This is a genomic window from Paenibacillus baimaensis, from assembly GCF_025567575.1.
This window is the reverse complement of sequence record NZ_JAOQIO010000055.1, coordinates 57,672-115,342: the sequence shown is the minus strand read 5'-3', so window position 1 is coordinate 115,342 and position 57,671 is coordinate 57,672. Positions and strand designations below refer to the sequence as shown.

The 57,671-nt window shown below is 44.9% G+C and carries 53 protein-coding genes and 1 pseudogene (2 of these 54 cut by a window edge); 44 read left to right on the top strand and 10 right to left on the bottom strand.

Features of this window, described 5'->3' with window-relative positions; genetic code table 11:
* From OB236_RS15925 to OB236_RS40110, 11 genes and pseudogenes are all read left to right on the top strand, one after another.
* Positions 1-150: the 3' portion of an ABC transporter permease gene (locus OB236_RS15925; protein WP_262684875.1), read on the top strand. 768 nt of this gene lie to the left of the window's left edge; only the last 150 of its 918 coding nucleotides appear in the window; its start codon lies off the left edge, out of view; its stop codon occupies positions 148-150.
* 77 nt (positions 151-227) lie between these two features.
* Positions 228-1,097, top strand: coding sequence for an ABC transporter permease (locus tag OB236_RS15920; RefSeq protein WP_262684882.1), 870 nt, complete (start codon positions 228-230; stop codon positions 1,095-1,097).
* A gap of 23 nt (positions 1,098-1,120) precedes the next feature.
* Positions 1,121-2,095, top strand: coding sequence for an ABC transporter ATP-binding protein (locus tag OB236_RS15915; RefSeq protein WP_317259353.1), 975 nt, complete (start codon positions 1,121-1,123; stop codon positions 2,093-2,095).
* Positions 2,095-3,075 carry an ABC transporter ATP-binding protein gene (locus OB236_RS15910; protein WP_262684873.1) on the top strand — a complete coding sequence of 327 codons (981 nt, stop codon included), beginning with the start codon at positions 2,095-2,097 and terminating at the stop codon, positions 3,073-3,075. The genes OB236_RS15915 and OB236_RS15910 overlap by 1 nt, the downstream gene beginning before the upstream one ends.
* Positions 3,076-3,110: 35 nt before the next feature.
* Positions 3,111-3,944 carry a carbon-nitrogen hydrolase family protein gene (locus tag OB236_RS15905; protein WP_262684872.1) on the top strand — a complete coding sequence of 278 codons (834 nt, stop codon included), beginning with the start codon at positions 3,111-3,113 and terminating at the stop codon, positions 3,942-3,944.
* On the top strand, positions 3,941-4,291 hold the full coding sequence (locus OB236_RS15900) for a thioredoxin family protein (protein WP_262684871.1): 351 nt from the start codon (positions 3,941-3,943) through the stop codon (positions 4,289-4,291). The genes OB236_RS15905 and OB236_RS15900 overlap by 4 nt, the downstream gene beginning before the upstream one ends.
* On the top strand, positions 4,288-5,037 hold the full coding sequence (locus tag OB236_RS15895) for a creatininase family protein (RefSeq protein ID WP_262684870.1): 750 nt from the start codon (positions 4,288-4,290) through the stop codon (positions 5,035-5,037). Before OB236_RS15900 ends, OB236_RS15895 begins: the two co-directional genes overlap by 4 nt.
* A 45-nt stretch (positions 5,038-5,082) precedes the next feature.
* On the top strand, positions 5,083-6,291 hold the full coding sequence (locus OB236_RS15890) for a trans-sulfuration enzyme family protein (protein ID WP_262684869.1): 1,209 nt from the start codon (positions 5,083-5,085) through the stop codon (positions 6,289-6,291).
* Complete coding sequence (locus OB236_RS15885) at positions 6,291-8,264, top strand: alpha/beta hydrolase family protein (protein WP_262684868.1); 1,974 nt, start codon at positions 6,291-6,293, stop codon at positions 8,262-8,264. The genes OB236_RS15890 and OB236_RS15885 overlap by 1 nt, the downstream gene beginning before the upstream one ends.
* Positions 8,265-8,279: 15 nt before the next feature.
* A complete protein-coding gene (locus OB236_RS15880; RefSeq protein WP_262684867.1) occupies positions 8,280-8,429 on the top strand; it encodes a hypothetical protein in 150 nt (49 codons plus the stop codon).
* 3 nt (positions 8,430-8,432) lie between these two features.
* Positions 8,433-8,543 (top strand): annotated as a pseudogene (locus tag OB236_RS40110) (metal-dependent hydrolase); the annotation flags it as partial.
* Positions 8,544-8,615: 72 nt separating this feature from the next.
* On the opposite strand, the gene OB236_RS15875 reads toward OB236_RS40110, so the two are convergent.
* The gene (locus OB236_RS15875) at positions 8,616-9,707 is read right to left on the bottom strand and encodes a ParM/StbA family protein (protein WP_076233342.1); all 1,092 of its coding nucleotides are present in this window, start codon (positions 9,705-9,707) and stop codon (positions 8,616-8,618) included.
* A 215-nt stretch (positions 9,708-9,922) separates the two neighbouring features.
* On the opposite strand from OB236_RS15875, the gene OB236_RS15870 reads away from it, so the two are divergent.
* From OB236_RS15870 to OB236_RS15845, 6 genes are all read left to right on the top strand, one after another.
* On the top strand, positions 9,923-10,885 hold the full coding sequence (locus OB236_RS15870; RefSeq protein WP_262684866.1) for a M23 family metallopeptidase: 963 nt from the start codon (positions 9,923-9,925) through the stop codon (positions 10,883-10,885).
* A 23-nt stretch (positions 10,886-10,908) separates the two neighbouring features.
* Positions 10,909-11,343: a bactofilin family protein gene (locus OB236_RS15865; protein WP_256711382.1), complete on the top strand. Its 435-nt coding sequence runs from the start codon at positions 10,909-10,911 to the stop codon at positions 11,341-11,343.
* Between the two features lie 166 nt (positions 11,344-11,509).
* On the top strand, positions 11,510-13,900 hold the full coding sequence (locus OB236_RS15860) for a helix-turn-helix domain-containing protein (RefSeq protein WP_262684865.1): 2,391 nt from the start codon (positions 11,510-11,512) through the stop codon (positions 13,898-13,900).
* A gap of 226 nt (positions 13,901-14,126) precedes the next feature.
* The gene (locus tag OB236_RS15855; RefSeq protein WP_262684864.1) at positions 14,127-15,782 is read left to right on the top strand and encodes a type 2 periplasmic-binding domain-containing protein; all 1,656 of its coding nucleotides are present in this window, start codon (positions 14,127-14,129) and stop codon (positions 15,780-15,782) included.
* 145 nt (positions 15,783-15,927) lie between these two features.
* Positions 15,928-16,830: an ABC transporter permease gene (locus tag OB236_RS15850; protein ID WP_076233426.1), complete on the top strand. Its 903-nt coding sequence runs from the start codon at positions 15,928-15,930 to the stop codon at positions 16,828-16,830.
* A 19-nt stretch (positions 16,831-16,849) separates the two neighbouring features.
* Complete coding sequence (locus OB236_RS15845) at positions 16,850-17,731, top strand: carbohydrate ABC transporter permease (RefSeq protein ID WP_262684863.1); 882 nt, start codon at positions 16,850-16,852, stop codon at positions 17,729-17,731.
* Positions 17,732-17,960: 229 nt separating this feature from the next.
* Here OB236_RS15845 and OB236_RS15840 read toward each other — a convergent pair whose 3' ends face one another.
* Positions 17,961-18,716: an SDR family NAD(P)-dependent oxidoreductase gene (locus OB236_RS15840; RefSeq protein ID WP_262684862.1), complete on the bottom strand. Its 756-nt coding sequence runs from the start codon at positions 18,714-18,716 to the stop codon at positions 17,961-17,963.
* A 216-nt stretch (positions 18,717-18,932) separates the two neighbouring features.
* Here OB236_RS15840 and OB236_RS15835 point away from each other — a divergent pair, with 216 nt between their 5' ends.
* From OB236_RS15835 to OB236_RS15745, 19 genes are all read left to right on the top strand, one after another.
* Positions 18,933-19,820 carry an AraC family transcriptional regulator gene (locus tag OB236_RS15835; protein WP_262684861.1) on the top strand — a complete coding sequence of 296 codons (888 nt, stop codon included), beginning with the start codon at positions 18,933-18,935 and terminating at the stop codon, positions 19,818-19,820.
* A 759-nt stretch (positions 19,821-20,579) separates the two neighbouring features.
* Positions 20,580-22,547: an ABC transporter substrate-binding protein gene (locus OB236_RS15830; protein WP_262684860.1), complete on the top strand. Its 1,968-nt coding sequence runs from the start codon at positions 20,580-20,582 to the stop codon at positions 22,545-22,547.
* Positions 22,548-22,639: 92 nt separating this feature from the next.
* On the top strand, positions 22,640-23,638 hold the full coding sequence (locus tag OB236_RS15825; protein ID WP_076233351.1) for an ABC transporter permease: 999 nt from the start codon (positions 22,640-22,642) through the stop codon (positions 23,636-23,638).
* Position 23,639: 1 nt separating this feature from the next.
* A complete protein-coding gene (locus OB236_RS15820) occupies positions 23,640-24,785 on the top strand; it encodes an ABC transporter permease (RefSeq protein WP_262684859.1) in 1,146 nt (381 codons plus the stop codon).
* A gap of 50 nt (positions 24,786-24,835) precedes the next feature.
* Complete coding sequence (locus OB236_RS15815) at positions 24,836-25,897, top strand: ABC transporter ATP-binding protein (protein WP_262684858.1); 1,062 nt, start codon at positions 24,836-24,838, stop codon at positions 25,895-25,897.
* A gap of 2 nt (positions 25,898-25,899) precedes the next feature.
* On the top strand, positions 25,900-26,928 hold the full coding sequence (locus OB236_RS15810; protein ID WP_076233353.1) for an ABC transporter ATP-binding protein: 1,029 nt from the start codon (positions 25,900-25,902) through the stop codon (positions 26,926-26,928).
* Positions 26,909-27,463, top strand: coding sequence for an HAD family hydrolase (locus OB236_RS15805; RefSeq protein ID WP_076233354.1), 555 nt, complete (start codon positions 26,909-26,911; stop codon positions 27,461-27,463). Before OB236_RS15810 ends, OB236_RS15805 begins: the two co-directional genes overlap by 20 nt.
* 29 nt (positions 27,464-27,492) lie before the next feature.
* The gene (locus OB236_RS15800) at positions 27,493-28,518 is read left to right on the top strand and encodes a LacI family DNA-binding transcriptional regulator (protein ID WP_076233355.1); all 1,026 of its coding nucleotides are present in this window, start codon (positions 27,493-27,495) and stop codon (positions 28,516-28,518) included.
* Between the two features lie 47 nt (positions 28,519-28,565).
* Positions 28,566-29,633, top strand: coding sequence for a Gfo/Idh/MocA family protein (locus OB236_RS15795; protein WP_262684857.1), 1,068 nt, complete (start codon positions 28,566-28,568; stop codon positions 29,631-29,633).
* 23 nt (positions 29,634-29,656) lie between these two features.
* Positions 29,657-30,376 (top strand): ThuA domain-containing protein, encoded by a 720-nt coding sequence (locus tag OB236_RS15790; RefSeq protein ID WP_262684856.1) that lies wholly within the window; start codon positions 29,657-29,659, stop codon positions 30,374-30,376.
* Between the two features lie 228 nt (positions 30,377-30,604).
* On the top strand, positions 30,605-31,579 hold the full coding sequence (locus OB236_RS15785) for an S-layer homology domain-containing protein (RefSeq protein WP_262684855.1): 975 nt from the start codon (positions 30,605-30,607) through the stop codon (positions 31,577-31,579).
* Positions 31,580-31,761: 182 nt separating this feature from the next.
* Entirely contained in the window at positions 31,762-33,369 is a 1,608-nt protein-coding gene (locus tag OB236_RS15780; RefSeq protein ID WP_262684854.1) for a response regulator transcription factor, read from the top strand.
* Between the two features lie 19 nt (positions 33,370-33,388).
* A complete protein-coding gene (locus tag OB236_RS15775) occupies positions 33,389-35,158 on the top strand; it encodes a sensor histidine kinase (RefSeq protein WP_262684852.1) in 1,770 nt (589 codons plus the stop codon).
* The gene (locus OB236_RS15770; protein WP_262684850.1) at positions 35,076-36,170 is read left to right on the top strand and encodes a substrate-binding domain-containing protein; all 1,095 of its coding nucleotides are present in this window, start codon (positions 35,076-35,078) and stop codon (positions 36,168-36,170) included. The genes OB236_RS15775 and OB236_RS15770 overlap by 83 nt, the downstream gene beginning before the upstream one ends.
* Before the next feature lie 380 nt (positions 36,171-36,550).
* Positions 36,551-38,065: a sugar ABC transporter ATP-binding protein gene (locus OB236_RS15765; RefSeq protein ID WP_262684849.1), complete on the top strand. Its 1,515-nt coding sequence runs from the start codon at positions 36,551-36,553 to the stop codon at positions 38,063-38,065.
* Positions 38,062-39,051, top strand: coding sequence for an ABC transporter permease (locus OB236_RS15760; protein ID WP_262684848.1), 990 nt, complete (start codon positions 38,062-38,064; stop codon positions 39,049-39,051). The genes OB236_RS15765 and OB236_RS15760 overlap by 4 nt, the downstream gene beginning before the upstream one ends.
* Before the next feature lie 52 nt (positions 39,052-39,103).
* A complete protein-coding gene (locus OB236_RS15755; protein ID WP_262684847.1) occupies positions 39,104-40,153 on the top strand; it encodes an ABC transporter substrate-binding protein in 1,050 nt (349 codons plus the stop codon).
* Positions 40,154-40,353: 200 nt separating this feature from the next.
* Complete coding sequence (locus OB236_RS15750) at positions 40,354-41,151, top strand: alpha/beta fold hydrolase (RefSeq protein ID WP_262684846.1); 798 nt, start codon at positions 40,354-40,356, stop codon at positions 41,149-41,151.
* Between the two features lies 1 nt (position 41,152).
* Positions 41,153-42,001, top strand: coding sequence for a DMT family transporter (locus OB236_RS15745; RefSeq protein WP_262684845.1), 849 nt, complete (start codon positions 41,153-41,155; stop codon positions 41,999-42,001).
* Between the two features lie 96 nt (positions 42,002-42,097).
* Here the strand turns inward: OB236_RS15745 and lplT are convergent, their stop codons facing one another.
* Positions 42,098-43,312 carry a lysophospholipid transporter LplT gene (gene lplT / locus OB236_RS15740; protein ID WP_262684844.1) on the bottom strand — a complete coding sequence of 405 codons (1,215 nt, stop codon included), beginning with the start codon at positions 43,310-43,312 and terminating at the stop codon, positions 42,098-42,100.
* 82 nt (positions 43,313-43,394) lie between these two features.
* Entirely contained in the window at positions 43,395-45,512 is a 2,118-nt protein-coding gene (locus OB236_RS15735) for an AMP-binding protein (protein ID WP_262684843.1), read from the bottom strand.
* Positions 45,513-45,954: 442 nt separating this feature from the next.
* Here OB236_RS15735 and solA point away from each other — a divergent pair, with 442 nt between their 5' ends.
* Positions 45,955-47,079, top strand: coding sequence for an N-methyl-L-tryptophan oxidase (gene solA, locus OB236_RS15730; protein WP_262684842.1), 1,125 nt, complete (start codon positions 45,955-45,957; stop codon positions 47,077-47,079).
* A 232-nt stretch (positions 47,080-47,311) separates the two neighbouring features.
* Here solA and OB236_RS15725 read toward each other — a convergent pair whose 3' ends face one another.
* Positions 47,312-48,160: an AraC family transcriptional regulator gene (locus tag OB236_RS15725; RefSeq protein WP_256711386.1), complete on the bottom strand. Its 849-nt coding sequence runs from the start codon at positions 48,158-48,160 to the stop codon at positions 47,312-47,314.
* Between the two features lie 179 nt (positions 48,161-48,339).
* Here OB236_RS15725 and OB236_RS15720 point away from each other — a divergent pair, with 179 nt between their 5' ends.
* On the top strand, positions 48,340-49,374 hold the full coding sequence (locus tag OB236_RS15720) for a Gfo/Idh/MocA family protein (protein WP_262684841.1): 1,035 nt from the start codon (positions 48,340-48,342) through the stop codon (positions 49,372-49,374).
* 164 nt (positions 49,375-49,538) lie between these two features.
* On the opposite strand, the gene OB236_RS15715 is transcribed toward OB236_RS15720, so the two are convergent.
* From OB236_RS15715 to OB236_RS15700, 4 genes are all read right to left on the bottom strand, one after another.
* A complete protein-coding gene (locus OB236_RS15715; RefSeq protein WP_076233367.1) occupies positions 49,539-50,489 on the bottom strand; it encodes an alpha/beta hydrolase in 951 nt (316 codons plus the stop codon).
* A 25-nt stretch (positions 50,490-50,514) separates the two neighbouring features.
* Positions 50,515-51,699: an ABC transporter permease gene (locus OB236_RS15710; RefSeq protein WP_262684840.1), complete on the bottom strand. Its 1,185-nt coding sequence runs from the start codon at positions 51,697-51,699 to the stop codon at positions 50,515-50,517.
* Positions 51,696-52,442 (bottom strand): ABC transporter ATP-binding protein, encoded by a 747-nt coding sequence (locus OB236_RS15705; RefSeq protein WP_262684839.1) that lies wholly within the window; start codon positions 52,440-52,442, stop codon positions 51,696-51,698. Before OB236_RS15705 ends, OB236_RS15710 begins: the two co-directional genes overlap by 4 nt.
* 120 nt (positions 52,443-52,562) lie before the next feature.
* Entirely contained in the window at positions 52,563-52,973 is a 411-nt protein-coding gene (locus OB236_RS15700; protein WP_262684838.1) for a hypothetical protein, read from the bottom strand.
* Between the two features lie 140 nt (positions 52,974-53,113).
* Here OB236_RS15700 and OB236_RS15695 point away from each other — a divergent pair, with 140 nt between their 5' ends.
* The 5 genes from OB236_RS15695 to OB236_RS15675 all read left to right on the top strand — a co-directional run bounded on the left by OB236_RS15695 (position 53,114) and on the right by OB236_RS15675 (position 56,845).
* The gene (locus tag OB236_RS15695; protein ID WP_262684837.1) at positions 53,114-53,401 is read left to right on the top strand and encodes a hypothetical protein; all 288 of its coding nucleotides are present in this window, start codon (positions 53,114-53,116) and stop codon (positions 53,399-53,401) included.
* A complete protein-coding gene (locus tag OB236_RS15690; protein WP_408638479.1) occupies positions 53,319-54,224 on the top strand; it encodes a YitT family protein in 906 nt (301 codons plus the stop codon). The genes OB236_RS15695 and OB236_RS15690 overlap by 83 nt, the downstream gene beginning before the upstream one ends.
* 24 nt (positions 54,225-54,248) lie before the next feature.
* Positions 54,249-55,055, top strand: a complete 807-nt coding sequence (locus tag OB236_RS15685) for a uroporphyrinogen-III synthase (protein ID WP_262684835.1) — start codon at positions 54,249-54,251, stop codon at positions 55,053-55,055.
* A gap of 88 nt (positions 55,056-55,143) precedes the next feature.
* Positions 55,144-56,079 carry an ABC transporter ATP-binding protein gene (locus OB236_RS15680; RefSeq protein ID WP_262684834.1) on the top strand — a complete coding sequence of 312 codons (936 nt, stop codon included), beginning with the start codon at positions 55,144-55,146 and terminating at the stop codon, positions 56,077-56,079.
* Positions 56,072-56,845, top strand: a complete 774-nt coding sequence (locus OB236_RS15675) for an ABC transporter permease (protein ID WP_076233375.1) — start codon at positions 56,072-56,074, stop codon at positions 56,843-56,845. Before OB236_RS15680 ends, OB236_RS15675 begins: the two co-directional genes overlap by 8 nt.
* Before the next feature lie 129 nt (positions 56,846-56,974).
* On the opposite strand, the gene OB236_RS15670 is transcribed toward OB236_RS15675, so the two are convergent.
* Entirely contained in the window at positions 56,975-57,349 is a 375-nt protein-coding gene (locus tag OB236_RS15670; protein ID WP_262684833.1) for a response regulator, read from the bottom strand.
* A gap of 41 nt (positions 57,350-57,390) precedes the next feature.
* Here OB236_RS15670 and OB236_RS15665 point away from each other — a divergent pair, with 41 nt between their 5' ends.
* Positions 57,391-57,671, top strand: the 5' portion of a protein-coding gene (locus OB236_RS15665; protein ID WP_262684832.1) for an Hpt domain-containing protein. Its footprint extends 79 nt past the window's final position; 281 of the gene's 360 nt are visible here — the first part of the coding sequence; the start codon lies at positions 57,391-57,393; its stop codon lies off the right edge, out of view.

Below are 57,671 nucleotides of genomic sequence, written 5' to 3'. Positions count from 1 at the left end.
TTGGGACAACTGCTGGTAACCGCAGTGAATACTCACGATATGGCTATCGTACAGGCTGCCGTCTTCATTATTGCCATCATTGTTATTATAAGCAATTTGCTGACGGATCTGATCTATCGGATACTTGATCCTCGTATCAAGTACAGCTAGTGAGAGGGGGGAAAGATTTGGCATTGTCAGTTGAAACACATAAAAAGAGCTTAGCCGAAAACTATCATAAAGACAATGTGAAACGAAATCGATTCAACCGCTTATTGAGGCTTTTACTTAAAAGTAAAACGGGAACCGTCGGCGCCATTATTGTACTCGCAGTTTGTATCATTGCCATTTGTGCACCTTTATTTGCTATACATGACCCAGCTAAAATCAATCCTTCGCTAAGATTATTGCCACCAATGTGGTTGGATAAGGGAGCGCCGGGACATTTACTTGGTACAGATAATCTTGGAAGGGATATATGGAGTCGTATCGTGTATGGCTCCCAAGTATCATTGATTGTCGGTATTTGTGCAGTTTTAGTTTCAGGTGCGATTGGTGCGGTATTGGGATTGCTCGCAGGATACTACGGAAAATGGACGAATGCGATTATTATGAGGGTAGCCGATTCGTTTTTAGCGATTCCTACAATTTTATTTATGCTCGTTGTATTAGCGGTATTAGGGCCGGGAATTGGCACACTCATCTTCGTAATAGGTATTACAAATTGGGTTTCTTATGCGCGGGTAGTACGTGGAGAAGTGCTCAGTGTAAAAGAACGCGATTTCGTAAAAGCTGCTAAAGCAGTGGGCGCCAAGGATGTCAGAATTATCTTCACGCATATTCTTCCTAATGTCATATCCTCCTTTATTGTCATATCCACGATGAGTGTTGCCACAACTATAATTATGGAAGCCTCTCTTAGTTTTTTGGGTTTGGGTATAAAACCGCCAGCTGTTTCTTGGGGGGGAATGTTAAGCGATGGAAGGCAGTATTTGGCCACCAGTTGGTGGGTTGCCACTTTTCCTGGAATAGCCATTACGATCACAGTACTGGGTGTTATCTTTTTAGGTGATTGGCTGCGCGATGTGCTGGATCCTCGTATGAAGGCAAGGGAATAACGAAACGAAGCGAGGGATCGATGTTGAAAACGAATTTACTGGAAGTAAAAGAGTTGAAGACCTACTTTAAAACCGAAGAGGGCTTAATTCCATCGGTCAACGGTCTAAGTTTTTCCGTGCTGGCTGGCGAAACATTGGCGATCGTAGGGGAGTCTGGTTCCGGGAAAAGTGTTACCTCGCTCTCGATCATGGGACTTATTGCTCCCCCGGGTAAGGTCGTTGGCGGTGAGGTACGGTTTGAGGGGAGAAATCTTCTTCTGCTATCACGCAAAGAAATGCGCAAGCTTCGTGGAAATGAGATTTCAATGATCTTTCAAGAGCCCATGACGTCATTGAATCCGGTTTTTACAATTGGCAATCAAATTGGTGAAGTTTTTCGGGTGCATCAAGGGTTGGATAAGAAGCATGCGAGGAATAAAAGCATTGAAATGCTGGAGCGTGTCGGCATCCCGAATGCTACCAAAGTGGTGGATAGCTTCCCACACCAATTGTCGGGAGGTATGCGGCAGCGAGTCATGATTGCCATGGCTCTCGCCTGCCGTCCGAAGCTGCTAATTGCGGATGAACCAACAACTGCCTTGGATGTGACCATTCAGGCACAAATATTAGAGCTTATCGCCACCCTAAGCAAAGAGGAGAATACGGGAGTTATTCTCATCACTCATGACTTGGGAGTTGTTGCAGAGATGGCCGATAGAGTAGTCGTTATGTATGCTGGCGAAATTGTTGAAGAAGCTTCGGTCTACGATTTATTTGCACGACCTGGACATCCATATACAATGGGACTTCTCGCTTCGCTACCTAAACTAGATGAACAAAAGGATGAACTTGAATCCATATCCGGCATGGTCCCTAATTTGCTTGATATACCTAGCGGATGCGCTTTTCACCCGCGCTGTCCTCACGCAGATAGTCAATGTGTACAAACAAAACCGCGCCTGGAGTTAAAGAAAGACGGGCACTGGGTCAGGTGTTTGCGCAGTGAGGAGGTGTCATGATGAAGCAAGGTGAAGATAAAGTAACACCGATTCTTGAAGTCAAGGGATTAAAAAAATATTATCCCATTCATCGTGGGCTTTTCTCCAAGAGTAACGAGTATGTACGCGCCGTTGATGGACTCAATTTTCATGTGAACCCGGGAGAAACGCTTGGTATAGTAGGTGAATCAGGCTGTGGGAAATCTACGATGGGGCAAATGATCACACAGCTGCTTGACCCTACTGAAGGTGAAATTTGGTTTGATGGATTAAACTTGACTGAGTTAAGCAAGGAAGAAATCAGACGAACTCGGCGAGATTTGCAGATCGTGTTTCAGGACCCGTTTGCATCTTTGAATCCGAGAATGAGAGTGCTGGATATTGTTGCTGAGCCGCTCATAGTACACGGATTAGCGAAAGGAAAACAGTTGAGAAACACGGTCATTGAATTGTTGGAGACCGTCGGTATGGGAGAGCATCATCTGGATCGTCATCCTCATGAATTCAGTGGGGGGCAGCGTCAACGGATTGGCATTGCAAGGGCACTTGCATTAAAGCCGAGATTGATCGTATGCGACGAACCGGTCTCTGCACTAGATGTTTCTATTCAAGCTCAAATTTTGAACTTGCTCAAAAAACTTCAGGGACAGTTTCAGTTGACTTATATTTTCATAGCCCATGGTTTGCCTTCTGTTAAGCATATAAGTGACCGGATCGCTGTGATGTATTTAGGGAAAATTGTCGAATTGGCTAGCAGGGATGAGTTATTTACGCACCCGAGACACCCTTATACAGAGGCCCTATTGTCAGCAGTCCCGGTGCCTGATCCTACCAAACGAAAAAAACGGATTCTGCTTACAGGCGATTTACCGAATCCTGCTAATGCCCCGAGCGGATGTGCTTTTCATCCACGCTGTCCGTACGCTCAGGATTTATGCCGTGAAAAGGAGCCTGTTCTTGATGGGACGGAGCATTCTGTAGCATGCCATTTCCCACTGTAAAGCGAATAACTGAAAATAAAGGAGGAATGATGGATATGTCTTTTCAACTTGTTATGGCACAACTGACATCGACGGATGACAAACACATTAATTTGAAAAAGGCTGAGGATGCGGTCCAGGAATCGGTATCAGTTCATGGAGCGGAAATCATTGTTTTTCCTGAGGTATTTATGAGTCATTTCCCACTCGGGACGCCCAAAGACGTCTCTTTGAAAGATGCGGAACCGGTGGACGGACCCTTTGTGAACGGTATGGCTGAACTCGCCAAAAGATTCGGAGTATGGCTCATATTTGGAATGCGTGAGGCAGTGGAAGATCCGGAAGAAGAACGTGTATATAATACAACGGTTGTTGTCGATTCTACCGGAAGTATTGTTAGTGTGTATCGTAAAACGCATCTATTTGATGCCTTTGGATATAACGAATCAAGAAATATCAAGCCTGGTGATTCTCTATTCAAGCCAATCGATACTCCATTTGGCAAAATTGGCTTGTTCGTTTGCTATGAGCTGCGCTTTCCGGAGATTGCTCGCTACCAAGCCATACACGGCGCTGATATCATCATTGTGCCGTCAGGATGGGTGCGTGGTCCGATGAAGGAAATGCACTGGACCAATTTGGTGACTACCCGTGCGATCGAGAATACGGTATTTATGGTAGGCTGCGGTAAAGTAAGCGACAACTTTTATATTGGCCAAAGCTTGATTGTAGACCCGATGGGAGTTGTTATGGTCAATGGACCTGAGACGGAAGCACTTATCCCTTGCCGGATTGACCTGAAGCGCGTTGAAGAAGTTCGCGCAAAACTACCTTCCTATGTGCACCGCAGACCTGAACTGTACGATACTGGAAAGGTGGATGCAAATTGAGAAAAATAACAAGTGTATCGGAATATAGAGAAGCTATTAAAAATGAGAAGCCGACGGTGGCTGTTTTTAAAACGGAATGGTGCAAGGATTGTCATTATATGAATCCCTTTATGCCAGAATTGGAAAAGAACTATGGGGAACGGTTGGACTTTATCCAAATTGACCGTGATGAGCTTCCGGAGCTATGCGAAGAGAATAATATACTTGGTATTCCCAGCTTTATTGTGTTTTATCGCAGCAAGGAGCAAGGCCGGTTTGTTAGCAAGCTGCGCAAGACGCGGGAAGAAATTGAATCCTTTTTTGATGAGACGCTTGCTCGCTGCAATCAGGAAGAAAGCAAGTTATGAACAATAACTACTTTCTGAAAGAGATGAGCTGGACAACGTTCGTTGAAAGAAAAAAGCTGACAGATCTGGTCATTATACCAACGGGTGCGTTTGAAGTTTATGGTCCGCATCTGCCACTCGGCTCCGACTCTTTAGTTGCAGTCAAAATTGCCGAGTTGGTAGCAAGGCGCGTAAACGGAATTGTAGGACCCATGCTTGAGGTGGGTGACTCCTCCATGCTTGATGAGTTTCCAGGAACGATAACGATTCGTCCAGAAAGCTTTAAATCCTATCTAAGTGATGTGATGGATAGTTTGGTGAAATGGGGATTTAAGGATTTCCTCTTTATCAATGCCCATGCCGGCAATGTACCGATTATCAATCAGATCTCCTATACGTACCGGGAGCGTAAGGATATTCGCAGGGCACAAATTGATTATTGGAGGTTTATCCAAACCATCGATCAAGGCGTATTGGAATCAGGTGCATTGGCGCATTCTCATGCAGGCGAAGCTGGAACGTCAGTTATGATGCATTTGTATCCGGATCTCGTGGACGTAAGTAAAACGATGAATGTCTCCAGAAAGCGTAAAGATGATTTTCCGGAAATTATGAAATACGGAAAATTGTCAGACAATACCGATTGGGGTACGGTGGGCAACTCGTCACTTGCTACGGCCGATAAGGGAAAAGTATTGGTTGAACGTTCGGTTGAACGAATTATTCATTTTATAGCAGAAAATTGGAAAAATCCAGAGCAGGTATAGCATCACGTACATCGTAAAGTTTGTTAAGGAACTGGAGGAGGAGTCATGAATCAAGGCTGGAGATTTGACACCATTGCAGTCCATGCAGCTCAAAAGCCCGACGAAAAAACAGGAGCCATTTCCCAATCTATTGTTCCTGCTGTTGCCTATGCGTTTCCAGACACTGAAACAGCTGCCGCCGTCGTTTCTGGAAGTAAAGAGGGGACATACTACGGCCGGTACGGGAATCCAACTACACGTACATTGGAACAAAAAATAGCACAGTTGGAATGCGGAGAGGATAGTATCGGACTTAGCAGCGGAATGGCAGCAATTTCATCCGCGCTATTGGCTTTTTTACAGCATGGCGATCATGTTGTGGTAACCAGGGACGTTTACGGCGGAACTTATAATTTTATTACGCTTCTGGCTCCACGCTTTGGTATCACGTATGATTTTGTCGATTGTACGGACGCAGATATCGTGAGAGCAGCTATAAAAGAAAATACGAAAGCTATTTATGTAGAAACGCCATCGAATCCAAAGCTGACCATCTTGGATTTGCCAATGGTTGCATCGGTTGCTAAAGAATGCAATCTGCCGCTTATAGTGGACAATACATTTATGACGCCTTATTTGCAGCAGCCGCTGGAGCTTGGTGCAGATGTGGTTGTGCACAGCGCGACAAAGTACTTAAATGGTCATGGGGATGTACTTGCTGGTTTTGTTGTAGGTAAGAGAGAGGTTATTGATTTTATCCGCAAACGCATTGCAGGGGACTTAGGTCAAAATTTAAATGCTTGGGAGTCATTTTTAATTTTACGCGGGTTAAAAACTTTGGGAATGCGAGTAAGAACCCATTGTGATAACGCAATGAAAGTAGCGGCCTACTTAAACACTCATCCGCAAGTGGCCGCTGTTTATTACCCTGGTCTGGCGACTCACCCTCAACACGAATTGGCAAAAAAACAAATGAGGGGTATGGGAGGTATCGTCTCCTTTGAAATTAAAGGCGGCTTAGAAATGGGCAAAGCTTTTATTAATCGTTTACAGTTGGCAATGATTTCTTTTAGTCTTGGAGATCCGGAGACGTTGGTCCAGCACCCGGCTTCAATGACCCATTTTTCGATCCCCAAGCATGAAAGACAGCTATTCGGGATATCTGATGGTTTAATTCGGCTCTCTGTCGGTCTTGAGGACTCGGCCGATATTATTTCTGATCTTGAGCAGGCATTGCTAATGATAGACACGACCCTATCTGAGAGGGCTCGATAATGGGGAAACGTAAGGTATTAACGGAAGATTTATATGGGTACCAATGGATTAGCGATCCGTCCGTTTGCCCTGTAACCGGATCGATCGCCTATGTTCATACGATGATTGACAAAGAAAAGAACAATTATCGAAAACATATTCACTTCATTACGCTTGATGGAAGTCAAGGTGGGCAATTCACTAATGGAGACAAGGATGAGTTCCCCGCCTGGTCTCCCAATGGCTCGGAATTGGCTTTCCTGCGCACAACTGACAAATCCAGACAGTTATGGATTATACCGGTATATGGTGGGCAAGCAAAGCAGTTGACCTTTGTTGAACATGGTATCGGGTCGTTTAATTGGTCACCTGATGGAAATTTCATTGCTTTCACAACACGGGTGGTAGAGGATCAGGAGCACAAAGCGTTCGTTGGACAAAAAGAAAGGTACCAAACACATGAACAGGCCCAGGTTTTCACCCTTACAAACACAAAGCGAGAGGGAATGGGGTTGTGGGATGGACTACACTCTCACATCTTCATTTTGGATTTGAAGAGTCTTCAAATCAGACAAGTAACAACAGGTGAGTTGGATGCTGTCAAACCTTTTTGGTCACCGGACGGTCGGCAACTCTCTTTTCTTACAGATCCTGATGTAAATACCTTTAATGATATCTTTAGTCTTAACCCTAATGGTGGAAACCTGATTAAATGGACAGATTCTACATTGTCTATCAGTCAAGCAAGGTATTCACCTGATGGAAAAAGGATCATATGTATTGGAAGCGATCGGTTGTACGGAAGTGCTACTCAAAATGATTTGTATTTCGTGTCCGTTGAAGGTGGTACGCTCTCCCGTTTAACTGAGATGCAGGATGTACAACTTGGCAACCTGGCACTTAGCGACATGTTGGCTGCGTCGGCATCGCCATCTCCATTATTCAGTGCAGACGGTTCATTCTTGTATGTACTCGGGTCTTTGCATGGAAATGTACAGGTGTACCGGGTTTCCATGGATGGTACCTATGAGGAGACGACTCGAGGCGACAGGAATGTTTATCAATATGCCATAACTTCGGATGGACGTTATCTTGTTGCAGCCTCCTCAGATCCCTCGAATCCTGGTGATTTGTATCGAATTGATACGCACACCAACGAAGAATTGCGTTTGACAAAAAGCAACGATGAATTACTGCAGCAATTGGATATCAGTTTACCAGAACCATTCTGGTTGGGTACATCCGATGGTTGGAATGTTCAGGGGTGGATCATGAAGCCTATCGGTATGGAGGAAGGTAAGAAGTATCCCATGATCCTGCAAATTCATGGAGGCCCTCATGCGTTATATGCCAACTCTTACAGTCACGAATTCCAAACGTTAACTTCCCAAGGTTGTGTCGTTCTTTATATGAATCCGCGTGGCAGCTTCGGCTACGGTCAAACCTTTGCCAAAGCTTGTCGAGGAGATTTTGGTGGCGGGGATTACCAGGATTTAATGGATGCGGTGGATCACGTGTTAGGCACCTGTGATTTTGTAGATGAAACAAGACTGGGTGTCATGGGCGGTAGTTATGGTGGATTTATGACAAATTGGATTGTTGGCCACACGAATCGGTTTCGAGCTGCGGTTACGGACCGTTCGATATCCAATTGGCTCTCATTTTATGGTACGAGCGATATTGGCATATCCTACACCGAAGGGGAAATCGAAGGCAATCCCTGGGATGATGTTGAGAAACTCTGGAAGCATTCTCCTCTAGCTTATGTTAAGCATATTGAAACCCCGTTGCTTATTCTGCATGGTGAAAACGACCTGCGTTGTCCGATTGAACAAGCAGAACAGTTTTATGTCGCGCTGAAGCGTTTAGACAAGCGTACACAATTGGTCCGATTTCCCAAGGCAAACCATGCGATGCTTAGAAGTGGAGTTCCATCACTTCGACTCGAACGTTTGAATCAAATCAATGGGTGGTTCAATAATATTTTACCCTGAATGTCTAATCATAAAATGAGTTTGTCACCGAAGATTAATAAATTTTCTTCTCAGAGAATCACCTTTGGCACCGTGCCGATCGTCGATGTGACACTATGGGCCATCATGCTGGGCGGTCTGCTGTTCGTGAAGCTTCACAAGCCATTGAAATCTTATCGGGTATAGTAGGAATGGTCACCATTCGTTGTGGTCGTGGATGATGGACAGCGGCTTGGCATTTATGATCCGCGTTTTTACCGTAATGGGCAATCCTTCCTATTCGAATTTATTCATAAATAAATGCAAAACCGACCACCTCCGAAAATGCGGAGCGGTCGGTTTTGTTCATTTATCCGTAACCAGCGTGTATGCTTATGTATACTGATTGTGATTGACTTTATTTTTTGCCAGCTTCAAGTACCCGTTAACGTTCAGCAGCTCACTTTCATCCACGAAGCGCAATTTAATCGGGCCGGCGGCTTCAATAATATAGGAACGAAGTGCTGCCGCTCCTCCCCCGATTACATAAAAGCATTGAATATCAGGATGTTTTTTCCAGCGCTTTTTGATCAGGTCCACGATTTTGTTGGCAGCTCGGCTGAAGTACAGATCGACCACCTGCTTCATGCTGGATTGCCCTTCACCGATGCGTCGAATCGTAAAATCATTTTTTTTGATCCGTTGGACCAGCTTGGCGCGGCTTGGAAACCGATATCCGTATTGATCCTCTACATCGCGAATAATGCTATCCAAATAGGTAGCCATCCCAATCTGCTCTCCTGTGCTGAACTGATTGTCGATGCTCATTTTATTAATGACAGGAAAATCAGTAGTCAAGGCGCCGATCTCGCAAATGCCGATGCAGCCCTGGTGCAGCTCCTCATCCCGAACCTGCAGGTTATCATGTGTGGCCATGTGAAATAACGCCGCTGCACCTTCAATAGAAATGACCGCGCGGCGGATCGATACTTTAACTTTTCGATTTCGCAGGGTAGGTGTGGTCAGGAAGGTGACTTCATGCTCGCCAACAAGCCGATCCTCGAACATTTTATTGTAATAGGAATAGCTGCGTACAGGAAGGCCGGTTCCCAGCGTATATTCGACTTCCTCAATGTTGCCGTAGCCGCTGTTGGTCACGGATTGACTGACAATACCAGCATACGCGAGAGCGGTTAAGGCTACGATCAGAGACTGATCAGAAACTGCTTTATTGTCGGTCTCCTCAAGCTCCATGCTGTCCTCGTTCTCCATAGCAAGTAAGCCAACAAAATAACGCTGGCTGTTCTTGGACAGCCGAGGACTGTGAACCACGACATCAAGCGCCTTTAACGGTGAATCCTCTTCTTGTAAAATGTGTCGTTCATAACCTGGAGCAACAATATTTTGAATTACTAGTGGCTCGCGTACTCCGTCTAATACTACCTTGATACTGTCATTGCCGATATCTATACCAGCCAACTTCATTGATCTGACTCCTCCAATCGTTTCCCAACGAATTACTTTAGTACTAGAATTCGATTTGTTTCCACAAAATCCCTTCGTACTTTAGAACCATTTTCCAGGGAAGGCTGCAAGCATGCAGGGTTATGAAGCGGATTTGACGAATAAGAACGTAGATTTAATCGAAATTTGTTGGTGAATATTACTTGATGAGCGTGAATCTTGCAAAAGGAGCCAATATGAAACTGGGATGGGGAAGTAAAAAGTTTACATTAGTCATAATTCCGGATGCGAACCGTTCCGTTCGCCAGTTTGAGATGCTGAATTCGATACCTTACATTGCTGCGACCGCTGTCTTTGTCCTGATTCTCGTTACTTTAGTACTATTTTTCTTTCAGGGACGAACAGCCGTTATCGCAGACCAATTGAAGGTCAAGATCGATAGTCAGGAACTGGTGTATACCCATACGGTGGAGGATAAGAATGAAACGATTGAGCAGCTTCAGAATGAAGTGATCAAGCTATCCCAGCAAACCTCGGAAATGAAAGCCAGAATCGATGATATTCGCAAAATGGAGGACGAGGTTCGTTCGATTACGGGTTCCACCAAAATAGTAGCAGCGGCTGAAGGCACAAACACCCTTGATAGTGCAATGGGGGGAATCAGTCATCCCGCTACGAATAACGATGTGAACGAGCTGCTCAGTCAAACCAAAACACAATTAAGCGATATGGATCTTGAACTGGCAGCCCTGCAGCAAAGTATTACCGATACGAAGCATAAAGCATTGGCTATTAAGGAGCAGCTTCGCGTGACGCCTAACATATGGCCTGTAGACAGCCATCGAATCACGTCAGGCTTTGGTTTGCGGCAGGACCCCTTTACACGTCGTCCGAGCTTTCACAGCGGCTACGATATTAGCGCACCTGCTAATTCAGAGGTTTCAGTCACAGCAGATGGTATCGTACGTATCACTGGCAGTGATTCAGAGAGAGGCAATCATATTGTGGTTGACCATTCGAATGGCTTGCAAACCATGTACATGCATCTTAATAAAATCCTCGTGCAAAAAAATGATTCGGTTCAAAAAGGACAGCTGATTGGACTTGTCGGATCAACAGGCAGAAGCACAGGCTACCATTTGCATTATGAGGTTTTACAGAATGGTGTCAGTGTCGATCCACTGCCTTATCTCAAATAATCCAGCCTGAAAGGGGAACGATGATGTTTAAAGGTAAGAAGCACGCGCACGGTATACATGCGACAGATACATTAATCGGTGAGGGAACCTTGTTTGAAGGCAGGATCAAGTCAGAGGCAAGCATCCGCATTGAAGGACAGGTAACCGGCGATGTGGATTGCGCAGGCGATGTGACCATTGGCGAGAAGGGCATCGTGAAGTCCAACGTGATTGCACGCAACGTCATTCTGGCTGGCACCGTCAATGGAAACGTCCTATGCAAAGGCAAGCTGACAATCCACGCCACCGGCAAGTTGTATGGGAACACGACAGCCCAATCACTCGTTATAGCGGAAGGCGGTTTGTTCCAGGGAATGAGCAAAATGGATAGTACCGAATCGAACTCTATAGAGATGTCTGCTCCTTCTAAACAGACGGAATCGGTCACAGCAGCACCTACCGTTATCACATGGCAATAGCTGATACAATAAAAGGATAAGCATACAGGGAAAATCCTGAATGCCTGTCTTTTTTTTGTTAAAAGTCGCGTGATGATTGAGTTTGAAGTATAATGTAGGCTAATGGTGAAATCGGATAGAGGCATGCACAAGAGGTATGTTTCAATTGATTACAAGGAGAGATTCGATGCTGGGTAAGTTTCAAATCAATAGGCGCAGTGTGCTCCTAACTTGGCTCCTATCTTATTTGGCAGTTTTATTGCTGCCTGTCTTGATGAGTGTAATCGTATACACGCAGTCAAGTAAGACACTGGAGAATGAAATCAACCAGGCGAATCAATCGCTGCTGAAGCAGGTTCGCGAGGTCATGGATAATCAATTCGAATCGATGGAGCGGTTGAACTTTGAATTAACCTGGAACGTCAGACTTCAACAATTCCTGTTTTCGGGTAAATATCAAATCTACCCCAATGAATTACTGTACGACCTGCATCAAATCACACAGGATTTGTTATTGTACAGAACGTCCTACTCGCTTATCGATCTGTTTTATATTTATATAGCCAATAGCAATCAGGTTCTCATGCCTGATGTTTACAGAGATGCTCCCTTTGCTTACAATTTGATCCATAAAAATGGCGTTTATAACTATGAGCAGTGGTTACAAATTGTTAATCAAAAAGAGTTCAAAGGCTTTATACCGATGTCCCGCATTGATGAGAGCGGCAACCTCCGTAATACAGTTGCCTATATCAGCACATATCGCAAGGAATCGGACAAGCCTGGAGCTACTAATGTAATCATGGTTGACCAGTCGCGTATTCTGCGTGCTATTGAAAACATAGAGCTATTTAACAAGGGACATGTGTTAATCCTCAATGAAGCCAACCAGGTATTGGTAACCAGCTCGAAGGAAAGCGTGAATTTGCTCAAGGATTTTCCTTTTGATAAGGAAATGCCTGAATCGAATATGTTTTTATGGGAAAAGGATGGACTTAATTACGAGGTCACTTATATTAAATCAGATCGTTCCAAGCTCAAATACTTATCGATTATCCCGAGCCAATTGTTTTGGGAAAAAGCCGAGCGGGTTCGGAATCTGACCTACATGAGTATTTTTATTAGTTTGCTTGGAGGAATTTCGTTAACATACGTGTTTCTACGCAAAAATTATAATCCGGTACGACGTCTTGTAACCGCTCTTTCCGGCAAAACCGAGCTGACTGGCGGTCAAGGCTATAATGAGTTTCGATTTATAGAGCAGGCCGTTGACCATACGTTGGTAGAAATGGCCAAAATTATGTCTGAACGTAAAAAACAATACCATATATTACGGTCCAATTTCGTTGGGCGGATGTTAAAAGGAAAGCTTAATGAACAAATTCCTGTTGATGAATCGTTGGCCACCTTTAATATGCAGTTTGCTACGGACGATTTTGCCGTTATTGTGCTTTATGTACAGGAAAGCGGCACTTTCCATGAGCGTATTCAGGAAATAGGCTCGACCGACCCGCAGCAGCTGATGCAATTTATTATTACCAATGTGATGGAGGAACTGGCAGCCCAGAACCATCAAGGCTATGTAACCGAAATGGAAGATTCGCTCGTCTGTCTTATTAATTTCTCTGCCAAGGATCCCGAGGGACGGATGGAAGAGCTGGTTCGCATCTCCAAGGACGCACAAGCATTCATTATGTCCAAGTATCATATTAGTTTGACCCTATCGATAAGTGGTATTCATAGCGGGATTAACGGAATTTCCCAAGCTTATTTGGAAGCGCTCGATGCTATGGAGTACAAGCTGGTTATGGGCAGCAAGGAAATTTTGTCCTATGAGGATATTCATCAGAATGCTGCTATGGAGGAAGCGGATACCGTCTATTATTACCCGCTCCAGGTAGAGCTGCAGCTGATTAATTACGTCAAAATCGGGGATTTCCCGATGGCTCGACAAACACTCGATGAGATCATTGAGCGCAATTTTAAACGATCATTCATGTCTGTGCCGCTTGGCCGATGTCTGATGCTCAATTTGGTCAGTACGATGATCAAAACGATCAGTGAGCTCGGATATATCGAGGACAGCCTGTTAATACGTAACCCAAGACGGATTGAAAAAAGGATCGAGCGGCTGGCGACCTGTGAAACGATTCAGGAAATGCAGGTTCAGATGACGGAGTTTTTGGAAAAGGTTTGTGAATATACGTCCAACAAACGTCAGCAAAATATTCAACAGTCCAAACAGAGGGTTATGGATGAACGAATCCAGCAAATTGTTAATTACATTAATGAGAGCTACACGGACCCGAACCTCAATATCTCGATGATCGGCAGTCACTTTGACATGAAGCCAGCTTACTTGTCCAAGCTGTTCAAGGACCACACCAATGAAGGTCTGTTGGATTCGATAAACAAGACCAGAGTGGCCCGAGCCAAGTCGATTTTAGATGAAGGCAGCCGAAATGTAAGCGATGTAGCAACCTCAGTAGGCTTTAATGATGTGAATGCATTTATCCGGACCTTTAAGAAATATGAAGGCATCACTCCCGGAAAATATAAGGAAATGAAGGAGGAATAGGCCGCTGCTAAGCGGTTTTTTCTTTTTATATTGATTATTTTGTATATCCAATTGTACTTTTTGTTGATTCGAATTCGTGTTTTTGCCGATAAAATTGGCACAATTTACGATTTCATTTTATGTAAGCGCCATCATATAATACGAGTATGGGAAACAGGTTATATACACAATCTCATGTTGAAGTCATTATTCGGTTCAGCCGAAATATTAGGGAGGTCTTCATACTATGAAGAGCAAAAAGAAAATCGTCTCCACTCTAGTAGTTACAGCCATGATGAGCACTGCAGCGATCGCTTGTTCGACACCCGCAGCCACACCTGCACCTGCACCTGCTGACACGAAAGCACCTGCCGCTGGAACACCTGCACCTGCTGCGACCGCAACAACGTATCCGATGAAGACGGACAAAACACTTTCTTATTGGATGGAGATGACGGGTAACCTGGTCGGCGTAAAAGCGACTCACCAGGATGTTCCTTTCTTTGCTGAATGGCAAAAAAGAACCGGTGTTCCATTAAAATTTATTGCACCTCCTGTTAACCAGGCCAAAGAAGCACTTAACGTTATGCTGGCTTCCGGAGATTTGCCGGACATGATTGAGTTCAACTTCTTTAAGGACTTCCCTGGCGGTCCGGAAAAAGCTATCAAAGACGGATACATTTTGAAGCTGAATGATTTGATTGATAAAAATGCGCCTAACCTGAAAAAATATTTGAAAGAGCATCCGGAAATCGACAAAATGGTCAAAACGGATAACGGCAGCTACTATGCATTCCCGTTCATTCGCGGAGATGATTCACTGATGGTGTATCAAGGCCCGATTGTTCGTCAGGATTGGCTGGATGAGCTTGGCCTGCCATTGCCGCAAACCATTGATGAATGGACAGCAATGCTGAAGGCTTTCAAAGAAAAGAAAGGTGCAGCAGCTCCTTTCACAGCAAGCGGCAAGCCTCGCGTATTTAATGAATTCAACAGTGGACATTTCATGGGAGCCTACGGGGTAACACGTGACTTCTATCTGGAAGGCGGACAGATTAAGTTTGGTCCTGCTGAAAAAGGTTATAAAGATTGGTTAGCCTTATTCCGTGGTTGGTATGAGCAAGGACTATTGGATAAGAACATTGCAACTGTTGATGCCAAAGCTTTTGATGCGAATATCGTATCGGGTGCATCCGGTGCCACTGTAGCTAATACGGGTGGCGGTATTGGAAAATGGCAGCCGCTTGTTGAAGCTAATAATCCTAAGGCGAAGCTGGTAGCTGCACCACAACCGGTCTTGAAAAAAGGCGATACACCGAAATTTGGTCAAAGAGATTTGCCGTTCTCCGTAAATGGCGGTATGGTAGCCATTTCAGCAACTTCCAAAAATGCAGAGCTGGCTGTTAAGCTGCTGGATTATGGCTATAGCGAGGCAGGTAATAAATACTTTAACTTTGGTCAAGAAGGCGTAAGCTACAATATGGTGAATGGTGTTCCAACCTATACGGATCTATTAATGAAAAATCCGGATAAACTGGCTCCTGCCCAAGCGATAGCTCTGTATACACGCGCTAACTACAGCGGTCCGTTCGTTCAGGATAAAAATTATATTCAACAATATTTAGCGCTTCCACAGCAAAAAGAAGCTCTTAGCATTTGGGCTAAAACCGATGTGGCTAAATATCAATTGCCGCCAATCACACCGACTCCAGAAGAAAGTACTGAAATGGCGAAGATTATGACCGATGTTAACACATTAGTCGATGAAATGACTTTAAAAATTATTTTGGGTGCCGAGCCTCTTGATGCATATGAAAAATATGTTGAAAAGCTGAAATCCGTTAAGCTGGATCGTGCTATCGAGATTCAAAAAGCTGCTTTGGATCGCTTCAACAAACGTTAATTTGCAAGATGGGAGGGCCTACAAGCCCTCCCACCCATTCAAATTATGAGCTAGAGACAAATAGGTGAGGAAGGAGGGGTATGAGATGGCCAAAACGATGCAGCTTGAAAAGTCACAATCGGTAAGAAAGTCAAATCCTACCTTTATGACTCGGTTTATCCGCGATTTTGTGTTGAACAAATATTTATATCTGATGATGGTTCCCGTCATCGCTTATTATGCCATTTTTCATTACACTCCTATGTATGGAGCTATAATTGCCTTTAAAGACTATACCCCGATGAAAGGTATTGTGGGCAGTCCTTGGGTTGGTTTGGCAAATTTTAATGACTTCTTTGGCAGTTATTACTTTTGGCGTATTTTGAAAAATACCGTTGTGATCAGCCTGTATTCTTTAATATTTGAATTTCCTGCTCCGATTATCCTTGCGGTTTTGATTAATGAGGTCCGCAATCAAATATTTAAACGAGTCGTTCAATCCATTACTTATATGCCTTATTTTATTTCGATGATTGTTATCTGTGGTATGATTAGTGATTTTACGAATTCGGATGGCGTTATTAACACGCTTTTGACGTATTTTGGCTATGATGGAAAAGCCATGCTGCAAAAGCCGGAACTATTTCGAAGTATCTATATTCTTTCTGAAATTTGGCAAAAGATCGGCTGGGAGTCGATTATCTATATTGCAGCGCTGATGGGTATTGATCAGGAGCAATATGAGGCAGCCCGTATGGATGGCGCAAGCCGTTGGAAGCAGATCCTTCATATTACACTGCCTGGTATTATGCCGACGATCGCCATCATGTTCATTCTGCGGATGGGGAACCTCCTCAACGTAGGTTTTGAGAAGATCATCCTGCTCTACAATCCGGTTACTTACGATACCGCTGATGTCATATCCTCCTTCGTGTACCGGAAAGGTTTGTTGGAGTTTGGATGGAGTTACAGCGCCGCGGTGGGCATATTTAATTCGGTGCTCAATCTGATACTGTTAATTACAGCGAATTACATTAGCCGCAAGGTGAACAATAGCAGCCTATGGTAAGGAAAGGAGAGATAGGGTTATGCCAAAGGATCAAGGTTTAATGGATAAATTATTGGATATCGGTATCCATGTTGGACTTGTGCTTTTAATGATATTTGCGCTCTATCCGATGCTGTATGTTGCTTTTGCATCCATCAGTGACGCAGGGCAGCTGATAGCACACAAAGGATTGCTGTTTAAACCGTTGGGATTCAGTGTTGAAGCTTATAAGAACGTTTTTAAGAATCCGGGCATTTTGATCGGATACCGCAACACCTTGTTTATTTTGGTAATGGGTGTCATTCTGAATCTGTTTATGACGGCTATGGGTGCGTATGTGCTCTCCCGTAAAAATGTAATGTGGAACAAGGTATTTATTATCATTATCGTGTTTACCATGTTTTTTAATGGCGGCTTGATTCCTTTGTACCTGACCGTTAAAAATGTTGGATTAATCAATTCACTATGGGCGACGATTATCCCTTTTGCAATCAGCACCTTTAATCTGATCATCATGCGTACGGCCTTTATGTCCGTGCCAGACAGTCTGGAAGAGTCGGCCAAGATTGACGGAGCCAATCACTTTACGATCCTGTTCAAAATCATTATTCCATTGTCCATGCCAGTTATTGCCGTTATGATTCTCTATTATGCGGTTGAGAAGTGGAATGGCTGGTTCTATGCATCTGTATTCCTGAAGGACCGCGAGCTGTTCCCGCTGCAGCTGACGCTGCGTGAAATATTGCTGGCCAATCAGACAGACAGCATGTCGGCAGGAGCGAGTGCCGGGGATCAGTTCCAGATTGGGGAAACGATCAAATATGCGACCATCATGGTAGCTACGATTCCAATTCTGTGCGTATATCCATTCGTACAAAAATATTTTGTTAAAGGTGTTATGGTAGGTGCATTAAAAGGCTAATAGACCATAATGGCCAAGAGCTTACACTGAAAAGTCGTTCTTACTCCTATTCGGAATAGGTGTAGGAACGACTTTTTGTTAATTCCAGTTCGGTAATAGTGAATATGATTGAAATATAATTCTTCTTTCTTCCCGATTTTTAAAAATGTGTGAGAGCTGGTTAGGTGTCTATCAATGTTTAGTATCTGTCGTTTCTTCAAGATTCGACTCTCATGTCGTCCTCACATTCTTAAAGCAAATGTCCGCCAGACACTTCAATGTCCTGGGCTGTAACCCAGCCGAAATCATCGGACAATAAGTTCACAATGACCTTCGCAAGATCTTCAGGTTGGCCGATTCTGCCAAATACAGATTGCTCAGCCAGCGGCTTGATGAATTCAGGATGTTTATCGAATGCTCCATCGCCAAAATTGCTGTGCGTAGGACCGGGAGAAACTGCGTTGACCCGAATTTTGCGAGGTGCAAGTTCTTTGGCGATATAGCGAGTCCAAGTTGAGAATGCTGCTTTTAACGAGCCGTAGGCGGAGTATCCTGGAAATGATTGGTTCTTGGATGAACTTGTGGTATTTACGATCGCTCCAGCATCATTCATGAATTGGACGAGGTGTTGTGTTAAAAAAACCGGTCCTTTAAAGTTCGTATTAAGAATTTTGTCGAAGTACTCTTCGCTCATCTCAGTTAACATCATTGGCCCACCAACACCGCCATTATTAACTAAGTAATCAAAAGTCGTTCTGTTCCAAATTTCTTTGAGGCTCTTTTTCACTTCTAGAACGAAACCTTCGAATGTTGATATTTGAGTTAGATCCAACTTCAGTGCTACAGCCCGAACTCCTTTATTCTTCTCAATTTCCTTAACGACAGCTTCTGCCCGGTCCTTATAGGTATTGTATGTGAGAATGACGCTAATTCCGCGCTTGCCAAACTCAAGAGCCGTCGCTTTTCCAATGCCATTACTTCCACCTGTTACGATTGCAATTTTCATAAGATCCTCCCTTTCTTGTGTTCGATCTGGATTTTATTTTAGTCGTTTCTGCTGAAATAATATAGATTTAATAATGCCTTTTAATTGCCTAAAACCACCATGTATGGTTTCGATAAACCTGGATTATCCCCTTTTTTATTATAAGAAGAGCCTAAAAATGCCGATGCATCTCAGAGTTGTGTTGAGGAGTAAGAAGTCATGTGATAAAATAAACGTATGGATAAAGTTTTAGATGAAATTATTGATCTAATGAAAGGTGCAGGCACTCGACCAATTGAAACCGGAGTACCGGGGCTAAGCATGATTAAGGGAGACATTCCCGCACATCAGCTCGCAGCGCTCTACGAGCCGATGATTGGTTTTACGGTTCAAGGAACAAAGATACTTTCAATCGGGGAGCGTAGCACTACCTTGGAAGGACCCTCGTATTACGTGGTACCGGTCCATGTTCCCGCAACGGCGAGTGTACATCCATACCGTGATGGCCGTCCTTACATGTCCCTTGGTCTAGAGTTGAATCAGAATGTTCTTCAGAGTTTATTAAGAGATCTTCCTGAAAATCTAATACCAACTGCTTCTGAGCATTTCGCAGCTTGTGAAATAGACATCGAATTTATGGAGGCATGGCTGCGCTTATTGCGATTAATGAATACATCAAGAGATATTCCAGCTCTTGCACCAGCTTATGAACGTGAAATCCTTTATCGCGTTCTGATGGGACCACAAGGATGGTATCTGAGGCAACTTGGTCTGCGGGAAAGTAATTTCTCTAAGATTTCTCAAATTGTAAAATGGTTTCGCGAAAATTTTATGGGGCCAATAGACATCGGTGAGATGGCATCAAAATCTGGTATGGCTATAAACACCTTTCACCGTCAGTTTAAACGTGCAACGGGTTTAAGTCCTATTCAATTTCAAAAGCAATTAAGGCTTTTGGAGGCTAGAAACCTCATTGCATTTGAGGGCTATGCAGTAGCCAGTGCCGCATATCAAGTTGGCTATCAGAGCCCCTCACAGTTTAATCGAGAGTACTCCCGCTTCTTTGGTTCATCTCCAGCTCGGGATACTGAGAATCTAAGACGAATCGAAAGCGCGAGGGATTAGATAGCTGGCATCTTTTTGGTACGCTCAAGGTATGTGGAGTGCGTGGTAAGGATATATCGGGAGGACAGAATTTAATAGTTTCTTTATTGAGCTGAGTCTATCGATCAGAATTTAAGGCTGAGAACTTCCTAAAGGAGGTTCTTTTTAGCATTTTTTGACTCGTTCATATACTAATTGGCGAATATTGGTATGATTATAGTAGTAAAACATTAGATTTTTTAAAGATGGGAGCGCATTTTCTTGATTGTTACTTACGATAGGCTTCCAATGCAATATAATGTTATATGGTGGCAAACAGCATCACATCTTAAATAGTCAAGCACTCATTTTGGGGTTGATCCTAAATATTTTCATTTATTTCTCTTGTATATGGATAATAAATCCATTAATATAAACTTGTTTAACTGAATATGAAAAATAAGTTAAAAAATAAAACTATTGCAATATGCCTTATTTCGATGTATTATACAAACATTAATAAAACGCTTTCATTACCAATACAGTTAGATTAAACCGGTTTAATCAAGGTGGTGATAATCACATATGGGTCAACATAAGATAAACTAAAAGGTTCTTAATCAATCTTATTAAACCGGTTTAATCACATACATATAGAGCATACCTGAATCTGTTTGCAATCATAGCCGCTTTTATTAAACCGGTTTAAGTTATCAGGGAGGTGAAGAACAGGAGTTAACCCGTTTCACCGCATTTTCAAAACAAAGGTTGAATTATGAGCTCAATATGGAGGGGATATTTTTGAAAAAAATCGGGTTGCTAATGGTTATGATATTAATGCTTGCGGTTGCTCTGGCTGCATGTGAAAGTGATCCCAATGCCAAGACATCAGTCGTTGTGACACCTGTTACTCCTGATAAAACGACTCCCGTTGTTCCTGCGAAGATAGAGGGTTACAGAGAGGCACCTATGCTCGCCAAGCTTACTGCTGCCTCAACTTTGAAAGCGGTTACTGAACGATTACCGGCCAAGGAAGATATCATGGTAGAAAAGGTTTTGGAGGAAACAGGTAAGTACGGCGGCGATTGGAAGCTGCCTTGGACAGGAGTCAATGATCGCTGGACGGTGGGTCAACCTACAGAGGAAGCGCTTTTCCGCTTTAACAAGGATGGCAGCGCAGTCGAACCTAACATTGCCAAAGGCTACGACGTCAATAAAGATTCAACGGAGTTCACCATTTACTTAAGAAAAGGTATGAAGTGGTCGGACGGGATGCCTTTTACAGCCGATGATGTCCTGTTCTATTGGGAGCATATGCTCACCAAAGAGACCTTCGGTAAAAAAATCTATGATGCTTATTACTCGGTTGATCCTGTGACGGGTGATAAGGCTTTAGCGACAGTGACCAAAATTGATGATTATAGCTTCAAGGTCGTTCATAAATATCCAAGCGTGCAGTTCCTGGAGCGTGTGGCGATTGACAACAAATGGTTTCAGGCTCCCGCACATTTTCAGAAGACTATTTTACCTGAATTCATAGGTCAGGAGAAGGCGCTTGAGATCGCCAAAAAATGGGGTTTCGAGGACGTCAAATCTTTCCTGGTGGCAACCGGTTATTATTACTGGGTTTACCCGCAAATTCCAACCTTAAGAGCATGGGTAGCGAAAAATGATCCCAATAGTGATCAATTTATTATGGAACGCAATCCGTATTTCTGGAAGGTCGACGGCGAAGGCAACCAGCTTCCTTATATGGACCGTATCGTAGCTACCAAGGTTCAGGACCCGGCACAAAGAATTCTCGGCACCTTGGCAGGCGATTATAATATTATCGATTTTGACTTTAAGGATTTCACGGTACTAAAAGAAAATGAGAAAAAAGCTGGCTTCAGAGTTATGAATTGGTCAACGCCAACCTGGTCAAGTGCGGGCATTCAGCTCAATCAGACGATTGCAGATCCGAATCTGCGCAAGCTGTTCCAGGATATCAAATTTAGAGAAGCGTTATCGGTTGCGGTAGACCGTAAAGAAATCTCTGAGATCGTTACGAATGGGTTAGGCGCTCCTATCCAGGCGTCGGTTCCCGAAGGCTTGGTTGGCTATCAAAAAGGCTGGGCAGATCAATGGAGCAAATTCGATCCGAAGCGCGCGAATGAACTATTGGATGGGCTTGGATTGACAAAACGTGATAAAAACAATTTCCGTCTCAATGAGGATGGATCGGATTTAACCATCACCGTTATTGAAGGCAGTACGAGCACCGCAGGTTTTCTGGAATTGGTCAAAAAATATTATGAAGCTGTAGGCATCAAGGTAGACCTTAAGGTTGTGGATACAGGAACCCATCAAGAGCTCAAATACTCGAATAAAATCCCCGCCACGACTGAAAACATTTCCTTGGTTAATGTATCCTTCCGGCCTGATACGCTTGTACCTCTAAGAGTCATCACTCCATGGTACGGTCAATATGGATTGTACAGCTCCTCGAATGGCAAAGAAGGAGTTAAGCCTGAGGGCGATGTTGCCTTGATTCTTGACTACTGGAATAAAGTGAAAGCATCGGCAACCAAAGAGGAAATCAATAAATGGAGTAATGAGATCATCAAGCTTCATCAAAAGAATCAGTGGGTTATTGGTTACGCAGGTCCGACACCTCGTCTGATCGTCGCTTCCAATAAAGTGGGAAATGTGCCTAAGGATTTGGTGTACTCGGATGAATTCCGCAGCATCGGCCATGGACACCCCTCACAGTTCTTTATCAAACAATAAGTCGAATGGTTAATCAACCGGCGGGGAAGTGATCTTCCCCCTTGTTGGTTTCAATGGCATCTTCGAATTAAGCGGAGAGGATAGGATCAGAGATGCTCCAATATATTTTAAGAAGAATTATCTTAGTCATACCCGTAGTGATTTTCATTTCCATTATCGTGTTCTACATCATTCAGCTTCCTGCCGGTGATTATGTATCTAATTATGCCGCCAAAATGGCTGTAGCCGGCGATGTAATGACACAGCAAGATATGGATGAAATGAGAGTAAGTCTGAAGTTGGATCAGCCCTGGTATATACAGTATCTTGTCTGGATGAAAAACATTATCCTGCATTTCGACTTTGGTTATTCCTTTAGCTATAACAAACCGGTTATGGCGGTTATCCAGCAATACATGGCGCTCACGATCATCGTTTCTCTGGTGACCATGGCGTTCACGTACGCAGTAGCGATTCCAATCGGCATTTATTGTGCAGTAAGGCAATATTCGATAGGCGATTATTTATATTCAGCCATTGGCTTTCTCGGTATGGCAACTCCCCATTTCCTGTTAGCAATTATCCTTATGTATCTGTCTTACGTGTATTTTGGAGATCCGCTGCTGGGACTTTTTTCAAGCGATTATGTTAATGCCGGGTGGTCCATGGGCAAGGTTCTTGATTTACTGAAGCATATGATTATTCCTGTTATTGTTATTGGTTTGGCTAATACCGCCGAGCTGATTCGTGTCATGAGAGGTCAAATGCTGGATGAGCTGAATAAGCCGAATGTAGTGACTGCCAGATCCAAAGGCTTATCGGAAACCAAAATCCTGCTTAAATACCCGACGCGTGCCGCGATGAATCCTATCGTCAGTACGATTGGTTGGTCACTCACTTCGATTTTCACAGGCTCCACCATAACGGCTATTGTACTGAATTTACCCATTCAGGGCCCTGTAATGTATAACGCTTTATTAGGTCAGGATATGTATTTGGCGGGAACCTGGCTATTGTTTATGGCCGTACTGACGGTCATTGGGACCTTGATTTCCGATATTTTATTGGCTTGGCTGGATCCAAAAATTCGCACAGAGTTCAGAGGTATGTAATATGAAAACAATCCCGATATTTGGAAGACAGAAAATAGCGCCGATCAAACCCGCGATCACTAACGACGTCTACTACAGCTCACAATGGCGACTTATGTATCTAAGGCTCAAGAAGCATAAGCTCGCGAGAATCAGTTTGTTTATTTTATCGTTATTTTATTTGGCCGCCATCTTCGCCCAGTTCATAGCGCCGTACGGCTTGCAGAGCTATGACAGCAAATATGTGAACGCGCCTCCTGTTAAAGTGAGCTTCTTAGATGCAGATGGCAAATTTCAATTTCGACCCTTTGTCAGCGAGTTGAAGTCAGCGAGGGACCCGGTTACACTACGCAAAATGTTTGTGCAGGATGACAAGGTGCGACACGCAGTCCGGTTTTTTGTACAGGGTGAAACTTATCAATTTCTAGGTCTGTTCTCAACGAATATTCACTTGTTTGGTGTAGATGAGCCGGGCCGCTTATTTCTATTTGGTACAGACGGGATGGGGCGCGATCTGTTGTCGCGTATCGTTCTGGGGAGTCAAATTTCATTAAGCATTCCTCTTATTGGAGTAGCGATTAGTTTTGTGCTCGGATTGCTAATTGGTGGAGTGTCGGGATATTTCGGTGGCTGGATTGATTCAGTCATTCAACGGGTTATCGAAATTATTCGCTCCTTTCCAACCTTACCACTATGGATGGCCCTATCGGCGGCAATTCCGCCACGCATACCGGTCGTCACGATGTATATCTATATCGTCATCATCTTCGCCTTTATCGGATGGACGGAGCTGGCGAGGGTTGCCAGAGGCAAGTTCATCTCCTTGAAAAATGAAGAGTATGTATTAGCAGCCAAAATAGCTGGCGTCAGTGATGCCAAAATCATTCTTAAGCATCTGTTGCCCGGTTTTATCAGTTATTTGGTTGTCGCAACGACTTTGGCCATACCGAGCATGATCCTGGGTGAGACAGCGATGAGCTTTCTTGGACTTGGTATCCGGTCACCCGCAACGAGCTGGGGAGTACTGCTTCAGGAAGCGCAGCAGATTGAAAATATCGCTTTATATCCGTGGAAATTAATACCTTTGGGCTTTGTTATTATCACCGTATTAACCTTTAATTTTTTGGGTGACGGATTACGTGATGCGGCGGACCCTTATAAGAGATAAGTGTGAAGAGCTCGAACCAGTTACCTATTTCAGTATAGTGAGGGGATATTATGGCATCACAAGCTTCTCAGGCTTCAATAGCTCCACAGGCTGAATCTGAACAACCCCTTCTCTCCGTTCAAGACCTCAAAATTTGCATTCAAATGGATAACGGGGAAATGAAAGCCGTAGATGGAGTCGACTTCGAAATAAAAAAAGGAAAAACGCTCGGTCTTGTAGGGGAATCCGGCTGTGGCAAAAGCTTGACCAGTAGAGCCATCATCAGCATCAATCCGAAAGAGTGTGAAACCACAGGCCAGATTGTGTATCACTCTACTTCCGAGAAGACGTTAAACAATTTGAATCTGTTATCCTTAGACCCGCGTGGCAAACAGATCCGTTCCATTCGCGGCAGAAAAATTGCAATGATTTTCCAAGAGCCGATGACAGCATTCTCGCCAATGTACACGATTGGCAATCAGATCATGGAATCGATATTGATCCACCGCACAAAGAATAAAAAAGAAGCCAAGAAAATAGCGCTCGAAATGTTAAGTAAAGTTGGAATTTCAGATCAGGAAAAGCGATTCGATCAATATCCGCATGAATTTTCCGGCGGCATGCGCCAGCGGGCGATGATTTCGATGGCCTTGTCCTGTAATCCGGAACTACTTATCGCGGATGAACCGACAACCGCATTGGATGTTACGATTCAAGCGCAGGTGCTGGAGCTTATGAAAGGACTACAGAAGGAGTTTGGGATGGCGATTTTGCTGGTGACCCATGATCTGGGCATCATTGCAGAAATGTGCGACGAGGTAGCGGTCATGTATTTGGGGAAAATCGTGGAGCAATCGACGGTCGATGAAATATTTTACAATCCGAAGCACCCTTATACGAAGGGCCTGCTCAAATCGATGCCCAAATTAGGCACAGACCGCAATAAACGGCTAGATTCAATCGAAGGCACGGTTCCGATGGCTATTAATTTGCCCCCTATGTGCGGTTTTTACGATCGCTGCACGGACCGGATTGAAGGCGTATGCAATGTGCAGGCGGTACCCAAAACCCAGCTATCCGACAATCATATGGTTAGATGCTTTCTGTACAAGGACAAGAATGAAGGAGAATAAATATGTCTAAACGTATCTTGGATGTAAATAATCTAAATAAGGATTTTCAAGTGAAATCCAAAACCAAGTTATTTAGTAAACCTTCTTACATTCGTGTGTTAAACAATGTTTCTTTTGAGCTGATGGAGGGAGAAACCTTAAGTATTGTGGGTGAATCCGGCTGTGGTAAAACGACCTTGGGCCGATGCATCGTAAGAGGAATGAATGCAAGCTCAGGCGAGGTGCTTTATCATACTGAGGGCGGAGAGCAGGTTAATTTTTTAGGGCTGCAGGGTAAGGAGTTCAAGAAGTACCGAAAAGATATTCAAATGATTTTTCAAGACCCGTACTCCTCGCTCAGTCCAAGAATGAGTGTGTATGATATTATTTCCGAGCCGTTGATTGCCAATTTCAAGCTGAGCAAAGCCGAGGTTGATGAGAAAGTCACGGAAATCGCACAAAAGACCGGGTTAAATGTCAGCTACCTCAAGCGTTATCCTCATGCGTTTTCCGGTGGGCAAAGACAGCGTATCGCGATTGCCAGGGCACTTGTTTCCAAGCCCAGACTCATTGTTTGCGATGAGGCGGTGTCGGCTTTGGACGTTTCGATTAAAGCGCAAATTATTAATCTATTGAAGGACCTTCAGCAACAGCTGCAGATCACGTATATTTTTATTTCACACGATTTGTCTATCGTTCAAAACATTTCCGACAGGGTAGCTGTGATGCATTTGGGTAAAATCGTGGAATTAGCGCCAGTGGATTCATTATTTGACCATCCCAAGCATCCTTATACCGAGGCGCTTCTATCGGCAGTGCCCGAGCCAGATCCACATCTGAAAAAAGATCGCATTATTCTCGAAGGCGAAGTTCCGAATCCAGCCAATCCTCCAAGCGGATGTCATTTTCATCCAAGGTGTGCTTATAAGACCGACAAGTGTATGCAGCAAGAGCCGGAGCTGCAGCTAGTCGGTGACCATCATTATGCTGCATGTCACTATGCTAACGAATTTACATTAAGGGGCGTAAACCATGAGTCACAAGACAAGTAATATTTCTGAGCACAAGAAATTAATTGTATTTCTGGATTGCGGAGATACCATCATTGATGAAGGCACCGAAATTCGGGACGATCACGATATCGTCATCCAGGCCAATGTCATTCCCGGAGCGGATGTGATGGTCAAGACGTTGGCCGAACGTGGCTATACACTTGCTATCGTAGCTGACGGTTACGCACAATCCTTCAAAAATATATTGACGGACAATGGATTATACGACTATTTTGCCACAATGGTATATTCGGAAACGGTTAAAGCGTACAAACCAAGCTCTCGGATGTTTAAAGCCGCGATCGGGGCCCTGGATCTTACTGAGCAGGATTGCTCACGCATTGTCATGGTAGGTAACAATCTGAGCCGCGATATTAAGGGTGCCAATGAAATGGGTATTACGAGCATCTTTCTGAGCTGGACACCGAGATACCCCAAATTACATACAGATGAGAGCGAGATACCCGATTATACGATCAGTGATCCGCTGGAATTGATTGATCTAGTGGAGAAGCTTAATCAACAATTAGGCTGAATTGATTTCTGAGGAGATGTTGATCAGATATGGCCAAAATTGATGATGTTGCAAGATTAGCGAAGGTGTCCAAGGGGACGGTATCGAATGTTTTTAGCCAAAAAAGACCTACAAGCAAGGAAGTCACAGAGCGGGTCATGAGTGTTTCCAGGAAATTAAATTACGTGCCTAATCATATTGCGCGCAGCTTGGTTACCAAAAAAACAATGGCTATCGGATTGACGATACCGCATGGCAGCTTCTTTTTCAACGCCTTTCATACGCAGTTCATCAACGCAGTAATATTGGAAGCTTCCTATTATGGATATAGAGTGCTGCTGGATATGATCCCTTTGCAGAAGGTGAAGACACCCTTTTTGTCGAGCTATCCGATTGATGGCGCTGTGGTTATGAGTCCTACAACAGATGATGAGCGGATTGATCTGATGCATCTCGGTCAAATTCCCTTTGTTACTGTCGGGAAAGTGATGAATGCCAATATTGATCATGCTGCAAGTGTAGATAACGATAATATGAAAATTATTACTAGCATATGCAACTATTTAATAGACAAGGGTCATCGCAATCTGATGTTTTTGAATGCAAATGAGCTGATGACCGTATCGATTGTAAGAACAGCGGGATTTATCCAGGCCATGCATGATCACCAGATCGAAGTGGAACCGCACATGATTCACCATAAGCCAGCGATATTGTCCAATGAATACATGGATTATGGATACGCCGAGACGATTCGTGTATTGGGAAAGCTCAAGAAACAAGTAACGGCCATTATTGCCGATGATGACCGAACGGCGTTTAGCGTGTTGAATGCTATCAAAGATCTGGGTTTAAGGGTACCTGAGGATATTTCACTATTCGTCATATGCGGAGATCTTTCGATGATGGTGCAATCCAACCCTTCCTTGTCGAGTATGGATTTGCAGCCCTCAGAGCTTGGGATTCAATCGGTCCGACTGTTAATGCACAAATTGGACGTGTTAAAAGGCGATTTTCCGGAAAATAAAATTATCGACAGCAAAATTATAGAAAGAGACTCTTGTTCAACGATTTAACGCTTACTATTTAAAAGTTTACTTAAGCAAACTCTTAGGAGGATACCATGAACGATAAAATGTGGAATGTCGGTATTATTGGGCTTGGAAGCATTGGTGATTATCATATGAACAATCTCTCCAAAATCCCTGATACCAGAGTTGCAGCTATTTGTGATGTGAATGTGCAGGCTGTAGAACAAGTCGGCAGCCGATTGGGACTGTCTGCAGGCAAAAGATACATTCAGTACGAGGATATCATTGCGGATCCGGAAATTGATTTTGTTATATCTGGGGTATCCAATAAATTTCATTATGATATTCTAAAATGTGCGATTGCCTATAACAAACCAATATTTTCAGAAAAGCCCTTCACACGAACGATGGAAGAAGCAGATGAGCTATTGGAATTGTATGAGCACAATCCGATTCCTTGCATGGTTGGGTTTTCGTACCGATACAGACCCTGCTTCCAATACGTTAAGCAACTGGTCGAGCAAGGTGCATTAGGTCGGATTCGGCATATTGCCGCCCACTACCTGCAAGAGGAAAATGCACCTATGTTTAACAAGGAATATACATGGCGGTTTAATCAAGCGATGGCCGGGTCGGGTATATTGGCGGATATTGGCTCTCATATGGTGGATGCAGCGCGTTTTTTTGTAGGGGAATTTACACAGGTGTCCGGACTGATGAGCACATTTATTGACCAACGGATAGATATGCGTACAGGGCAGCCAACTGCAGTCGACGTGGATGATTTTACAGGCTTCCAGGGTGTGCTTGAAGGCGGAGTCATGGGCACATTTTATACACATAAGAATGCGCTTGGAACCGGTAACCAATTTAATGTGACCTTGTTTGGCGATCTGGGCACGGTCAGAATCTCAGTCGAACAGCCTAACGAGGTTCATTTGACGGTTAGAGAAGGCGAAAGCCTGGAGCTGATAGAAAAAAAGATTTACTTAAACGAGAAATCAATGAAACCGATGCTTCAGGATTTTGTGGATTATCTGGATCAGGCGAATTCTCCTTTATTCCCGACATTCATGGATGGATACCGTAATCAGCAGGTGCTGCAAGCGATCATAGATTCAGCTAAAGATGGAGTAACCAGAAGCCTAAATCGATCATAACCGAATGAAAAGGAGTCAATTCGATGATTAATGTAACGATATGGAATGAATTTCTCCAAGAGCAGCGTAAGCCGGAGGTGGCTCACATCTATCCCAAAGGTATGCATGGAGCTATTGCCGATGGGATCAAGCAGGATGGATTTGAACTTTCCTATGCAACCTTTGATGAGCCTGAGCATGGACTTACCCAGGATAAGCTCGACAATACGGATGTACTGATCTATTGGGGTCATGTGGATCATAAAGGCTTTCAGGATCAAGTTGTTGATCGTATTTGCGCTCGTGTTCATAAGGGTATGGGGCTGATCGTCCTGCATTCAGGGCATCATTCCAAGCTATTCCGCAAGCTAATGGGCACATCCTGCGACCTCTTATGGAGAGAAGCAGATGAGAAGGAGCGGCTGTGGGTCGTTGATCCGTCTCACCCTATTGTAGAAGGCATTGGCCCTTATATCGATTTGGACGAGGAGGAAATGTACGGAGAACATTTTGACATCCCTGTACCTGATGAACTCATTTTTGTAAGTTGGTTTGCAGGAGGAGAAGTGTTCCGCAGCGGCTGCACCTACCGACGTGGTCAAGGCAGAATCTTTTATTTTCGACCTGGACACGAAACCTATCCGACCTATCACAACAAGGACGTTCATCGTGTAATCGCTAATGCTGTAAAATGGACGGCGCCCATTCAAAGAGAGCAGACGTTCTATGGACATCATGAGCCGCTTGAGGAAATTAAGAAATAATTGCAATCTTATTATGTTCATAGCTGAGATGAGACAAAAAGCGAGCTTCTATCACCATTTATGGGTGAGGGAAGCTTTTTTCTATGCAGGTCTGAATGTCACCGCTATGAATGGGCAGGCTAAGTATATCTTTTTAACTCCGGCTGCAACCTTTTGAACAAGAGTCCCGTCTGTAGGTATAACTTCGAAGTTGAACTTATACTCTTACATCAAGGAAGGATGAATATAATGAAAAAGATCGTAACTTTGGTTTCCACAGCCGCATTGTTGTGTACGGTATCGGCAGGCTCGGTGTTTGCTTTCTCGGATTTGAATGCAGCAGAGAAGGAGCCGATTATGATGCTTAAGGATAAAGGAATCGTTACGGGTGTGGACAGTGAGCATTTTGCACCGCGGAACACGATGAGCTATGCACAGAGTATCAGCCTGATCGTTAAGGCACTCGATATCAATTTGAACGCAGTTTCTTTTGTGAAGCAGCCGCAGGCCAGCGACTTCTTTACGACCATTCCGAACGACGCCTGGTATGCAGAAGCTTTTATTAATGCCAAGGTCAATGGTTTGGATATCGCTAAGGATGTTGATCCCAACGCAGCCATTACCCGTGAAAAATATGCAAATCTGCTCGTTACCGCACTGGAATTAAAGGGTACCTTCCCGATGGTCAAGATGATGGTTCTGTTTGATGATAATGATCAAATCGATCCTATGTACCAAGGGACATTGCAGCGCCTGTACTTGTATCGTATCGCCAAGGCGGACGAAAGCCGGATGGCTTATCCGAAACGCGAAATGACGCGTGGTGAAGCGGCGGTATGGGTGGGCAACACGGTGAAATTTTTGGAGAGCCAACCTGACTTTATGCAGCCTGTTAAGCCGGCTCCCGACCAACAGGACGATGTCAAAATGACGGTAGAGCAAGTCAATGCGGATGTCAATAAAGTCACATTAACCCGCAGTTTGCCGAGTCCAGGGTATGGCTTCACAATCAGCGGTATTCGTTTCCAGCCTGATGGTACGGCAGTCATCCAATATCAGGTGAGCGACCCGAAGCCGGGTATGATGTATCCACAGGTCATTACTGAGGGAAAAGCCGAAACGTATATTTCGTCCAAATATAAACCGGTCACGGAGCGGGAAGCAGCACCAACAATCGCAATAGATCCTCCTGCACCTGCAGCCGTGAATCCGAACCCAAGTTAATAATAAGGATATCCTTAAAACTCCAGCTTCACTATTATAGTGAGCTTGGAGTTTTTTTGAGTTAGCAGGGTATTACAAAATATGGTAGTATTCGATTGCAGCCTATATATGGTATTATCTTTACGACAAGCAGGCTACCCGAATTGAAGCGACATTCATGATCATGTGTATGGGAGGCAGATATGTATAAGATTATCGTAGCGGATGATGAAGCAACGGTTCGGGAAGGCATCCGAGATCATTTAAACTGGCATGAGCTTGGTTTTGAAGTGGTGGGCGATTTTGAAAATGGCCGTGAGGTCATTCAAGCGATGGAGCTGCTTCAACCGGATGTGGTTTTAACCGATATCAATATGCCATTTGTAGATGGATTGGAATTGTCGCGCTTTTTGTTTGACCATTATCCCCGCACCAAAGTTATCATTCTTACCGGGTACGACGAATTTGAATACGCCCAGCAAGCGTTAAAGCTGAAGGTGCATGATTATATTTTAAAGCCGAACACAGCAGCGGAAATTCGTCAAATTCTGATTCGGCTCAAAGCGGAAATGGATGAAGAGGGACGCAAGACGGACGATTTGACCAAACTGAAGGAGAGACTGCGAGAAAGTCTGCCACTTGCGCGTGAACGCTTTCTGAATCAGCTGATTTCTGGGATCGTGCGGGAGGGTGAGCTTAAGGATAAGCTTGCTTATCTGGAGCTTTCTATAGAGGGCATGCATCATCTGGTTGCGGTTATTGATGTAGATGATCATGGCGAGCTTGAGAGATTTTATCCAGAGACGGAGAGCGAATTGCTTTATTTTGCCGTATTCAATATTAGTGAAGAAATCATGGCGAAGCATAACGCAGGAATTGTATTTCAGAATAACAACGAAAAAACCATCGCGATCTTATCAGGTGATGATGCTGAGCTGCTTTATGATAGCGCTTTACATGTGCTTGAGGAAATAAATGCAGCTGTTCAAAGCTTTTTGAAATTTACAATTTCAGTTGGTGTAGGCGATGTATGTACAGGCTTGAATCAACTTCATCTTTCGCACAAAAGAGCGGCCTCAGCACTCGACTACCGGTTTTTGTTAGGCAAAAATCGTGTGATCAGCATTAATGATATTGAGGGACGTGCGAACACACGTGTACCTTATAACAAGGTGTGGGAGCGGAAGCTTGTATCGGGAATCAAATCGGGCACACTGGAGGAAATGGAGCCGATTATTAGTCAACTCATGCACAATTTCAAGAAATCCTATCTGCCGCTGGATCGCTGTTATATCCATATACAGCAGGTCATGATATCGATTATGGATACCTTGGATGAGTTGGGTATTCATGACGATTCCCTATACAGGACCGACAGCAATCCGCTGACCGATATTTATCATTTGAAAACCTTGGATGAGGTAGAGGTATGGTTAACTGCGTATTGCCAGAGGGTATCCCTGATTATTTCCGAGAAACGCGATCATTTTGTCCGGGTCCAGATGATGAAGGCGGAGGCTTATATCCATGCCCATTATGCGGATGAACTCATATCGCTCGACGCTGTATGTAAGCATGTATCGATGAGCAAAAGCTATTTCAGTCTTCTGTTCAAAAGCTACCAAAGTGAAACCTTCATCGGTTATTTAACCAAGCTCAGAGTCGAAAAAGCCAAAGAAATGCTGAAGCATTCCGATCTGAAGACTTATGAAATTGCTGATCGTGTCGGGTATGCGGACCCGCAATATTTTAGCTTGATATTCAAAAAAACGACAGGGATGACCACGACGGAATACCGTAACAAAATTTGAAGAGAAGGGACCCAGGAGAATGAAGATCAGGCTGCTTGGTTTTGATTTTTTTCATTATAAAAGCATTCAATCGACCATGGCGGTTGCCTTTTCCTGTCTGATTTTGTTTACGACGCTTTGTATTGCTTATACCACCTATACGTTATCCACGAATGCCGCTGAGCAAAGCTCCCGCGAACACACCGCTCAATTAATTGAGCAGGTGAATACCAACATCGAAACCTATATCAATTACATGGAAAATATATCGCAAATGGTGCTTTCCAACTCGGATATTCGCCAATATTTAATGAACACAACGATGTCCAGCACGAATGATAATCTCATTTTGGAGCAACGGATCAGCTCTCAGCTTAGCTCGGTGCTGAACACCCGCAAGGATATTTCTTCGATACTTATCTTCGATCATAATGGAGGAATCGTGCCGTATAACCATATGAAGCTCAATCCTTTTGCAGATCCCGCACAGCAGAGCTGGTATACGAAGGCCATCGAGGGGAACGGCAATGTTGTCATCTCGGCCCCTCATGTACAAAATATTATTCAGGAATATAATTGGGTCGTTTCGTTAAGCAGACAGCTTCGTGATGCGGATGGGAATAAGCTGGGTGTACTGCTAGTGGACTTAAATTACAGCGTCATTAATGATTTATGCAATAAAATAGAGCTCGGCAAAAAGGGCTACATCTTTATCCTCGATCAAGAGGGAAATATCGTGTATCACCCCCAGCAGCAGCTGATTTACAGCAAACTTAAAGAGGAAAAGATTGAACAAGTGATGGCCTCGACAACGAGCAGCTTTACCACCTCTGAAGGAAAAGACAGCCGTATGTATACGATCAATCAGTCCAAGAAGGGCTGGAAGATCGTTGGTGTCACTTATGTGGATGAATTGGTTTCGAATAAGCAAGAAATCCAGACTTATATATTGATGTGGGGAATCGGGCTGATTGCTATAGCGATCTTGATCTCCATTTTTCTGTCCTCACGGATTTCCAGACCGATTAAGCACCTGGAGGCTTCAATGAAGGAAGTCGAGAAGGGAAACTTTGATATTCAGGTAGCGATTGAAAGCCGTAATGAAATAGGACAGCTGAGCAAGCGGTTCAATCGGATGACCACGGAGATCAAAGAGCTGATGGTTCAAAATGTCACGGAGCAGGAGCTCAAACGGAAAAGTGAATTGAAAGCGCTTCAAGCTCAAATTAATCCGCATTTTTTATATAACACCTTGGACTCGATCATTTGGATGGCAGAAGGCAAGAAGTCGGAGGAAGTGGTATTGATGGTGTCGGCTTTAGCCAAGCTATTTCGTTTGAGCATTAGCAAAGGGCAAGAGCTGATTACGATCGCTAACGAAATTGAGCATATCAAAAGCTACTTAACGATTCAAAAAATACGCTACAAAGACAAGCTGGATTTTCAAATTGCTGTAGACCCGCAGATTGTATCGAACAAGGTGCTCAAAATCATTTTACAGCCTTTGGTGGAAAATTCGATCTATCATGGGATTAAAAATCAGGCTGGCTCTGGCACGATTCTGATCACTGGAGAAATCATCGCGCATCGGATCCGTCTTCAGGTTATTGACCAAGGTATAGGCATGTCGCCGGAAACGATTCAACGCATGTTTGAAAAAAATGAAAATTCCGGCGGTGGTGGCGGGATCGGAGTCAGCAATGTGAATCAAAGGATTCAGCTCTATTATGGAACTGAATATGGGATTACCTTTGAAAGCGAGTTGGGGCAAGGCACGACGGCCAATATTTGGCTGCCGATACTGGAGTGAGGGCTGGGTGGATAACTTGAAGATGAAGCTTGGTTCGATAAGATGGCTCCCTCTCCTTCTTGCTGGTATCGTTATTTGTACCGTGCTGGTTTTAATTAAAGTCAATATGGCGAGGCCTGGAGGCAACCAGCCCCACATTCTCGTGATGATGAAAGCGATCGATCCCAAGATTGAATTTTGGAATACCGTAGGAGCAGGAATTGAAGCGGCGAGAAAAGAATTTGATGTGCAGGTTGAAGTACAGGGACCTGATAATGAATTTGATGTCGAGGGTCAAATTTACAAGCTGAAAGAAGCATTGAAATCGAAGCCTGATGCGGTTGTGCTCGTTGCCTCCGACTATGAAGCTTTAGTACCGTGGGCTGAGAAAATTCGCAAGCAGGGCATTCCGCTAATCATGATGGATTCAGGTATTAACAGTACGGCTGCTAACAGCTTTATTGCAACAGATAATATAGCGGCAGGCCGTAAAATGGGTGAGGTACTGTCGAAGCTGGTGGATCCGTCCAAGCAAATCGCGATTGTTAGCCATGTGCAGGGTACGTCGACCGCCATTCAAAGGGAACAGGGTGCGAGAAGTGGACTTTCCGAAGCTTTACAAAAATCCGTTGTAGGCACCTACTTTAGCAATGGATCGGAGGATAGGGCTTATGAGATTACTAAAGAGCTGCTAATCGCTCGTGATGATATCGGCGGGATTGCCGGATTAAACGAAATTACTACGGTTGGTGCTGCTCGGGCTATCAAGGAGCTAGGCTTGAAGGAGCAGGTTAAGCTTGTCGGATTTGACAGCTCAACGAATGAGATCAAATGGATTGAAGAAGGCGTGATACAGGCTGTTGTGATTCAGAAGCCTTTTAATATGGGTTATTTGGGAGTTAAGACCGCCTATGAAGCTTTGCAAGGAAAAAAGGTGGCCCCCATCATAGATACAGGCTCTGAGGTCATTAATAAGCAAAATATTTATACGATTGAAAATCAAAAGCTGTTGTTTCCTTTTTCAAGCCCGTAGTTTAGAAGTGCGGTGAATAAGTCCCGCTGCGCGGCCAAATATCCTTCCGGGTAGATGCTTACGAAGCCAGTTTGCAAGCAAACTCTCAGCTGTTGTTTCCATATTTTTTGATTTTATAAGAGATTTAGCGGTGAAAATATGGAAACAAAGGCGAGCGCTGACGCTTCTCCAGGATTATTTGGCCGCTCCGCTCTTTATTCACCGCACTTCATGATATTTTGTAGACAACCTCTCTGGATTTCATATCCGGTAGAGGTTTTTCTATGTAAAAAATCGATTTGTGGAAGATAATCAACCTTTCCAAGAAGATCCTCCATTATGAAATACGCTATTCAATTGTATGCTTAATTCAATGAACGAAGCGATTAGGGGTGATCAGGGTGAAGGAAGCATTAGTGCTTATGGAAGGCATCGAAAAGCACTTTCCAGGCGTTCATGCGCTTAATCAATGCCGTTTTGAATTGGCAAGTGGGGAGGTTCATGCCTTAGTCGGCGAAAATGGAGCAGGTAAATCCACGCTGATGAAGGTATTGACTGGCGTATACACGAAGGACGCGGGGCGAATTATTTATAAAGGCAAAGAAATTGAAATCACTACGCCCAAGATGGCGCAGGATTTAGGGATCAGCATCATTCATCAGGAGCTTAATCTCATGCCGGACCTGACGGTAGCACAGAACATATATATTGGACGTGAACCGAAGAAGCTGCTGAACCTGTTTTTGGATGAGCAAGAGCTGAATGCACGTACGCAGCAATTGTTTCAGCGCATGAATTTGCAAATGGATCCACGAATTAAAGTATCCGATCTTACAGTAGCCAAACAGCAAATGGTTGAAATGGCCAAGGCGTTGTCTTTTCAATCAGAGGTGTTAATTATGGATGAACCAACGGCTGCTCTGACAGATACCGAGATTGACGATCTGTTCCGCATCATTCACCAGCTTCGTGACAGCGGTGTTGGGATCGTTTACATTTCGCATCGCATGGAAGAGCTGAAACGAATAACCGACCGGATTACGATCATGCGAGATAGCCGCTACATTGAAACATTGGAAACTAAAGACGCGACGATCGATCACATTATTTCACTGATGGTAGGTCGAGAAATTTACAGCAAGCCGACAGAATCGCAGGAAACATCGAACCAGCCCGTCGTCCTGGAGGTCAAGCATCTTAACAGAGGCAATGTGATCCGGGACGTCAGCTTCCAATTGAAAAAAGGCGAAATCCTCGGCTTCGCAGGATTAATGGGTGCAGGTCGTACAGAAGTAGCGAGAGCCATTTTTGGTGCAGACACGAGTGATTCAGGTGAAATCCGCATTCATGGCAACCCTGTGAAAATTAACAATCCGCACGATGCCGTGGGCTATGGAATGGGCTATTTATCAGAGGACCGTAAACGATACGGGCTGCTTGTAGGGATGGATGTAGAAACCAATATAGCGATTTCTTCCTACAAGAAGTTAAGCAGCTGGGGTGGATGGATGAATAAAGCGCAAACACTTGCAGTAGCAGAGCAATATTCAGCAGCCTTGAAAGTCAAAACACCGAGTATGAATCAGGAAGTGAAATTTCTGTCGGGCGGGAATCAACAGAAGGTTGTTATAGCCAAATGGCTGACGCGGGATTGTGAGATTCTGATCTTTGATGAGCCGACACGAGGTATCGATATTGGCGCCAAAAGTGAGATCTACAAGCTGCTTAATGACCTCGCGTCGCAAGGAAAATCGATCATGATGATCTCCTCGGAATTACCGGAAATACTGCTTATGAGTCACCGGATTATGGTGATGTGTGAAGGTCGAATTACAGGCGAATTAAGCAATAAAGAGGCCACACAGGAAAAGATCATGATGCTGGCGACAAATCGATCAGGAGGCGTAATCGCTTGAAAACCTTACTCATTCCCAAAACAACTGCTTTTCAAACCGGTGCAACACAAAAATTGTTGGCCTTTGCCAGCCTGATTTTACTTGTCGTTATCTTCTCGCTTTCATCCAGCAACTTTTTTCAATTCGATAATCTTGTAGGCATTATGCTGTCAACCGCGGTTATAGGCGTGCTCGCCCTGGGATCAACGTTTGTCATCATTACCGGTGGCATTGATTTAGCGGTCGGAACGGTGATGACCTTTTCCGCTGTGATGGCAGGTGTGATGATCACGCTCTGGCAGCTGCCGATGCCATTGGGCATTGCAGGTGGTATTGTGACCGGCGCGCTGTGCGGGTTGATCAGCGGCCTTGCCGTGGCCAAGATGAACATTCCTCCTTTTATTGCAACATTAGCGATGATGATGATCACCAAAGGACTGTCACTTGTCATATCGGGAGCGAAGCCGATTTATTTCAATGACACACCGGGATTTGGAAAAATTTCAATGGGGTCTGTGATCAACTCGATCATCCCCGGGCTCGAGATTCCGAATGCGATTATCATTTTTCTGGGAGCAGCAATCATAGCCAGCATCATATTAACCAAAACGATTATCGGGCGTTATAACTTTGCGTTAGGCAGCAATGAAGAGGCAACTCGACTGTCTGGTGTCAACGTGAATTTTTGGAAAATAGCGATATACACACTGACGGGCGTATTCAGCGGCATAGCCGGAATTATGATTGCCTCACGATTGAATTCTGCGCAGCCTGCGCTGGGTCAAGGCTATGAGCTTGAAGCGATTGCAGCGGTTGTGATTGGCGGGACCTCGTTAAGCGGTGGCAAAGGTTCGATTCTCGGAACGGTCATCGGCGCTTTAATTATGAGTGTACTAACCAATGGTTTGCGTATCCTTTCGGTTAAGCAGGAATGGCAGACCGTGATCGTCGGACTGGTTGTTATCCTTGCCGTATATGCGGATATTCTCCGCCGCCGCAAAAAATAAGGTAGTTCCTCCCATCGGGAGTTCTATAATAATAAGGCAAGGGGAGATTGAATTGAAAAGCACAAAAAACCTGTTCGCTCTGGTGTTTATGTTAATGTTTACCATTGTCTTAGCTGCTTGTGGTGAAACTGCCAAGCCGGCAGCTACTCAACCACAGGAGGCTGCCAAATCGGCAACTCCAGCTCCAACTCCAGCGGCTGCACCAGCCGCCGCTCCTGAAGCGAAAAAGGCCGAGAAAATGTACATTCCCGTGATCTCCAAAGGCTTTCAGCATCAATTTTGGCAAGCAGTTAAGATTGGTGCTGAGAAAGCAGCCAAGGAATTAGATGTGACGATCACCTTCGAAGGTCCAGAAACTGAAGCACAGGTGGATAAACAAATCGAGATGCTTACTGCAGCGTTGGGCAAAAAACCGAGTGCTATCGCGTTTGCAGCATTGGATAGCAAAGCGGCTGTTCCTTTATTGGAAAAAGCCAAGGCTGGCAAAATTCCGGTCGTTGGATTCGACTCCGGTGTAGACAGCGACATTCCAGTAGCTACGGCAGCTACGAATAATATCGCAGCAGCTAGTCTTGCAGCGGATAAAATGGCAGGACTTATTAATAATGAAGGTGAAGTCGCCGTTGTCGTACATGACCAAACAAGCCGTACAGGTATTGATCGTCGTGACGGCTTTGTGAATCAAATCAAAAATAAATATCCAAACATTAAAATTGTCGATATCCAATATGGAGGCGGCGATCAATTGAAATCTACTGACCTTACCAAAGCCATCATTCAAGCGCATCCCAATATTAAAGGGATCTTTGGTTCCAATGAAGGATCAGCGATTGGTGTTCTGAACGGCGTAACCGAATTGAAAAAGGATAAAATTGTTGTCATTGGCTACGATTCAGGCAAGCAGCAAATTGATGCTATCAGGAGCGGTAAAATGGCAGGAGCCATCACGCAAAATCCGATTGGAATTGGCTATGAATCAGTCAAAGCCGCTGTTAAAGCTGTAAAAGGAGAAAAGGTGGAGAAAAATATCGATACCGGCTTCTTCTGGTATGATAAAACCAATGTCGATTCACCTGATATCAAAGCGGTTCTTTACGACTAAAAACCAAGGAAAGTCACAAGCTTAACTTTATTTTTAAAATAGACGTAAAAGGCTGCTGCGGCGGCCTTTTGCTGCTTTTGCAGTTCTTTATTCATCCATAGTTCTTGTTTAATGAACAGGAAAGTAGGGTATCGTTATATAGATAATATTCAGAAGAGTGCCGTATAATATAACGTATAGCTGGGGAAGGGGAAATAAGAATGGAAAACAAATTTATTGCGGTGGATGGTGGAGGCAAGTTCTCCTATAAGGAACAAGGCACAGGCAAAACGGTTGTGCTGCTGCATGGTTTTTGCGGAAGCTCTGCCTATTGGGATGAGTTGCTTCCACTGCTGCCTAATGGTTATCGCTGGGTACTGCCGGATTTGCGAGGACACGGGCAATCGGGAGCGCCTGCTGGCGAATATTCAATGGAAGCCTTCGCAGGTGATCTGGCACAACAGCTCAAGGGACTTGACTCAGGACCGGCAATTGTACTTGGTCACTCCTTGGGAGGTTATATAGCGCTCGCTTTCGCTGAACGGTACCCTGAAATGCTGTCCGGGTTCGGGTTGATTCATTCCACGGGCTTCCCGGATACGGATGCGGGAAAAGAAGGACGATTGAAAGGCAGCGCTACGATAGAAGAACAAGGTCTGCCAGCTTTTATTGAGGGACTGGTTCCGAAGCTGTTTGCTCCAGATCATCTTCAATCGATGCCGGAGGCAGTTGCCAGAACGATCCAGATCGGCAATAACACGGATCCACAGGCTGCAATCCGTACACTTCAGGGAATGAGATCACGGCCTGATCGCAACGATGTACTATCCAGCACGAAGGTTCCTGTACTGCTGGTTGCAGGTGCGCACGATCAAATTATTCCGGTTGAACGGACGTTTACGGTTAGTGGAAGCCAAATTACACAGCGATTGATCGAAACTTCAGGTCATATGAGTATGCTGGAGGCGCCGGAAACATTGATGGAAGCTATCGAATCGTTTCTAGCTACGGTTTACTAAGTTGCATGTTATTGCCTTATTGCTCGTATTGCTCTCAGGGATGCTGCATGCCGTCTGGAACCTGTTTGCCAAGAAAAGCGTTAATAAGTCTGTCTTTTTATGGCTGGCGCATTGGGTAGGGACTATAGTCTTTCTACCTGGAGCCTGGTATGAGTGGGGGAGCTTTGCTTTTACTTTAAAAAGCCTGGGACTGTTGGCAGGCTCCATGTTCATACACGGACTGTATTTATTTTTGCTTGCCCGAACGTATCAGATTGGTGATCTGTCCCAGGCTTATCCAATCATGAGGGGAATCAGTCCGATTATCGTCCCGCTTGTCGCTGTGCTTCTGCTGGGTGAAACGATGTCCAGCCTCGGTTGGGTCTGTATTCTGGCTATTATAGCTGGAATCGTTTGGGTCAGTGGGGGCAGGGCGCTGTTTCGTCAGTCTGCTCATACCAATCATACACTGCTGCTGGCGGGTGCAGTCGGGATCTGTGTCAGTGGTTATATCGTTGTGGACAAAATCACCATCGAGTCGATTCCGCCTATTGTGTTAAATGAAGCTACGAATATCGCCAACTTATTGGCATTAACGCTAGCGGTCATCCGTTCAAAAGGGATTGCTGCTGAATGGAAGCTGAACTATCGTACCATTATAATCGGCGGAATTTTGGCGCCTGGCGGCTACATGCTATTTCTGTATGCGTTAACATTGGCACCAGCGTCCCAATTGGCGCCAATGCGGGAAATCGGAACCGTATTTGGCACCTTGTTCGGCCTGCTGCTGTTGAATGAGCCGCAGGGCCGCAGTCGTATTATTGGTTCTGTACTTATAACCGCAGGCGTTATCGGCCTGGGATTCTCATAATGGAACAGGCTCCTTCTGGAGCCTGTTTCCTGTTGCATAACGCTCAATGTGGATAGACGGCGTAAGTTGGAAAAGTCCAGGCAGCAGCTGCCAGCCTTATTTGAAGCTTTTTCCACCTGCATGCATCGGTGATGAATGCCTATTGATCTTCGAGCCTAGATACAACAGAATGAGCAGCATAATCGCACCTTGAATAACAATGGCCATCGAGATTGAAGCCCCTTGTTCAATGACCAAGTAGTATAACCCCGATCCGATCACCATCAGTATATTTTCAACAAAATTTTGCACGGCTATTGTTTTTCCAGCCCCTACCATTTTGGTTCCTTCTTCCTGAAGCACCGTGTTCATCGGCACAATGAAGATCCCGCCCATACAGCCTACCGCCAATAAAAATACGATGGTGATTGAGGTAGAATGCAGCCATGGGAAAATAAAGATGAGCACTACCATCAAAAAGCCGTAAATAATCGATTTGTAATACTGTTGAAGCTGAACAAATTTAGGAGCAAGAAATGCACCAATCACGATCCCGATCGACGTGGTAGCGAGAATCAGGGAAACGCTGAAATCCTCAGGACTAAACCCCAGAGCAAGTGGTATCCAAGCTAACACGGCTGTACGGAGTACGGCTGAGCTCATCCAGAAGGCTCCTGTACCGATCAGGGAAAAATTGGTTTTGGAGTGGCTCAGCAGTGTCGTCACACTTTTGAAAAACTGTAGAGCTTCCCGCGTATAGCGTATGGACTGATCTCCCGGCATACGTGGAATCAAAAAAGTCACACCTAGCGATAAAGCATATAGCAGCACACAGATGAGTGACGATTGCACCGTACTGGTTACGGAGACAATAGCACCGCCTCCACCGATCCCTGTCAGGATGGCCAGGATCGTATAAGCTTCAATTCTGGAATTAGCCTTAAACAGCTGCTGGTCGGTTTCGATGAGCTCTGGTAATATCCCATACTTGGCTGGTGAATACACAACGGCTCCAACGCCTACGGTAAAATAACTGAGCATTAATAAAATAATATTGGATTGATCAATAAAGATGAGTGCAGAGATACCCAGCAGCTTGATCAGATTGCCTATAATGAGCACGACGGATTTTGGCATTTTATCTGCAAATGGACCGACAATAGGGGCTAACAAAATATAGGGAAGGAAAAATGCCATCGTCACCAAGGCTAACGATTCGGGCGAAAATCCATTTTTGGTTAACAGGCTGGCAATGACTAATAGGGACATGTTGTCTGAGAAAGCTGATAAAAATTGAGTGATATATAAGGCATTGAGGGCTCGCTCTTTCATACATATCAATCCCTTCGATTAGGCAATAGGCAAGGCATTTATCAAAGCGTCGGCGGTAGATGCATACACGGTTACAACAATCTCAGGTTCCTTGCTCGAGCGCAGCTTCAACATGCTTCTTCAGTGCAACGTAATCGGTTTTGCCACTGCCAAGCAGCGGCAGCTTATCGATGACTTGTAATCTGGAAGGCAGCAGCATCGGTGTATATCCTTTTTCGTTAAGCTTAGCCTTAAATTCCTGTAAATTCAGACCTTCCTTGGTGGTGAACAGCAGAATACGCTCTCCTTTGCGGCCGTCGGCTACACTGATTGTTGCAACCGGAATGTCACCATAACAGGCGGTAGCAAGCTCTTCAACCAACTGCAGGGAAATCATCTCTCCGCCAATTTTGGCAAAACGCTTCAGTCGCGATTTAATGCTCAGAAAACCTTGTGCATCCAACTCTACAACATCTCCGCAATCGTACCATTCAGGGCAAGGAACAAATCCCTTACCATGAATCAGGTAACCCTTCATAATATTAGGACCTTGAATAAGCAGGTTGCCACCATGCTCAATACCCGGTATCGGTTCAAGCTTGTAACGGATGCTCGGCAGCAGCTTGCCGACGGTGCCTCTTTTGTAGTTGAGCGGTGAATTGATCGAGACGACTGGCGAAGCCTCGGTTGCGCCGTAGCCTTCGAATATACGGATACCAAACTTTTGGCTCCACAGCTCGCGCACCTCATCCTTCAGCTTTTCGGCTCCTGCTACAACAATTCGCAGTGAATGAAAGTCATATGGGTGTGCAGCCCGACCGTATCCAGCGAGAAAGGTTGAGGTTCCGAATAAAATCGTCGCATTGCGATCATAAACGACCTCGGGAATGGCGCGATAATGCAAGGGACTTGGATAGAGCATCACCGGCACTCCGGTAAGGATAGGCAGCAGGGTGCCTGCAGTCAGACCGAAGCTGTGAAACATCGGCAGTGCGTTGAACATTTTGTCAGCCGCAGTAAAATCGAATACAGCCTTGCACTGCTGAATATTAGCATACAATTGATCATGCCCGAGAACGACACCCTTGGGCTTGCTTTCACTGCCGGAGGTGAACAGGATGATATCGCGAAACCCTTGCTCGGCTTGTGCGCTCATCCAATAATCAAGCAGGCCTCCAAGCTTGTCGGACAGCTTGACTTCGTCCTTAACATCCTCCAGATAAATGATCGTGATTTCCTGTGCCAAGGCCTGAATGGTGGCTTCCAGCTTGGCCTTCTCTATAAACTGGCGGGAGGTGATTATGGTACGCAGCACGGCTGTTTCACAAGCATCCAGAAGGCTTTGCTGTCCGGCCGAGAAGTTCAGCATGGCAGGTGTTTTCCCAAGACGCAGCAGAGCGAACAAGGCGATCACATGAGCAATCGAATTAGGCAGCAGCAAACCGATAGCGGCTTGCTTGTTAAGCTTGGGACGCAGCTTACGCCCGAATACATAAGAGGAGACGATCAGCTTTTTATAGGTAAGGCTCTGTGTCAAATCCTCGCAAATTTTGTTCGTTTGTCCATGAAGGGAAGCTTGCAGCAGCAGTTCGTTGAACAGGTTTACCTCCGTTTTCAAGCGGCTTTTCAACAAATGCTCCTGCATGGTAGTCAGAATCGTATCCGCAGCCTGCTGCTTTTGCAGCTTCATGGATACTCCCGGCTGCTGCTCGATTCGGAAATGGTCACCAACCTGGATACGGATTGCCGGAAACAAGACCGTCTTGATTTTATGACCGATATAGGAAAGCTTGGAGCGTTCGGCTCCATTAATGGCGATGGGAATAAGCTTAGCCCCTGTTTTTAAGGCAATGTAAGCAATACCGCTGTATATTTTCATCAATCCGCCTGTAGTTGTGATACGCCCCTCCGGGAATAGAACGAGCGGAACACCGCTTTGTACCGTCTTGACCATCTTGCGAACCGAATACGGATTGAGTGGATCTACGGTAATATGCCTGACCAGCTTCAGCGGCAATCTCAATCGGCGGGCAATCGATGTATTCACCACGAAGGTCGCTTCCTGAGGCAGATAGAGTGCTAACAGCAGCGCATCCAGCAGTGATACGTGATTAGGCATCAGAATGGTCGGCTGGCTGAAATCCAGCTTCTCCAAGCCGGATAGCTTGAGCCGGAATACGATCCGGAATAATCCTTTTAAGAATGCGATAAGCACGGACATGGCAATCGACTCCTTTACATGGAACGCATGAATGTATAGTTGAGTATGGTTGATAATTGTATTGTACATGGAAGGCAGCAAAAAGAAGAGTACTAACTTTATGTAGTACCCTTCTGATGGTGAGATGAAATAAGGTTGTTGGAGAACTTGGACACTAAGAGTGTATACGCTTTACACTCTTAGTGATGGGGATGACGTTAGTCCAGCGATCCAGAGAGCAATTTGTCGCCACGGCAGCTACTCTTCTGTCGTTAAGTTAAATCGGTCTCTATACCTTGGATAGGTATGACGATGGAAAGTAAGGGCCTAGACCCGTATAGCCATGGGATGGGCAGGTTAGCGCAATTGTTAAGTGTTAGGATCATTAGTAATATAGGAGAATACTAACCTTGCTTAATACTTAAGTTACAGGGGGATTTATTACAAGGAGGGGTAACTTACAATGCATTATGACGTAATTGTACTTGGAGCAGGTTCGATGGGGATGGCGGCAGGTTATTTTTTATCAAAGAGTGGGAAAAGAACGTTATTAGTAGATTCCTTTAACCCGCCCCATAACAAAGGGAGTCATCACGGAGACACGAGAATCATTCGGCATGCGTATGGTGAAGGTGAAAAATATGTTCCGTTGGCACTCAAGGCTCAAGAATTATGGAATGACTTAGAGAAAGTGACGGGAAAACAATTATTTCTCCCAACCGGGGTTCTGAACGTGGGTTATGAAAAAACGGATTTTATCCAGAATATCATCTCAAGTTCAAAAACCTATTCATTGCCACTTGAGATTTTAGGTTCAATTGAAGTGAATAAGCGTTGGCCCGGCATCACTTTACCGAACAAGTACATTGGTTGCTTCGAACCAACATCAGGAGTGCTGAAATGTGAGGAATGCATTGAAGCATATCGAGAACTCGCAGAGCGAAACGGAGCTGCCATCATAACCAATAGTAAAGTGAAAGAAATAATGGTTCATGATAAAAAAGTTACCATCAAAACCGATGATCATACTTTTAGTGCTAATGCGTTAGTGGTTTCAGCAGGAGCCTGGTCAGGAAGTCTCCTTTCCATGTTGGATTTAAATGTTCCACTAAATCCAGTAAGAAAAACATTTGCTTGGTTTGATGTCAATGAAGATTTATATAATCATAAGGAATTTCCTGCCTTTTCGTTTGAGACATCTCAAGGACATTATTATGGTTTTCCAAACATCGATGGTTCCGGATTAAAAGTAGGCCGACATGATGGAGGAGAAACAATCAATCCAGATGAAGCCATCCTGGGATTTGGTGAACTAGAGAAAGACGCGACAGATTTAAGACAATTTTTACATCACTATATGCCTTCTACACAACAATTGAAGTACGGTAAAACATGTATGTATACACTAACTCCTGATGAAGATTTCATTATCGATTTGCATCCAACGTATTCAAACGTTGCAATTGCATCAGGTTTCTCAGGACATGGCTTTAAATTTAGCAGTGTAGTTGGACAGATTTTAAGTGAATTGATTATATCAGGGAAAACTGAACACAACATTTCTCCTTTTTCAATCAATCGATTTTAAGAAAATTCTTTAACTATCGGGACACTATAGTTGAACAACAAGAGCAGTTCTGCCGCGGCAGGAGAGATAATAACACTATTGTGTTAAAAAAACTAAATTTCAACATCGCAGTATTCGGAACTTACCGTTTTCTCGTAATGTCGTTTCGACTATTCTTGGTTTGTTTGTTCTTTACATCATGCCTGTCATAGCCCAGCTCGTATCCAGTTCGCTTCCAGTGCTTCCCGCAGCCTTAGTTGGTAAACCCGATCTGCTTGCGATACTGCCCTGGCGGCATACCGACGATACGCTTGAACATCCGGATGAAATTGGAGTAGTCGTTAAAGCCAGACATTTGGCAGGCTTCGGTGACATTGTGTCCGTCATGCAGCAGCTTCTTGGCGCGTGAAATTCGTTTCATAAGAATGTAGGAGTGAATGGTGCTACCGGTGCTTTGCCGAAATAGACGGCTCAGGTAGTATCGATTCATGTACACCTGCCGCTCGAGCATCTCCAGAGTCAGATCCTGATCGAGATGATGATCGATATAATCGAGAACGGGTGCCAGCTTCTCCGATACGGCAGACGATTCCGACAGAGCCGTGTTGTTGCGGAAGGAACGGTTAAGCAGCACCAGCAGCTCGATGAAATGAATCGTCAACAGCAGATTGGTTTCTTCGGATGGGAGCAGCAGCAGGGTATCGATCCTTTTGTACAAGGCCATGATCTCCTCCAACTGCTGAGGTTGAAGATGGATTTTATTGTGCTCTCCGGATTCACGCTCTGTAAAGCAATCGAGCAGGCCATATTGAAATATGGACTCAAAGGGTTGAACGATTTCCGGGTCAAAGTGAATAACAATGTTCTCATACGGTGCATCGGATTTGAAGGTCGACTTGTGCAGCTCGCGGTTGTTAATAACGAGCAGGTCGCCGGATTTCATCGGATATACCTTTTTCTCAATGATAAAATTGACGTCACCCGCAATAAAAAAATAAACTTCAAAACGTTCATGCAAATGAAAATCCATCTTGGGCGGCGGCGACAAACGTCTATGGTTGTATTGAAGCTGGGAAGTATTAGTATGGATATTGAAGTTCACAGAGGACACACCTTCCGAATAAATAAGGTCTCATCAGCATAAAGTCAAAAAAAGCAAGAAACACGGCAATTGACGCAATGTATTTGTTTTTATTATACTGCATTATAAAGCTAACTTTAATCTTATGTTCAAGAATATGCTTTTGGACATAACCAATCTGAAGAAATTAGGTGAATCCATTGACAACATTGGGTACAGCAATAATCGGGCTCGGAGCCATTTCAGGGGTCCATTTAAAGGCAATAGCAGATTTGGAACTGACAGATTTGAAAGCGGTTGTAGATATTGATGAAAACCGGGCACGTCAGGTAGCAGAGGAATACGGCTGCGATTATTACACCGACTATAAGGAAATGCTCAAACGCGATGATATTCAGGTTGTTCACCTGTGCACGGCACATTACTTGCATTCTCCGATGGCGATTGATGTGTTGCGAGCAGGCAAGCATGTGCTGACCGAGAAGCCGATGGCAGAAAATATAGCTTCCGCTCAAAAAATGCTGCAGGCAGCTGTCGAGAATCCGAATGTACAGCTAGGCGTTATTTTTCAAAACCGTTACAATGCCCCATCCCAAAGAATGAAGCAGTATGTTGAATCCGGTGAGCTGGGCAAGCTGATCTGCATGAAGGGAATTGTTACCTGGAATCGGACAGCGGCTTATTATGAAACCGAGTGGAAAGGCAAGTGGGCAACCGAAGGTGGAGGCGTACTGATTAATCAGTCGATTCATACGGTCGATTTACTGCAATGGCTTGGTGGCGAAATTTCATCCGTAAAGGGCTCGATTTCTACCGATTCCCTAGAGGGCGTTATCGAAGTGGAAGATTCGGCACATGCCTACATTGAATTTAAAAATGGAGCTACTGCGATCTTCTACGCAACCAATGCATATGGACGCAACTCACCGGTTGAGGTGGAGCTCGTATTCGAGCAAGGAACCTTGCTGCAGCGGGGCGATTCGCTGTACCTTGATCAAGACGGCAAGCTTACCACGTTGGAGGAGCCTGTGGTCAACACTCTGGGTGAGAAATCATATTGGGGAATGAGCCACGAGCTGCAAATTCGTGATTACTACGAGCATCTGCTGGCAGGTAAACCGTTCTGGATCGATGGACCAGAAGGCTTCAATGGTTTCCGTGTGGTGATGGACATTTATGAATCCTCACGTACTGGCCAAAAGATCGTTTACAATGGCGCAGAAGTAGCTTTGTAAGAAATCAACAAATTCGGCTGCTAGATTGCAATTTAATGATATATGATCCAACAGGGTGCTTCTAGAACGATTAGAGGTACCCTGTTTTTTTGTTTTCCCTGAGACTATTTCTTGATTTTGAAACCGAAAGAAACCCTCGTGGTGTACGAGGGCTTCAGTTTGTACTACTGCAGCTGCTTATAGAACGCAATAACCTTTTCCTCATATTCCTTCGCAAATTTGGCATGGGACTTGACGTGCTCTTTACCGGTCGTCTGCCAAATTTGAAAACGGTCCTTATGCTTCGCCCACATCGATTCACTGTTCACATAGGGAACAGATTGGTCCTCTATGCTGTGAATAAACAAGACAGGACGCGGGTACACATGATCTACGGCGCTCAACGCATCGACTTGATCAGGGTCCATATTCGTCAAACGAGGCAAAATCCCCAAAATAAGCGGTGTATAGGGGAAGCTCGGCAGGTGCGACCAAACAGGAAGGTTATCTTCCAAATAACGAGTTAGATGATTAAAGGGACTGTCCGCGACGACACCGGCAACATCAGGCTCATCCGCAGCTGCAAGCAGCGAGGTTGCAGCACCCATTGAAAATCCGTGAAGTGCTATACGTCCGGGATGATGAGTTCGAACCCAGTCGATGGCTCCGAGCACATCCGCCTTTTCCAGATAACCCACCGTAGTCAAGTTACCGCCGGATTCACCTGAATTGCGAAAATCGAACATCACAACATCAAAGCCAGCGGCGGATAAAGCCTTGGTCAATTTGATGGCCTCTGCACCGCTCTGCAGCCGGTTTTCCCGATAACCATGGGCCATAATGATTGTCAGCTTGTCCGGTGTTGGCTCTGTAGCAGCCGGGATGTACCAGCCTTCCAGTGTGACATCCTGAGACCGGCTCGGAAATTGGATAGGTGTATAGGCTAGTCCATAACGGTCTGGGCTATCGGCCAGCGCTTTGCGTGCCGGATGAGTCAACTGCCAGCCTACATAGGTAGAAACACCAACACTGACCAACAATAGGATGACAACCAACAGGATCAAGGCCAACAGCACGGTTTTAAAGGGGGTGCGCCGAGGACGGGCTGCTCTTGTAATCATCAAGGTCGGTCGCATGGGAATCGTTCCTTTCTAGAATGGCTTATTTAAATCGATGGTAGATCATAGAACCGCAAGCGGCGATAATAAGCATGATTGCTGCCCATAGCGGCGCAGACAGCGTCCAGAATGCAGGTATAATGATCAGCACGAGCATACATAGATGCAGGGTCAAGCGGACTACCCGCAGAGATTGCTTCCGCAGATGTGGTGAGAGCGGATATATATGCTGCCATAGATGCTCGCGATAATAACGCAGCAGGTCGGCAAGTTGAACAGCACTAAAGATGGCTAGAATGGCATACAATACAGCTGCCAATATTTTATTGTCAAAAGCGATCATCAGCAGTATACCAATGACAGTGAAACGGCAGGTCATGCCGAACAGTTCGGAGCGCAGCCAAACGAGCGTAAATAAATATTTATAGGTGGATTTACGTTGAAACGGGATGAAATTTACTATTTTATTTAACCAACGTATGTTTCTTGCTTTGCCACGCAGTTCGGGCACATCGATAAACAGGTTCAGAATCCGATAAATACTCGCCTTATGCCGCAGCTCCCAATCAATGAGCAAATTCCAATGTACTTTGTACTGCCGTGGAAGCCGAAGAATACCCAGGTAAGCCAGAGAACCAACCGCTAGTATCCCTGCTCCATACCCAGGCCCCAGGTTGAAAACGGTGTAGGTCGGTCCGGCGCACAGCAGCCATCGCAGCACAATGAATAGGTAACGCGTTCGCTGCTCCAGAAGCTGCTGCTCTGTCCATTTGCCAAACAGCAGCACCTGTTTAAATACAAGCCAGACGAGCAGCAGCAGTAAGAATAACCAACCGCTTGAAGGCGCAAGCTTATGATACATCGGCCAGACGATCAACCAGCCAACGGCAACCAGGATAGACCCAATAATCCGGGCTCTGCGCATTGCCGTTTGCAAATAGATGGCCATCGCTGGCTCCTGCGGTAGCAGGAACAATGTATCTGCTTGCTGTAAATAGGTGCGAATACGGCCGCCGCCAAGCACGAGCATCATACAAACCGTCGCTGTGAGCTGCCAAGGAAACTCTGGTGTTACCCACTGCAGGAATTGTCGATATCCGATCATAAAGACAAGAAAGCCGATACCCGCAGCAATGGACAAGCTTTGCAGTGCGTAATGCAGGTAAGGACGAATTTCTTTGAGGAATTCCGCCTCTCGGCGACGGTATAAGGCTTGGGTATCCATCATCGCGGGTCGCCCCTTGTTACCAGCTCGCAGAATAGATCGTCCAAGGATGCAGAAGGCATACCCGCAGCAGCCTGCAGCGCATCTACAGGACCTGAAGCAATCAGCTTGCCTTGATGCAGGACGAGAAATCGGTCGCAATAACGTTCAATGGTAGCCAGAATATGAGAGCTGATGAGAATCGAGGCACCGCTTTGTTTAACACTGACCAATAGCTCCAGCAGAGATCGCATGCTTAAGGGATCCAAGCCAAGAAAGGGCTCATCAATAATATACAGCTCCGGCTGCACGAGGAATGCGCACAGTATCATGACTTTTTGGCGCATCCCTTTGGACAGGTGGGAGGATAATCGTTCCTGGTAAGCATCCATCTGAAATTGCTTGAGCAGCACGGCAGCGCGTTCCTCGTAGGAAGCTTTATCCAGTCCATAGGCCATAGCGGTTAGCTCCATATGCTCTCGAACGTTCAATTCTTCGTATAATAAAGGGCTTTCTGGCACATAGGCAAACGTTTGCCGATATTTTTCCTGGGATGCCGCCAAGGTCTGTCCATTCAGACGAATCTCCCCTTGATGGGGCATCATAAGTCCGAGGATATGCTTGATGGTCGTGCTTTTTCCTGCTCCGTTTAGCCCGATCAAGCCGATCATTTCACCCGGTTGCACATGAAAGCTGAGGTTATGCAGTACAGGCTGAAGGCGGCTGTAACCGCCGGTAATGCCGTCTACTTCGAGAATCGGCTGCATGATTATGGTCCTCCCTTAAATCCGTATCTACTAAGAGTAGCGGAAATAGCAGCAGATTTCCAGTAAGACCTGAGATACCCGTATAGCTGAGCTGTCGAGGCTATGAAGGAAGCAAGAGCCTTACTTCCCTTTATCCTTGGAAGCGTCTTTAGAAGATTCATTTGTAGAACCCTTCTGTTCCTTCGAAACATCCTTTGAACTGCTTTTCTGTTTTTGGGAGGAATCACTTGTCTGGGAGCCCGATTCTGATTGATCCTTCTGCAGCTTTTTTAGCTGATCCTTGTTGGATTTGCGCAGCTTTTCGGATTCCTGAAATTCATATTGCTTAATATCCTTGTACATGTTCATTTGTTCCTTGAGTGCAGAATCGATCGGTTTGTCAGACGATTGCTGCTGTCCCTGGGCTTTTTGCTGGTTTCCACTTTGTTGTTCTGCTTTTTTTCCTCCGCAGCCTGCTACTGACATGAATACGGAAACACTGATGAGCACAGCACTAATTGATATCATGAACCGGATTGGTAAAGCCTTCATAACGTCAGCCCCTTTTTGAGAGAATTAATGATAGGTTGCCCGATACGTCTTCAGAACATGACATGAGAAAAAAATTGATTTTTTGTATACATTTGAATACAATATATATATAAACGATGGAATTACGGGAGGGTTTAAGCATGGCAGAAACTTATCGTAAATCCAAGATTGAGCATTATCTGGAATTACTGCAAGTACGCAAGCAAGCTTTAACAGCACAGCTAGAGATGCAGGGCTTGGAAATATCCAAAGAATTTATCTGTGGTCAGCTATCGGCTACCGATTTGATTATTCGCGAAATATCGATGCAATTTGGTTTGAATGAAAATCATACTGAAGGAGGCGATGACCATGTCAGCAAAACTTGTTCCAAGCTCGGATCTTCCAAACCCTCAGCATTCGAGGGCGACAAGGATCCAGGTCGCTAAGCGTTTTATATTCCTCTTGGTCGGGGCAGGCTTAGTTTCAGTTGGTCTGGAAATTTTTCTTGTCCCGAACAATATTATCGACGGTGGGGTAGTCGGTATATCCATTATTTTGTCCCATTTAACTTCATTTCCCCTGGGTGTCTTCCTCTTTATTCTTAACCTACCTTTCTTTTTTCTGGGCTACAAGCAAATCGGTAAAACATTTGCCTTATCGACTCTCATTGGTGTTCTGATTATGTCTGTAGGTACCACATTGCTGCATCCGGTGCCGGCTTTTACGATTGACCCGCTTCTAGCGGCTGTTTTCGGTGGTATCATACTGGGTATTGGTGTCGGGATGGTTATTCGTTATGGAGGTTCACTGGATGGAACGGAAATTGTAGCGATCCTGCTGAACAAAAAATCGCCGTTTTCTGTAGGCGAGATCGTGATGTTCTTCAATTTGTTTATTCTTGCCAGCGCAGGCTTCGTATTTGGCTGGGATCATGCGATGTATTCATTAATTGCTTATTACATAGCTTTCAAAATGATTGATATTACAATAGAAGGCTTCGATGAATCGAAGGCTGTATGGATTATCAGTGACAATTACCGCGATATTGGCGAAGCGATATTGAGTCGTTTGGGACGTGGAGTTACTTATTTGGATGGAGAAGGCGGCTTCACAGGCGGGGAAAAACGTGTGATCTTTTGTGTCATTACCCGATTGGAGGAAGCCAAGATGAAATCGATCGTAGAAAACTATGATCCAACAGCTTTCCTGGCTGTAGGCAATATACATGATGTCAAAGGCGGACGCTTTAAGAAAAAAGACATCCACTAAGCTGTTTATCGGAGGCACAAGGTTATGCGCAGACTGGAAGGCAAAAGAATTGCTATCACGGGGCCGCGCAAGGCTGCGGAGTTAAGCATTATTGTAGAAAAGATGGGTGGTATTCCATTGGTTCGTCCGGCTCAAGGGACGGTTGCGGTTGAGGACCATAAAGTCGAGGCGGAAGTAAGGAAGCTGATTGAAGAAGGCGTAGACTGGATCATATTGACCACGGGCGTAGGCACGGAGATGTTGTACCAGGCTGCTGAACGGATGGCTCTGGCTGATGCTTTTGTTGAACGTCTTCAACAAACACAGATTGCGGCCAGAGGCTACAAGACGGTGAAATATTTGAAAACTCTCGGGCTTGTACCCACCGTTCGCGATGATGATGGTACAACCGTTGGTATACTTCGTGCGCTCCAACCTTATGATATCAAAGATCGGCGGGTGGCGCTGCAGCTTTATGGCGATCATGCGCCGCGGCTTGTGGAATGGCTGAGGCAGCAGCAGGCCGAATATTATGAAATTCTTCCTTATATTCATGTTCCACCGGATTTGGCTGTACTGGATCAATTGATTTCGGAAATTATTGCAGGCTCCGTGGACGCCGTGACCTTCACAAGCACACCACAGGTACGGTTTATGATGGCTTATGCCCGCGAACAGGGGCAGGTTGAAGACTTGTTGACCGCATTTCGTGAGATTACCGTTGCCGTAGCGGTAGGCAAGGTGACGGCGGAGGCGCTCCGAGATGAAGGCATGGAACGCGTGATTGCGCCCGTGGAAGAACGGATGGGCAGTATGATGGTAACTTTGGCTCAATACTACGAGAATGCATAGTATCTGAATGCATAGGTTGGTCTACAATAAAGGATATGGTATACTTTTCCTGAAAAGTTACCCTATCCTTATTTAAGTTGGAGGACTCATGGAATCAAATAGTATCGTACAGCTTCGTAATGTGACCAAGCGGATCGGCTCTAAAACAATTATCGATCGCCTGTCATTTGATGTGCACCCTGGTGAGGTGTTCGGTTTCCTGGGACCTAACGGAGCAGGTAAAACCACAACCATTCGGATGATTGTAGGACTGATGTCGATGACCGAAGGTGAAATACTTGTTAGCAGCCACAATATCAAGAACCAATTTGAGCAAGCGATGAGGCATGTTGGAGCTATTGTGGAAAATCCCGAATTTTATAAGTTTTTGAGCGGTTATCAAAATTTACAGCATTATGCCCGAATGATTCCGGGAATTACCGAGGAACGAATGAACGAAGTGATTGCTCTGGTAAAGCTGGATCATCGGATTCATGATAAAGTAAAGACGTACTCGCTTGGGATGCGTCAGCGGCTTGGTGTGGCGCAGGCTATATTGCATCGGCCCTCCGTATTAATATTGGACGAGCCTACGAATGGCCTTGACCCTGAGGGAATCCGCGAGCTGCGTGATTACTTGCGTAAGCTGTCCAGAGAAGAAGGCCTTGCCGTTATCGTATCCAGCCACTTACTCTCTGAGATGGAGCTGATGTGTGATCGGGTGGCGATCATTCAGAATGGCAAGCTGCTGGATGTAAGATCCTTCAAGGAGATGCAGGCTGAGACCGGACGCCTTGAGGTTCAATTCGATGTGGATCATCTTGAAGCAGCAGCCAGAGCGGCAGCAGAATTTGTCGGTGAACAGGCTGTTGTGCAGCAAGCTGACGGCGTATTGACTGTAAGCCTGACCAGTGAACGAGAAGAGATCGCCGAGCTGAATGCCCGGTTGGTTAGCGCAGGCGTGCGCGTGTACGGAATTCGGACGCATAACAAATCGCTAGAAGATCAATTCCTTGAAATTACGAGGGGGAATCAAATTGTCTAACTTTCTCAGCCTCATCCAAAATGAGCAAATGAAAATATACAGCAGGGCACGTACGTGGATTATGCTTGCGATATTGGTGTTGGTTGTCGTATTGTGGGCGGTTATGCTCAAATATGTGGTGGAGTCGGGTCTCAACAGTATGATTTCATTCGTATCGATGAGTACAAGTCTGTCGACACTGGTATTCATTTTTACAGTCATTGTAGCTGGTGACAGCGTGGCCTCGGAGTTTACCTGGGGAACCATTAAACTGCTATTAATCCGGCCTGCGACAAGATCCAAGGTTTTGGCGTCTAAATATATATCCGTTGTGCTTTTTTTAATCACATTGCTGCTGGTTCTGCTGATCGCATCCTATTTTGTTGGACTGATATTTTTCGGTCTTGGAGGTATGATACCCGAACAGGACTCGTTCACAGACATATTGAAAACGTATGGCTTCAAAGGTATTGATCTGCTGATGTCGATTACTTTGGCTTTTATGATTTCAGCTGCTTTTCGCAGCAGTTCGCTTGCTATCGGGTTATCGTTTTTGTTAATGTTCGTGACTTCATCCGGACTGATTTTTGTTTTGGCACAATTCAAATATACATGGGTCAAATATTTGCTGTTTGCCAACACAGACTTATCTATCTACCATTCAGGCGGTAAGCCGTTGGTGGAAGGAATGTCGCTTGGTTTTTCAATTTCAATGCTTGTTGCTTATTGGGTTGTGTTCTATGGGGTTTCTTGGCTATTTTTCACCAAACGTGATATTGCCAGCTAACGGATACACAGTGTAGAGTCTCAACCTTATACTTCAAAAAAACATCAATAGCCGAGCGCGTCAGCGAAATTAATATTCTCGCTGACGCGCTCGGCTGTATGTATGAAGAAGGACATGCATATATAAGTACTAGAGCGTGTCTCCCAATAGCTCAATAACCCGTTCCTCCAGAAGAAGCGGATCAATGGGCTTGGACATATAATCCTGTGCACCGAGCTTGATACCGCGTACAACGGTGTCTCGTCGTGCATCGCCAGTTAGCAGGAGAATCGGGATAGCTGCCGTTTCCGGTGTGGATTTTAACTTTGTTAAAGCCTCAAGACCATTCATACCGGGAAGATTAATATCAAGTAGAATAAGATCATAATGAGCAATACGAGAGATCAGCACAAGGAAATCGTTAGCTGTTGAAAAGATGTCTATATCATATCGATGTTCGAAAATTTGTCTGACTAACAAGCAAAAAGGGGAGCTATCGTCGATGAGAGCAATTTGTTTGTTCATGCTTTGGGTCACTTCCTTATTATATGGGGGGATGATTCGATATGGTTGATATTAGCAGAGAACAACGCATGCAGGCAATTATAGTCAAAGCACGCAGGATGTTTTTACAGGATGCCTTGGAACGTGAAGCCGCACTTAGAGCAGATATGGTACTGTGGAATCGGCAGCAGTTGTCGAACCAGCAGATCGGCGAGCATATGTATCTATATGTTCATACACTCAAAGGGGTCGCTCAAACTGTGGGCTGCGATCAGGTGCATCAGCTCAGTGAAGCGGCCGACTCTTACAGTATACGGCATCAGAATGATTGGACGGAAGAGGT

What these genes read in the sequence shown, in the direction of transcription:
- OB236_RS15910 (WP_262684873.1), top strand. Translation starts at nt 2,095, where the DNA reads ATGAAGCAAGGTGAAGATAAAGTAACACCGATTCTTGAAGTCAAGGGA.
- OB236_RS15905 (WP_262684872.1), top strand. Translation starts at nt 3,111, where the DNA reads ATGTCTTTTCAACTTGTTATGGCACAACTGACATCGACGGATGACAAA.
- OB236_RS15895 (WP_262684870.1), top strand. Translation starts at nt 4,288, where the DNA reads ATGAACAATAACTACTTTCTGAAAGAGATGAGCTGGACAACGTTCGTT.
- OB236_RS15890 (WP_262684869.1), top strand. Translation starts at nt 5,083, where the DNA reads ATGAATCAAGGCTGGAGATTTGACACCATTGCAGTCCATGCAGCTCAA.
- OB236_RS15885 (WP_262684868.1), top strand. Translation starts at nt 6,291, where the DNA reads ATGGGGAAACGTAAGGTATTAACGGAAGATTTATATGGGTACCAATGG.
- OB236_RS15880 (WP_262684867.1), top strand. Translation starts at nt 8,280, where the DNA reads ATGAGTTTGTCACCGAAGATTAATAAATTTTCTTCTCAGAGAATCACC.
- OB236_RS15875 (WP_076233342.1), bottom strand. Translation starts at nt 9,707, where the DNA reads ATGAAGTTGGCTGGTATAGATATCGGCAATGACAGTATCAAGGTAGTA.
- OB236_RS15870 (WP_262684866.1), top strand. Translation starts at nt 9,923, where the DNA reads ATGAAACTGGGATGGGGAAGTAAAAAGTTTACATTAGTCATAATTCCG.
- OB236_RS15865 (WP_256711382.1), top strand. Translation starts at nt 10,909, where the DNA reads ATGTTTAAAGGTAAGAAGCACGCGCACGGTATACATGCGACAGATACA.
- OB236_RS15860 (WP_262684865.1), top strand. Translation starts at nt 11,510, where the DNA reads ATGCTGGGTAAGTTTCAAATCAATAGGCGCAGTGTGCTCCTAACTTGG.
- OB236_RS15855 (WP_262684864.1), top strand. Translation starts at nt 14,127, where the DNA reads ATGAAGAGCAAAAAGAAAATCGTCTCCACTCTAGTAGTTACAGCCATG.
- OB236_RS15850 (WP_076233426.1), top strand. Translation starts at nt 15,928, where the DNA reads ATGACTCGGTTTATCCGCGATTTTGTGTTGAACAAATATTTATATCTG.
- OB236_RS15845 (WP_262684863.1), top strand. Translation starts at nt 16,850, where the DNA reads ATGCCAAAGGATCAAGGTTTAATGGATAAATTATTGGATATCGGTATC.
- OB236_RS15840 (WP_262684862.1), bottom strand. Translation starts at nt 18,716, where the DNA reads ATGAAAATTGCAATCGTAACAGGTGGAAGTAATGGCATTGGAAAAGCG.
- OB236_RS15835 (WP_262684861.1), top strand. Translation starts at nt 18,933, where the DNA reads ATGGATAAAGTTTTAGATGAAATTATTGATCTAATGAAAGGTGCAGGC.
- OB236_RS15825 (WP_076233351.1), top strand. Translation starts at nt 22,640, where the DNA reads ATGCTCCAATATATTTTAAGAAGAATTATCTTAGTCATACCCGTAGTG.
- OB236_RS15820 (WP_262684859.1), top strand. Translation starts at nt 23,640, where the DNA reads ATGAAAACAATCCCGATATTTGGAAGACAGAAAATAGCGCCGATCAAA.
- OB236_RS15815 (WP_262684858.1), top strand. Translation starts at nt 24,836, where the DNA reads ATGGCATCACAAGCTTCTCAGGCTTCAATAGCTCCACAGGCTGAATCT.
- OB236_RS15810 (WP_076233353.1), top strand. Translation starts at nt 25,900, where the DNA reads ATGTCTAAACGTATCTTGGATGTAAATAATCTAAATAAGGATTTTCAA.
- OB236_RS15805 (WP_076233354.1), top strand. Translation starts at nt 26,909, where the DNA reads ATGAGTCACAAGACAAGTAATATTTCTGAGCACAAGAAATTAATTGTA.
- OB236_RS15800 (WP_076233355.1), top strand. Translation starts at nt 27,493, where the DNA reads ATGGCCAAAATTGATGATGTTGCAAGATTAGCGAAGGTGTCCAAGGGG.
- OB236_RS15795 (WP_262684857.1), top strand. Translation starts at nt 28,566, where the DNA reads ATGAACGATAAAATGTGGAATGTCGGTATTATTGGGCTTGGAAGCATT.
- OB236_RS15790 (WP_262684856.1), top strand. Translation starts at nt 29,657, where the DNA reads ATGATTAATGTAACGATATGGAATGAATTTCTCCAAGAGCAGCGTAAG.
- OB236_RS15785 (WP_262684855.1), top strand. Translation starts at nt 30,605, where the DNA reads ATGAAAAAGATCGTAACTTTGGTTTCCACAGCCGCATTGTTGTGTACG.
- OB236_RS15780 (WP_262684854.1), top strand. Translation starts at nt 31,762, where the DNA reads ATGTATAAGATTATCGTAGCGGATGATGAAGCAACGGTTCGGGAAGGC.
- OB236_RS15775 (WP_262684852.1), top strand. Translation starts at nt 33,389, where the DNA reads ATGAAGATCAGGCTGCTTGGTTTTGATTTTTTTCATTATAAAAGCATT.
- OB236_RS15770 (WP_262684850.1), top strand. Translation starts at nt 35,076, where the DNA reads ATGGAACTGAATATGGGATTACCTTTGAAAGCGAGTTGGGGCAAGGCA.
- OB236_RS15750 (WP_262684846.1), top strand. Translation starts at nt 40,354, where the DNA reads ATGGAAAACAAATTTATTGCGGTGGATGGTGGAGGCAAGTTCTCCTAT.
- lplT (WP_262684844.1), bottom strand. Translation starts at nt 43,312, where the DNA reads ATGAAAGAGCGAGCCCTCAATGCCTTATATATCACTCAATTTTTATCA.
- OB236_RS15735 (WP_262684843.1), bottom strand. Translation starts at nt 45,512, where the DNA reads ATGTCCGTGCTTATCGCATTCTTAAAAGGATTATTCCGGATCGTATTC.
- solA (WP_262684842.1), top strand. Translation starts at nt 45,955, where the DNA reads ATGCATTATGACGTAATTGTACTTGGAGCAGGTTCGATGGGGATGGCG.
- OB236_RS15715 (WP_076233367.1), bottom strand. Translation starts at nt 50,489, where the DNA reads ATGCGACCGACCTTGATGATTACAAGAGCAGCCCGTCCTCGGCGCACC.
- OB236_RS15710 (WP_262684840.1), bottom strand. Translation starts at nt 51,699, where the DNA reads ATGATGGATACCCAAGCCTTATACCGTCGCCGAGAGGCGGAATTCCTC.
- OB236_RS15705 (WP_262684839.1), bottom strand. Translation starts at nt 52,442, where the DNA reads ATGCAGCCGATTCTCGAAGTAGACGGCATTACCGGCGGTTACAGCCGC.
- OB236_RS15700 (WP_262684838.1), bottom strand. Translation starts at nt 52,973, where the DNA reads ATGAAGGCTTTACCAATCCGGTTCATGATATCAATTAGTGCTGTGCTC.
- OB236_RS15695 (WP_262684837.1), top strand. Translation starts at nt 53,114, where the DNA reads ATGGCAGAAACTTATCGTAAATCCAAGATTGAGCATTATCTGGAATTA.
- OB236_RS15690 (WP_408638479.1), top strand. Translation starts at nt 53,319, where the DNA reads ATGACCATGTCAGCAAAACTTGTTCCAAGCTCGGATCTTCCAAACCCT.
- OB236_RS15685 (WP_262684835.1), top strand. Translation starts at nt 54,249, where the DNA reads ATGCGCAGACTGGAAGGCAAAAGAATTGCTATCACGGGGCCGCGCAAG.
- OB236_RS15680 (WP_262684834.1), top strand. Translation starts at nt 55,144, where the DNA reads ATGGAATCAAATAGTATCGTACAGCTTCGTAATGTGACCAAGCGGATC.
- OB236_RS15670 (WP_262684833.1), bottom strand. Translation starts at nt 57,349, where the DNA reads ATGAACAAACAAATTGCTCTCATCGACGATAGCTCCCCTTTTTGCTTG.